Genomic DNA, 43,676 nt, shown 5'->3' on the forward strand with positions numbered 1-43,676 from the left:
ACCTGGCACAGTTGATGAAAGAATGCTTGATTGCCGCTCGGGATAAAGCTGTTACCTTGCAGGAGGAGCAAATTGATGTTTTACTTCACGCTAGCGATTTGCTCTTGAGTATAAGCCAAGTTGCTAATGGAGAGTTTGAACGTTGGATGAGCGAGCGTTCCTGGGATTTAGCGACGACTCAGAAAGCGATTTCGCTCGTCCTCAACTCGGGCTCGGCAGTTGCATCTGTTAGCCTTCAGGAGCAAGAAACTGGCGACAGAGTAACGCTTGTGGAGGAGCAAGCCATCCCAGAAACGCACCAGCCCTTAAGCGAAGAAACTCTGGCACAGCAACAGGAGAGTGCAGAACTCAGCGAAGAGTTGCCTCGCGTCATCTCTGCATCCTCTCATGCTGCGATCGCTCCCAGCACGGACACCGCCAATCGAGCCATCACCCCAACTCCCCCAGCTACCCTCAGTATTGATGATGCCTCGATGATGGATCTGTTTCGCTTGGAAGCTGAGGCGCAAGTTACCCTCCTCAACGACGGACTCCTAGACTTAGAGAACAATCCTCAATCGGCCCAGGCCTTAGAAACCTTAATGCGAGCCGCTCACTCGATTAAGGGGGCTGCCCGGATTGTAGGACTCGATGCGATCGTCAATTTAGCTCACGGAATGGAAGACTGTTTTGTTGCCGCTCAAAATCAAACGATCGCGCTCGATCCCGACAACGTAGATGTACTATTGCAGGGGGTGGATTTGCTACAAGCGATCGGTCAAACGAGCGACGCTAAACTCCCCGGTTGGCTTGCCCAACAGAGTGCCAATTTTGAAGCGCTACGAGTGGCGATCGCTGCTATTCTCAACCCGGGCGCGAAACCCGTACTCGATCGCGAAACAGAGAAACCAGCCCCTCCATCTTCCCTATCTGTTGTTCCTGTTCCCTCCCGATCGCAGCCAACAGAAATCCCAAGCGAAGCCAATATCGAGCCAATTCCAACTGTCACCGTTGCCATCAAGCCTCAATCGGCTCCATCGATCGCAAGCGTAGCAATTCAGGAACGTCCAAAAGAGGCGGCATCCTCCAGTGCTTTATCCGAACAAACCGCTACCCAAAATCGAGTCGTGCGAATCAGTGCGGAAAATTTGAACCGGATTATGGGTTTAGCCGGAGAGTCCTTAATTGAAGCGAACTGGTTGCAACCCCACGCAGATTCAATGATGTCATTGAAATGGCGTTTGGCTGAGCTTGCCAGAACGCTCGAACAGTTGGAAGATAGTCTCGAGCGCGGAACCTATCGGCAAGAAGGCAAAGAATACCTCGCCCAAGCCCGCAACCAGGAACAGGAGTGTCTCGATCTGTTGAGCGATCGCTTGGGTGAATTAGAATTGTATGCTCAACGCACGGCCAACTTATCCGATCGCCTCTATCGGGAAGTGATTACCTCCCATATGCGTCCCTTTGCCGATGGCGTGCAAGGCTTTCCGCGCATGATTCGGGATTTAGCACGCCAATTGAACAAGCAAGTCAAGTTAGATATTGTGGGGAAGGCAACGCCTGTCGATCGCGACATTCTCAAGAAGTTAGAAGCCCCACTCACTCACATTTTACGCAATGCCACCGACCACGGCATTGAATTACCCGAAGAACGGATGGCAGTAGGAAAACCCGCTGAAGGCACAATTCGTTTAGAAGCCTTTCACCGGGGGGCGATGCTAGCGATTACCGTTACTGACGATGGGAAAGGCATCTCTCCAGAACAGTTGCGCTCCAAAGCGATCGACAAAAACCTGGTAACGTCAGAAATGGCTGCTCGAATGAGCGATACCGAACTGCTAGAGTTTCTGTTTTTACCCGGATTTTCCACCGCCCAACAAATCACAGAAATCTCGGGCCGAGGGGTGGGACTCGACATTGCTAAAAGTATGGCGCAGGAAGTTGGGGGGACAGTGCGCGCTACGTCCCAACCGGGTAAGGGGACGAGTTTCCACTTTCAACTGCCTCTAACGCTGTCGGTGGTTCGCACGCTTCTGGTGGAAATTTCTGGGAAACCCTATGCCGTTCCTCTAGCCCGAATCGACCAAATTGTCACGGTGGAGCGATCGGAGATTTCTGAGGTGGAGAATCGCCAATATTTTACGATGAATCAGCAAAATATCGGTCTGATTGCTGCTCGCCAAGTTTTAGAATTACCGGAACCGCCTCCTCATTCGGGTGCGCTGTCGGTGGCGATCATCAGTGATGGAAGCAATCCTTATGGTTTAGTCGTCGATCGGTTTCTGGGCGAGCGCGATTTGGTGGTTAGACCGCTCGATCCTCGCTTGGGCAAAGTACCGGATATTAGCGCTACATCCTTGATGGGAGACGGTTCGCCCATTCTAATTATTGATGTATCGGACATCGTGCGCTCAATGGATGCCCTCCTCCATGCTGGAGGACTCACAAAAGTTGAGGTTGAAGCCCAGGAAGTCATCCGAGACAAGCGTAAGAGAGTTTTAGTGGTGGATGATTCCATCACCGTGCGGGAAATGGAACGCAAACTTCTAGAAAATCGAGGTTACAAGGTGGATATTGCCGTTAATGGAATGGAGGGGTGGAATGCGGTTCGGACGAACGCCTATGATTTGGTAATCAGTGATATTGATATGCCGCGTATGAATGGAATTGAATTCGTCAAGCAAATGAGGAGTCATCCTCGTTTGCATTCGATGCCAGTAATTATTGTCTCCTATCGCGATCGCGAGGAAGATCGGATTGCGGGGCTGGAGGCGGGTGCTGATTACTACTTAACCAAGAGTAGTTTTCATGATGAAACGTTGATTAATGCTGTTATGGACTTGGTTGGGCGTTAACGATGAGAATTGCAATTGTTAACGATCTGGCGATCGCTGTCGGGGCAATCCAACGGGTGCTACAAACCGTTCCCGACTATCAGGTGATTTGGACGGCCAGAGATGGGGCCCAAGCGGTTGCTAAATGCGCTCGAGACACGCCAGACCTCATCTTAATGGATTTGCAGATGCCCGTGATGGATGGGGTAGAAGCCACTCGTCGCATCATGAAAGCTTCTCCCTGTGCGATTTTAATCGTCACCGCCAATGCTAAGCAAAGTGTCGCTAAAGTCTATGAAGCGATGGAACATGGCGCGCGAGATGTCGTGGATACGCCCGTCCTGAGTCAAACTGACAGTGGCAAAATGGCAGACGAACTACTTGCCAAAATAGCCCGAATTGGCAAGTTGCTGAAACACTCCCCATCAAACTTGAAGGAAAAAACCCTCGCCCCATTCTCTCAATCGGAGCGATATCGGGGTTCATCTTACACCGTACCCTTAGTTGCGATCGGGTCATCCACCGGGGGGCCGAAAGCCTTAGCCGCGATTTTGTCCCAATTACCGCCGAATTTCGGCGCTGCGATCGCGATTGTCCAGCACGTCGATGTCCAATTCTCGGCTGGATTCGTGGATTGGTTGAACCAGCAAACCCGATTACCCGTCCGAATTGCGGTGGCGGGCGATCGTTTAGAGAAAGGAACGGTTGTGGTTGCTGGTACTAACGATCACCTGTACTTGAAACCTGACTTAACCCTCGACTACACCGCAGATCCGATTGATTATTGCTACCGTCCTTCTGTCGATGTATTTTTCAAAAGTCTGGCCCAGCACTGGACTCGTCGGGGAACGGCTGTTTTGCTAACAGGAATGGGGCGAGATGGGGCAGAGGGATTAGGTGCATTGCGACATCGAGGCTGGCACACGATCGCTCAAAATAAGGAGAGTTGCGTCGTGTATGGGATGCCTAGAGCGGCGGTTGAATTGAATGCTGCTGTCGAGATCTTATCGCTCGACGCGATCGCGACAACCCTCCTCCAAAAAAATCATTCATTCTGATTTAGACAACTCCGATGGACGAGCAAATAACCGTTTTACTAATAGACGATCAATCCATCATCGCTGAAACCATCCGTCGAATGCTCGCGCCCGAACCCGACATCGAATTTCACTATTGCAGCGATCCGACTCAAGCCTTGGATATTGCGGAGGAATGTCAGCCAACGGTCATTTTACAAGACTTAGTAATGCCCCAAATGGAAGGGTTATTATTAGTCCGGTTTCTGCGCTCCAAAGACGCTTGCACCTGCAATACACCGCTAATCGTACTCTCGAGTAAAGAGGAACCCACAATCAAAGTTAAAGCATTTGAGTTGGGTGCTAATGATTACTTAGTCAAACTCCCCGATCGCCTAGAGTTGATTGCTCGTATTCGCTACCATTCCAAAGCTTACCTAAACTTTTTAAAGCGTCAGGAAGCCGAGGCTTTGTTTAAAGCCGAAATTATGCGCCAAGCGGCTTACATCGAGCAAGTCGGTAAAGTAACAACCGCCGCCTCCGATGTGGAACGCGATGCCTTTCAAGCCGACGCTTTGGCAGAAGTTGCTAAACGAAGTGACGAACTGGGGCAACTGGCACGGGTGTTTACCAATATGGTTAAAACCGTCAAAACGCGGGAAAAAGAATTAACCGATGCCAACCTTCAGTTAGAGTCCTTATTGAAAGCTTACGGGCGATTTGTCCCTCACGAATACCTACGCTTCCTTCGCAAAGAAAGCATTACGGATGTTCAGCTTGGCGATCATGTCAGCAAAATTATGGCAGTCATGTTCAGCGATATTCGCTCGTTTACCACGCTTGCTGAAGGCATGACACCGCAAGAAAACTTTAACTTTGTTAATGCTTATCTCAAGCGAGTCAGTCCAGAAATTCGCAATCATTACGGCCTCATCGTCAAATTTTTAGGGGATGGGATGATGGCCGTTTTTCCTGACGGTGCAGATGATGCGGTAGCGGCTGGAGTTGCTAAACTTAAGCGGGTTCAGGACTACAACGAACAACGTATCGCCAGAGGCTACTCTCCCCTCAATATTGGGATTGGTATCCATGTAGGACACATGATGTTAGGCATGATTGGTGAAGAAAGCCGGATGGAAGGAGATGCTTTATCAGATACTGTCAATTTAACGGCTCGTTTGGAAGGGCTGACCAAGTTTTATGGCGTATCTCTACTAATTTCCGAGCAAGCGCTGCAACATCTTAGCCATCCCGAAAAATATCAAATCCGGTTTTTGGATCGGGCAACTGTTAAGGGGCGAAATGAACCCATTGGAGTTTATGAAGTGCTGAATGCAGAAATTGAAGCCAAGCGGCTATTAAAATTACAAACCCAGCCAGATTTTGAGCAGGGATTGGAGTTTTATCGGAGTTGCGATCTAACGGCGGCGAAAAGGTGTTTTGAAAAAGTGCTTGCTGTGAATTCTTCGGATAAAACGGTTCAACTTTATCTGGAGCGAGTGGAAACACTGATGAACAAGGGAGTTCCTGAAAACTGGAATGGGGTCTGGGCTTTTAGTGAAAAGTAGTTCTAGCGAGCCTGCCGGTGTAAAATCATTCTCATCGGTCAAACAGGCTATATCGTAGGGTGAGCATTGCCGTTTCTGGGATTGAACCTAAAAAAAGCATCAAGTCGGCCATGCCCACCCGCGTGATTTTGTCAAGCCTGAGTAGATAAGATCCGCAAAATCGCCCATTATAGCACTACGCAGATCGGTTAGGACATTAAGTAGGGTGGGCAGCGCCCACCAGCCAATGCTTTAAGCTTTAGAGAGCGTTCATTCTTTGGTGAGTAGCGCTATATTAAGAACATCACCCCGTCAGCCTTAACTTAGCTGGAGTTTAGACTAAGCAGACAGCTTGATTGACTTTACGATTTGGAGCGAGAGACTTCTTTGCGCAATCCCTGGGCTGCATCATAGAGTCGATCTAAAGCGCTATTGGTTTCCCGTAGAGCGTCAACGGTTTGATGAGAGGCTTGAGCGAGTTGCTCCATTGCTTCGCTAATTTGCTGCGCTCCCTCTGATTGTTCTTCCACACTTCGACTAACCTGCTCGAATCGCGGGGGTAAACCTTGGACTTGATTGATGACTTTCGCAATCTGGCTGCCGATCTTGCTGACTCGATCGACACTAACACTTACAGAATGATTGAACTTATCCATTTCCATGACCCCAACCGTAACCGCCGATTGCATATCTTTCACGATTTGCTCGATTTCTAAGGTGGCAACCGCCGTCTGATTGGCAAGCCGTCGAATTTCTCGCGCAACCACTGCAAAGCCCGCACCATACTCTCCCGCTTTTTCAGCTTCAATCGCCGCGTTCAGTGACAAAAGACTCGTCCGATCTGCCACTTTAGTAATGGTGGTAACAACGTTGTTGATGTTTCCAGCTTTGGTATTCATTACTCCCAATTTTGAGGAGATAGAGGTGGTAGCTTCGCTCAGTTGGCGCATCGCGTTTTCCATCTGAGCGAGTTCGTCCCGGCTGTCGTTTGCTGAGTGGGCAGTCGATTGAGCCATTCCACCAACCTGCTCCATTGTTTTGACCAGTTGCCTAGACGTTGCGGCAATTTCTTGAGCCGTAGCTGTGACTTCATTGGTGGAGGCCAGTTGTTCGGCAACTGTTGCCTCTAATTGCTTACCGGATGCTGCAATTTGTGTTGCAGAGGTAGTGATTTGCACGACAGATTGTTGCAAGCTTCGGATCAAGGCATTACCGAGATACCGCCCAAAGAAAATTGCGATCGCCGGTCCAAGCAGTATCGCAAGAAGCGACAAGAATTGTGCCTGTCTAATGCTTTGTTGTGCGTTTTTATCGGCGTTGGTAGCGGTGCTTTCGTTGATTTTTAAGCCCTCTAAAAGTGACTGAGTTGCTGCTTCAAACGAAGTTCGATTATTTTTAGCGCGATCGCGGAGCTTGACGAAAAGCTCTACTGCTTTTCCCGTTGCGTCTAGCTCGGATGCGTTACCTTGAGGCTGGCGCAAAAGTTCCACCTCTCTAGCATAGGGATTTAAAATTCCTAAATTCTCAAATTGCTGATTGAGTTGCAGAAACTCTTCATGATCGCTTTTCCATTTACTCCAGTTATCCAAAAGTTTTTTGTAATTTCTTGACTCTTCCTCAGTTTGCGGTGTTTTTTCGTATTGCTTAAATCCTTCGTTAATCTGCTCCCAAGCTTTTTTGATTCGAGCCAATTCAGTTTGTCGTTCCTCTCTAGTCAATCCCCCAATTAATAAAGCCCGTTCGGATGATTCAACTTGAGTTTGCCCTTCATTAATTTTCCATAATCCAACTAGACTCGGCAAACTATTACTGCTTAATGTTTTAATATTGCCACTGAGGCGGAGTGTTGTAGTCAAGCCAGCCAATGCCACGAATAGAACGAGGAGTCCCATCAAAATAAAGGCGCTCATAATGCGACCTTTTAATGATTTATCTTGAAATACATTCAGCATAGTTAAGTCGGTGAAAGTAAAAAAACTGAAGTATGTAACGCTAGATTAAGGAGCCGCTTTGGAAGGAAATTTGAATCGAGCAAGACGATATCCATTTTGCCGACCTCGCGCTGCAATCCCATTTATACACTGGATAAGCTAAGTCTAATTCATCCTCAAACATATGTCCGCTTACTTCATGGGTTTTGAGTTGATGCCATTCCCCTTCGATGGGATTCAGCGGCGAACAGTAGCTCGGCAATAAAACACAGAGACAATCTTCGAGCTTGTTGGTTAGCTGCTAGCTATTATACGTTCTTTAGCTCGCCTACTGACAATGACCTGTTTACCTTGTATTTAAGATGATTTAGAGGCTAGCTGTAGCTTTTGAATTCGTTGCTGAAGAATTTTCGCCCCAGCAATATCTCCACGATGTTCTTTGAGAAGAGCGAGATACATTAAGGCTTCATAATGATTGGGATTCAGGTAAAGCGCTTTTCGGAAATACTGTTCGGCTTGGGTATATTCAGCTTTCGTTTGGTATAATGTACCGAGTAAAGTATGAGCTTCGACATTAGTAAAATCACTCTTTAGATACTCTTGGCAATGCTCGATAGCTGCTTCTATCTGTCCTGTATCAGCTAGTTGTATCGCTAAACTCAGGCTTGATTTAGGCGATTCACTAACGGGTTCTGATATCATCGATCGCTTTGGCTGAAGGCGCTGTTCAAAAACAGAAGAGGGAAAGGCGATCGCAGGCGTTTCGGGAGGCTTATCTGAGGGCAGATCGGTTAATATTTTAGCAGAGGAGTTATCGGCTAGGTGCGAGCTTTTTTCTAATTCATCGATGCTTGTTTTATCGATCTGTGGCGATCGCTCTTGAGTCCGCTCAACTTTTTGATAGGCAAAGGTGAAGGATTGCCGAATCGATGTAAAGCAATCGCTAGGAATTTTAGCGGTTTCAGAAGCTCCCACGAAGAGCAATCCTTTAGTAACCAAAAGACGCTCCAGAATCGTAAGGACTTGCTGACAGGCGGCGGGTTCTAAATAAATCAGGAGATTGCGGCAGAAAATAATATCATACTTCGTTGGTGTATTTGAAAATGCGTTGAGAAGATTCCCTTGTCGGAAGTTTACAGTCCTGCGAACGGATAAAATAACTTCATAGCCTTTTTCAGTTTGTTGAAAATAGCGATTTTGGTTAACCCAGCTTTCTCCCCGAAATGAATTGTTACTATAAACTGCTCGTTTGGCTTTAGCGATCGCGTGTTTGCTAATATCGATCGCGTCAATGCTAAACCGATGTTCAGGCACACCTGCTTCTAACAGTGCAATTGCCATTGAGTAAGGTTCTTCGCCACTGGAACAAGGCACACTTAATAGACGCAGTTTTGTCGGATGAGAGGAAGAAATCCCGCTTGTACGGACATAGTTAATCAAAAAATCAAATGGTTTTCTATCTCTAAAAAAATAGGTTTCTGGAACAATAAGCTGTTCGACTAATTCTTGCAATTCTATTGAAGAGGTTTGTAAGACTTTAAAATAACTATCTAAATCGGCTAAGCGACATATAGAGCGGCGATTTTCTGCTGCCCTATAAATCTTTTTAGAGCCAATAATGCGAGAATCAATCCCAATTTTTTGGCTCAATAAACGTTCAATAGCTTCTAAAATCATCTGGGTTGTGTTCTCCTACTGCTGATAGGTAAAAACGCTGTGCGTCAGTAAATAACCGCTCTAAATGAATTTGCTGAATCATCCCTTGTTTATCTAAAATCATTCCCCCTAAGTAAGGTGCTTCGTTCATCTGAGCATTGGAATGCACAAAATCCGTTTCTGGTTTATTCAAGGTCTGAGTAATTCGTTCAGCGATTAACCCAAGATATTGCACTGTAGTATTTTCTTGAAAAGACTTAACCATGATAATTCGCGTGCTAAGATGGAAGCGGCTGGGTGTCCCTTGAATTAGATGGCAAAGATCGATTACAGGCGCAATTGTTCCGCGATAATTAAACAAACCTGGAACATAATTGGGTACATGATAAATTTTTCTCAGAGGCACTCTAGGAATAACTTCTACCACACAAGAACTCTCGATCCCATAGGAATCTTCCCCAACATAGAAGAGCAACATTAACATAGCAGTCCTCCTTTGATTAGAATAGTAGATAGCTCGAGGGGAGTAGCCTCAAAGTCCCTCTCCCAAAGTTGGGAGAGGGATTTAGGGAGAGGGCGACAAAAGTGACTTTCTCCCGTCAATAATTCTCATGATTAACGGATTCACCCCATTGTAGCCTCTATTTTTCAGATAGGAGATAGAACTCGATAAAAAAAGTAGAGCAAAGAATTCTCTGCTCTACCTGATTAATTGATTTTAACCGCTTCAAATTACCATTTGAGCAGGTTAAATTGCTCCATATCGATGGTATCTCGGTTGCGATAAATCGCGAGGATAATCGCCAAACCGACAGCGGCTTCTGCGGCGGCAACGGTAATCACAAAAATGGTAAAAATTTGACCTTTGATGCCAACGGGATCTAAAAAGTTGGAGAATCCCATTAAGTTTAAATTCACGGCATTTAAAAGCAGTTCGACGGACATCAGCACGCGCACGGCATTACGACTGGTAACTAAACCGTAAATGCCGATGCAAAATAGTGCCGCGCCCAACAGGAGGAAATATTGAAGTTGAAGTTGCATGAATCTTTAAGGCCAGGTTTAATGGTTAAATTCCGCACGCATTAGCGTTCGACGGGATTGTTGCCGGGAACTAAATCGCGAGAACGTTCGGGCAGCGTCCACACGGTTTGGGGCGGTTCCATGACTTGGGGAATGCGATCGGGAATGAGATCGCGACGCGCTAAGATAATTGCACCGACCATTGCCATTAAGAGCAATACGGAAGCTAATTCAAAGGGCAGCAAAAAGTCACTGAAGAAATGTTTTCCAATGGCGACGGTGGTTCCGGTAGCGGCAATCGTCGGTTCGGTCGAAATCGCCCAGGGCGTTGCCAGAATCATGGTTCCCAGGAGGGCGAATAAACCCGCACAAACGAGGGCGGTAGCGCCGCGACGAATCCAAAGTTTCGACATCGGTGCAAAGTCTTCGCGTTTGTTCACCAGCATGATGGCGAACAAAATGAGGACGTTAACCGCACCGACATAAATTAAGATTTGAGCGGCGGCGACGAAATCGGCATTGAGTAGGATATATAAACCCGAAATGCTGATAAACACGCCACCGAGTAGAAAGGCGGAGTAAACGATGTTGTCGAATAGGACTACGCCTAACGCCGCGCCAATCGTCATGGCGGCGAGAATTCCAAATGATACGATTTGGATGCCTTGAGCTAAGTTCACGCTGTCTGTGTCTCCTTGATGCGATGGGGTTGGCGCTTATTCTTCAGAAGCCGGTTTGAGTTGCGCGGCAATGTCTTCGGGGCGCTTGCCGGGGCGTTGGCTGCCGGGGGGTAAATCGTGGGGGTCGATGACTCCTTGGGGCAGGTAAGCGAATTCGCGCAGGGGCGTTACCATCGGGTCTTGAGTCACTTTATACGGTAAGCGTCCGAGGGCGACGTTATCGTAGTTGAGTTCGTGACGGTCGTAGGCGGCGAGTTCGTATTCTTCTGTCATCGACAGGCAGTTGGTGGGGCAATATTCGACGCAGTTGCCGCAGAAGATGCAAACGCCGAAGTCGATGCTATAGTGCTTTAAGGTTTTCTTTTTAGTGGCGCGATCGTATTGCCAATCGACGACGGGCAGGTTAATCGGACAGACGCGCACGCAAACTTCGCAGGAAATGCACTTATCGAATTCAAAGTGGATTCTGCCCCGGTAGCGTTCTGAGGGGATCAGTTTTTCGTAAGGATATTGAACGGTGACGGGGCGGCGCTGCATATGGTCGAAGGTTACGGCAAATCCTTGACCGATGTATTTTGCCGCTTGGGTGGCTTCTTTGGCGTAATCGCCGACTTGTTTGAGAAATTTAAACATGGTTTGTCGATTTTGGAGTTGACTGCCTGAGAGGTCTTGATAGACTTTTGAGGTCGGAATTTGGGTCAGAAGGCTCCGTTTAACCGCCAAAAGCAAAGGGTAAGGTTAACTTCAGGGCTGCGGTGAGTAGCAAGTTGACTAAAGAAACCGGCAGTAAGAACTTCCAGCCTAAATTTAAGAGTTGGTCGATGCGAACGCGAGGCACTGTCCAGCGCAGGAGAATAGCGATGAAGATGAGGAAGTAGGCCTTCAGAAGCGTCATGCTAATTCCCAAGGTCGCCGTGGCAATTTGCAGGAAGGGATTGGTTTCGCTGATGCCGACCCAACCGGCTATTTTGTCGAGGGGAACGATGAATTCCCAGCCCCCCAGGTACAAGACGGCAAAAATCAGGGCAGAAAGGGTGAGGTTGACGTAAGAACCGACGTAGAAGAGGCCGAATTTCATGCCTGCATATTCGGTTTGGTAGCCAGCGACGAGTTCTTCTTCGGCTTCGGGGAGGTCGAAGGGCAAGCGTTCGCATTCGGCGAGGGCAGCAATCCAGAAAATCAGGAAGCCGATGGGTTGCCGCCAGATGTTCCAACCGAGGATGCCGTAACCGGATTGTTGTTGGACGATATCGATGGTGCTGAGACTATTAGACATCATCGCGATCGCGAGTACCGAAAGCGCCAGGGGAATTTCGTAGCTAATTGATTGCGCCGCCGCCCGCAAACCGCCCAGTAGCGAGTATTTATTGTTAGAAGCGTAGCCGGACATCAGCAAGCCAATCGGGACGACGCTCGAGAGGGCAATCCACAGGAAAATCCCCGTATTCAGGTCGGTAATCGCGAGATTTTGACCGAAGGGAACGACAATGTAGGATAAAAATACAGGAATGACGACGATCGCGGGGCCAAGGGTGAACAGGAGCGCGTCGGATTTAGCGGGAATGATATCTTCTTTAAAAACCAGTTTTAAGCCATCGGCGAGGGGTTGCAACACGCCCAAAGGCCCCGCATATTCCGGCCCGATGCGCTGTTGGGCCGCAGCAGAAATTTTACGCTCCAACCAAACGGCAACTAATACCCCGACAGTTGCGCCCAGAATAAAAATCAGCATGGGTAGGGGAACCCAAATGGCTTTGGCAACTCCGGGGGGGAGTCCAAAATCCATCAGTGCTTTAATAAAACTTCCTTGTAAGTCAATTCCTGGAGTCATGGATTCGATCGCGGTTTTAAGGAATTCGGGTTTGCGGTGGGGGAGCGCGCGTTGCACTCGAACCCTACCCGGTCTATCTAAGATTGCTAGCGGTATCGCCTTTGATAGTATATCTCTCTGCGTTGCCTTGCTCGACCCAAAGCCGCAGAAATATTCCTTATCGCAGCGATTGGGAAGCTTTACTGCGATTGACTATTGACAATTAACGAATCGACTATTCACTATTCACTATTCCTCAAAAATGTCCGAGCTATTCTTCGGTTTTCTCAATTTAAATAAACCCGCCGGTTTAACTTCTCACGATTGCGTGGCGCGGGTACGGCGCATTCTCAAGATGAAAAAGGTGGGACACGGCGGCACGCTAGATCCGGCGGCGACGGGAGTTTTACCGATCGCGCTGGGAAAGGCCACCCGCTTGTTACAATTTTTACCCGAGCCAAAGGCTTATCGCGCTCGGATTCGCTTTGGGATTTGCACGGCGACGGATGATTTGGAGGGGGAAGTTCTCGAAGCGCGTCCGGTTCCCGATTTGACGCTGGCGCAAGTTGAAGCGGTTATCCCGCAATTTATCGGGCGTATCGTCCAAATTCCACCCGCTTACAGCGCGATTCAGCGCGATGGCAAGCGCTTGTATGAGTTGGCGCGCGCGGGGGAAGTGGTGGAGGTTCCTTCTCGCGAGGTGGAGGTAAGCGGGATTGAGGTGCTGGATTGGGTTCCGGGGGAGTTTCCGGAGTTGGAGATGGCGATTTCCTGCGGCGGTGGAACGTATATTCGCGCTATTGCACGGGATTTAGGTACGGTTTTGGGAACGGGCGCGACGCTGGCGGTTTTAGTGCGTACCCTCAGTTGTGGGTTAAGGTTAGAGGATAGTATGAGCTTGGAAATGTTGGAAGCGCAACAGCAACAACAAGCGTTTCGCGCGATCGCGCCCGGATCGATACTCGAACATTTGACCGAAATTACGTTATCAGAAGAAGAAATTTTTTGTTGGCAGCGAGGACAGCGAATTTCCTGTCAGCAAATGCTCGATTCGGATGAAACTTTATTTAGAGTGCGTGCAGAAGAAGGTGGATTTCTCGGCATTGGCGAGCGCGAGATAAGCGACGGAGTTCCCGTTCTTCATCCTAAAATTGTCCTACTTTAAGCAAGTTTTTTAGGAAGTCGATTGCGTTGACAAGGCGAACAAATATCGCTTTTTCCCCTCAAATCAAACTCATTAACTGCCAATCAAGGTTGAGAATATAATCCTTGCCATGATGACCATTTTCTAAGGTATCGATTAAAGTTGAAGGTAAATCAGTCGTAATTTCTTCGCTACAAGCGGCTGTTCCCAGCGCGATCGCGGCAACCGTATCGACATCGCCGGTAAACGCAATACTATCGCGCAAAACTTTGCTCAGACTATCATTTTGCATTACTGCTGTAATTGCTGCTTTTACGCAATGCCAGCCTAATGTTGTCACCTTTCCTTCCCATTTTTCTCCCCAGTTATATCCCGGAACCCATTGTTCGATAAAATCTCCGAGTTGGGCTTTTGCGCCTAAACGATAGATAAAATAATGAACCATTAACGCAGCAGCCACCGCAGCATTAATTCCATCGTTGCTATTGTGAGTAATAGCCGCTTGTATAGTCGCTGCTTCGATAACTTTTTCGATGCTGGGAAGAATACCGATGGGAGTTGCTCGCATTGCCGCGCCGCTGCGATCGCTATTTCCTTGAATATTGGCTAAAAATTCAGTCCCATCTCGCACTTCGAGCAAGAATTGGTAGAATTTACCGGCATATCCCTCGCGAGGATCGCGACGGAACACTTCAACAAATTTATCGGCGAGGTTCTCGCGCGTCCAAAGTTGATGGGAGATTAAAAGTTCCGCGATCGCCAAACTCATTTGTGTATCGTCGGTATAAGATCCGGGTTTAAGCTTATGGCAAGGATGCTGGCGGTATCGTTGTAGGTCGTTTTCAACGCTAACAAAATCGGGTTCTGCAAATTCAAAACCCGCCCCATAAGCATCGCCAATTGCCACTTCAAGTAACACAATTTTGTCTCCTTAGTGCTGATATTTGCAACAAATTATTTTACAACCGCTTTTGTCGAAATCGGGAAAGAGTTCATAACTCTGCAAACAAAATTTTTGTCTGCATTTTAATCTTGATTTACATTAAGCTTAAAAACGAAAGTTGACCTTAAAAAAATTAACTATAGAATCAAATGATAGCGATTAAAGTTGACTTTTCAAGGCGTTTCGTGTATTGTAAAATAACCTCATCTTATCATATAAGGGTTTCTTTTCTTAACAAAAAGAAACTTTTCCATTGTAAAAATAATAACAAAACAATCGCTATAAATAAATCCCAAAAATTGCTGAATTTTGCCCTCTCTCGCTTCCGAACAAAAGAGCGATCGCGCCTTCCCCATCGCCGACTGCAATGGCTGAATTGGGGAATATTCATGCTATTCGCGATCGGTTGTAGCAGTTGCGGGGGATTATTTATCGTTCCGCAAATTCCCGCAGGCGGACTCAATAGTAACGCGCCCGAAGAATCGCCCGCTTACAGCAGCGACGGGCGTTACCTCGCCTTTGCTTCCGATCGCAGCGGACAGCGAGATATCTACCTATTCGACCTGCAACAACGCACCCTCGTTCCGCTTCCTAACCTGAATCGGCGCGACTCCTGGCAAGACCAACCGTCGCTGAGTGCAGACGGGCGTTATATTGCTTACGTTTCCAACGAACGGGGGAAAACGGATATTTTCGTTTACGACCGAGAAAGCGCGCGATCGCAACTTCTAACAGCTAACGTGCGCGGTACGGTAGCGAATCCAACCATTTCTGGGGACGGGCGCAACGTCGCCTTTCAAACGACGCAGATGGGGCAATGGAATATTGCGATCGTAGCTCGTAATTCGTAATTCGTAATTCGTAATTCGTAATTCATAATTCAGCACTCATAATTCATAATTCCTCCCCTGTCCGGACACAAGATAAATTTTTGAGGATATGCTAGAACAATTGGAGAAAATTGAGTTCAGAAGGCTGTTATGGGTTGGAAACGTTCGCCTCGAGTCATGAGGAGCGCAATTGCCGTATTCGCTGCTTTAAGCGCCAATAGTCTTAGTTTTGTTAGCTTTACTCATCCCTTTCAACTTCAACCCGCCTTTGCCCAAGACACCGACGAAAAAACCAATATCCGCGTTTACGAAATCGCCAGCCCCGCCGTCGTTTCCATCGAAACCGACGACGCTACGGGCAGCGGCAGTATTATCAGTCCCGACGGCTTAGTTTTAACCAATGCCCACGTCGTTGAAGGTGCGTCCGTCGTCACCGTCATTCTCGCCGATAGTCGCCGCTTTCAAGGCGATGTTATCGGTTACGGCGATCGCGGTGCAGACTTAGCAATGGTCAAACTGCGCGCTGCGTCAAACTTACCGACGATTCGCTTCGCCCCGCCCAGTTCGGTAAAAGTCGGACAGCGTACTTTTGCGATCGGCAATCCCTTCGGGCGCTTCCAAGGCACTTTTACCACCGGAATTGTCAGCCGCATCGATCGCGAAAAAGGCTTAATCCAAACCGACGCAGCGATTAACCCCGGAAACTCCGGCGGGCCGCTGTTAAACTCCCAAGGCGAGTTAATCGGCGTAAATACAGCCATTTATACCCGCAACGATGGCGGTAATATTGGGATTGGGTTCGCGATCGCCACCGAACAAGTCCAACCCTTCATCGTCGCCGTTCGGGAAGGACGCGCCTCTACCAACAGCCAGCGGCGACAGTCCCCCGTCAACGCCAACGGCGCTTCCCAAACGATTACCCTGAACGGCACTCCAATTCAAGGCAGCCTGACTCAAGGTGATAATGTCTTAAGCAGCGACGATACTTTCTTTGATATTTACTCCTTCGCCGGTAAAGCCGGACAAAGCGTTGATATCGCCATGACGAGTACCCAAGTCGATGCTTACTTACTCCTAGTTGGGCCCGATGGCGAAGAAATCGCGCAGGATGACGATAGCGGTGGCGGGAGTAATGCACGTATTGTTGCCACGCTGCCCGAGGATGGGATGTATGCGATCGTTGCGAATACTTACGAAAGTCAGGAAACGGGAAGTTACCAACTGCAAGCGCGTGCAGTCGGCAATGGGGGGAATGCCAGCGCCGGTGGTGCGACGTTGCTGCGGGAAGAAGGAATTTTAGGGCCGGGTGCGTCGGTTTTGCCCGCCGATGGTAGCTTGTACCAAGAATATCCCTTTTCCGGTCGCGCCGGACAATCCATAACGCTTGCCCTAGAAAGTCCGGATTTCGATACCTATCTTCTCCTCCTAGCGCCGGACGGTCGCAAAATTGCCGAAAACGATGATATTAGCGACAACGATAGCAACTCCTTACTCAATGTGACGCTACCCGCAACGGGACAATATCGCGTTATTGTTAATTCCTACGATAGTTCGGGACGGGGGCGCTATTTATTAACGGTGCGATAAAGCGTTTCCAAAAACCTAGTTTCTTGATTGAGAAACCGGGATGCAGTAGGGGCGAATGGCCATTCGCCCCCACATCAATTAATCCCTGACCTTTGACTTGCGGCGCGTTCCGTAGCCCGCCCCCAAAGCACCCAACGCCAACAAACTCATAACAGAAGCCGGTTCGGGAACGTCTTTAGGAGGAACAACTTTCGTCATGCGAGCGAACAGCGAAGTTGAGTTCGTGCCGCCTTCTTGGGAAATAAATTCATTCGTTCCCGCTGCGTCGATCGCGTCTGCAAACTTAACCAACTCTAACGTATATTGATTCCCTAAATATTCAAACGCTTCTGAAGGCAGAACGTTCGGGAAGCTAATAATATCGTCACAAGGAACCGCATCCCCAGGACATTGAGAGGCACTATTAGGCGTTTCGTTAACCCCAAAGGTGAAGTTAAAGATTTTACTCAATCCGCCGGGATTTGTGAAATTTAAAGTAACACCGAGATCGACACCAGTGACTGCCGTACCCGTGGTTGGATTGTTGAAATGACGCAAATCTCCAACTTTAAAAAGTTGACCGATATTAAAACTGCTCGCTCCTACTCCAGTAAATCCCAGTCCGCTGTTTTCATTATTGACGGGCGTTCCCCAGCGAACTTGGTTTTCACTGCCGACTAATTGGTTGAGCGTAATATTCGAGCCACCAATAACATTGCTCCAAATTCCCGAAGAACCGCTAATACTGAAATCCGCACTTAAAGCTGGTGTTGCAGAGATACCGACAACGGTACTAACTGCGACGACTGATAAAGTGTTTGTAATTGCAGAGTTGAGTTTCATGACTAGACCTACTTACGACTTGTAAGGACTGTGTTCGATAAATTGGCTTGGAGTCGCTGAAACGGTTGTAAATGCAATTGATGTAATTGCAAGCATCAAGGTTGATGCGCGTAGAAACTAAACACGATATTAAGATCGTTAAATAAACTGTCTTCGTTTCAGGACTCGAATCGTTAAGAATTCCTGACTTAATACTCTCAGTAAAGCAAATGCTTTGAAGAATCGGTAGACTCTCGGATAGTCTTCATGGAATCTTCACATAATCTTTACAGATGCTTCATTTCAATCCGGGTTTTGTGAAGAAGCGGTAAAGAACGGAGACGGTTTTGCTGGGGGGACGCGCCCTTAACCTTGGATGATTGCAGCAAAATCCGGCGGTGCGATCGGAAAATGGGAAGTCTGTTGCTTAAGATATGTAATGAGGTATCCGTCCGCGCGATCGCAACCCATGAGCAACAAACCGCCTAAAACCCAAGTCAGTCAAGTTTTCACCCAAGCCGTCCAAACCATTCAGGCAAAACTGAACTCGGCTTTAGCCCTCAAACCCGGGGCTAGGGTTCCCGAACTCTGGGTGCAACAAGCGGACGCTTCCAAAGCCGAAATTTTTCCCCTCGTCGGCGACTACTATAAATTGGGTCGCAGTTCCAAAAATAACGACATTGTGGTTCGCAACCCCGTCGTCAGTCAAACCCATCTCGCCCTCAAGCGCGACTTAAAAAATCAAAAGCACTTCATCCTCTACGATGAAAACTCCACCAACGGCGTATATATCGGGCGACGCAAGATTCAAACCCTAGAACTACGCCACGGCGATATCTTAACCCTCGGCCCGCCGGAACTCGCGGCAGGAGTGCGCCTCCAGTTCCACAACCCACCGCCGGTACTGGTTCAAGGGTTGCGCTACGGACTGTACGGCATTGGCGGACTGACGGGACTGGTGCTAGTGGCGATTGGCTTGGAATGGACGAAATTTTCAGTCAATCCCCTCCCCATTGGCGTACAGGGGCCCGTCGCCGTTTACGCGCGCGACGGAGAAACACCCTTGCGCGCCCTTCGCAACGAATCGCACCGGGAACTGAAAACGCTGAGGAATTTTTCGCCTTTTCTACCCAAGGCGGTGATGGCTTCGGAAGATAGTCGTTTTTACTGGCATTTTGGAGTCGATCCTTGGGGGACATTGCGGGCAATTGTCACCAACGTGCGCGCCGGGGGAATTCGTCAGGGGGGCAGTACGATTACGCAGCAGTTGGCGCGCAGTTTGTATCCAGATTTTGTCGGGCGCTCGAATACTGGCAGTCGAAAGCTTCGCGAGGCGGTGGTTTCGCTGAAGTTGGAAGCGTTTTATAGTAAAGACGAACTGCTGAAAAATTATTTAAACCGCGTTTATTTGGGCGTGGGTAGTTATGGGTTTGAGGATGCGGCGCGCTTCTATTTCGATAAGTCGGCGGCGGATTTGACGCTTTCGGAGGCGGCGACGTTAGTGGCAATTTTACCGGCTCCCAATACTTATAACCCCGTGCAGAATTATAAGACGGCGGTGCAGTTGCGCGATCGCGTTATTTCTCGCATGGTACAACTGGGCTATGTTAGCACGGACGAAGGGAACCGGGCGCGGCGATCGCGCATCGAAGTCAGTCCCAAAGCCCGGGAAGCCCTCTCTAATACCATCGCCCCCTACTACTACAGCCACGTTTTCACCGAACTCGAGCGCCTCTTGGGGGAGAGTTTAGCCCGGGAAGGCAATTTCATTGTTGAAACCGGGCTGGATATCGCCAAGCAAAAACAAGCTGAAACCGCCCTGCGTAATGGCATTAACCGAGATGGTGGCGGCGCAAACTTCAGTCAAGGCGCGATTGTCACCCTCGATGGCAGCACGGGGGAAGTTTTAGCAATGGTGGGGGGAAAAAGCTACGCAGAAAGCCAGTTCAACCGCGCCGTACAAGCCCAACGGCAGCCCGGATCGACGTTTAAGGCTTTCGACTACGCCGCCGCCCTCGAGCAGGGGATTTCGCCGGGAAAGACCTATTCCTGCGCCCCTTTGCGTCCGTATCGGGGGTGCGAGCGTAGCAGCGGTAGTATCGATATGTATCGCGGTTTTGCCCAATCGGAAAACGTGGTAGCGATTCGCGTCGCCCAGGATGCGGGGTTGGAGAATGTGATTCAAGTGGCGCAGAAGTTGGGCATTCGTTCTAAGTTGCGCAATACTTTAGGACTGGCGATTGGCGAGAGTGAAGTCAACCCCCTGGAAATTACGGGGTCGTATGCCGCGATCGCAAACAATGGTGTATGGAATCGCCCCCACACAATTAAACGCATTCTCGACAGTGGCGACTGTTCCGATCCGAAAAATCCGCAGTCCTGCCGTGCAATTTATACTTTCGAGCAAGATGCGGAGTCCAATCGTCAAGCCATCTCCCCGGGGACGGCGAATACGATGACGACGTTGATGCGAGGCGTGGTACAGGGGGGAACGGGAAGTCGCGCGGCGATCGGAGTCGATGCGGTGGGGAAGACGGGAACGACGGATAAAGGGGTGGATCTTTGGTTTATCGGTTTCGTTCCGTCTCAGGATCTTGTAACCGGCGTATGGTTGGGTAATGACGATAATACGGCCACTAATGGCAGCAGCGGCAACGCGGCTACCATTTGGGCCGATTATATGCGCAAGATTACGCAGTAGGGGTTTATATTCCCGAGCGGGATTAGGGTGAGTTGCAACTTTGAGAATTCCTGGGAGTTGGCGAAGCTTTGTTGCTTCAATCTCCTATTTGGATTCAGATTAGTTGCAACCGAAGTTTTTGTTTAATTAGGTTTCTCCAGCGAGTGGAGAACCCTGCTAAGGCTGACCCCATCGATGATGCGGTCACGTTTCCATTCAATAGGTTTCTCCAACGAGTGGAGAACATGGCACGGTTCCGCCCGATGTCCAGCAAGGTGTCGACGAGTTTCCATTCAATTGGTTTCTCCAGCGAGTGGAGAACTTTCAATCTGCTTTAAAGTCTCTAAAATACAAAGAGTTTCCATTCAATAGGTTTCTCCAGCGAGTGGAGAACGGGGAAAACTTATTATTTAATACCCAAGCTACTCGTTTCCATTCAATAGGTTTCTCCAGCGAGTGGAGAACACATAATATCTCATTAATTCATAGATTTTATCTACAGTTTCCATTCAATAGGTTTCTCCAGCGAGTGGAGAACTCGAACATCTCGAATGCGGCGATTATTGGGATTGGGTTTCCATTCAATAGGTTTCTCCAGCGAGTGGAGAACTGCCGGCTCCAGAACCCTTGCTGCGTTTGCTTTTCAAGGGTCGATTTCGCCGATCGCCTCAAAAATATCATTTCAGCCTCTGGCTTGTCAATAATTCACCCCCCAAAATCGCCTCAAACCCTTACCCAGAGCCACGGTGCGGATCGGCATCAACGATAAAACGCTTGAAACACAGACTAGGACTCGCATACAGCCTCAATTTTCCCACTTCCCGTTTCTACACCACCCGATCCGCACCCCAGTTGGGTGACGAGGTGACGGGGTGACGGGGTGACGAGGGGACACCGGATAAAAATCTTACCCCCAGTTTTAACCTTGTCAAAGTCGTGCTAATTGGTGTCAACTTAAGCTTAATCCCCCTCTCACCTAGCCGCCTTGGGTTCAAACCCAAGGCTAATAACTTAAGTCATCTAAAGATGACTCGGAAATTCAGATGTCTCCAACCCGTTTCAACGGGTTTCAGCTATTAGCCAGGAACTTAAGTTCCTGGCGGGCTAAGTCTTTCACTACCATTTTCTAACCCAATTAGGCTACCCCTTAACGCACACGACTTGCTTCAAAGTTGCCACAACTTCGACTAAATCCGATTGCTGCTGCATTACTTCATCAATTGACTTATAAGCGCCGGGAATTTCATCGATAATGCCGTAATCTTTACGACATTCTACGCCGTTGGTTTGTTCGAGCAAATCGTCTAAAGTAAACTCTCGTTTCGCTTTAGCGCGAGACATTTTTCGTCCCGCTCCGTGGCTGCACGAACAGTAACTTTCTAAGTTACCTTTCCCTTTAACGATGTAAGATTTCGTTCCCATCGAGCCGGGAATAATGCCGTAATCATTTTCCTGCGCTCGCACTGCGCCTTTGCGCGTCACGTAGACATCTTCGCCGAAATGCACTTCTTTTTCGGCGTAGTTGTGGTGGCAGTTCACCTCCAGTAAGGGTTTCATTGGTTTGCCGCCCGCCAGGTGTTTTTCAACCACTTTCTGGAAGCGCGCCATCATCACGTTGCGATTGAAGCGGGCGTAGTCTTGCGCCCATTGCAAATCGTGCCAATAAGCGTGGAAATTGGGCGAAGCGGCGACAAAGTAGGCTAAATCGGGGTCGGGAAGATAAGTTTGCATCATTTTCGCGAGTTCTTTAGCGGTGCTGATGTGGCACTGGGCGAGGACGTTGCCGATATTGCGCGAACCGGAGTGCAGCATTAACCAAACGTTCTCTTCGGTATCGAGGCAAACTTCGATGAAATGGTTTCCGCCGCCGAGGGAACCCATTTGTTTCATGGCTTTGCCTTTTAAGTCTTGTACGCCGCGATGCAGTTCTTTGAAGTCCGCCCACCCTTGCCAGTTACCGGCTTTTTTTTCAACTTCTTTGTTTTCGTTGAAACCGACGGGAATAACTGCCTCGAGATCGAGACGAATTTTTTTCAGTTTGTCGTCGAGTTTTTGGGCGTTATAAGGCGTTTTTACTGCCATCATGCCGCAACCGATATCGACTCCAACCGCAGCCGGAATTAAGGCATCTTTCGTGGCAACGACGGAACCGACAAGCGCCCCTTTACCGAGGTGTACGTCGGGCATGAGGGCGACGTGCTTGAAGACGAAGGGCAGAGAGGCGACGTTTTTCGCCATCTGAATTTCTTCGGAACCGAGGGGATGTCCCGCCCAAGAAAGAACGGGTTTGGCAGTAGAAACGGGGAGTTTTTCGTAAGCCATGATTTTAGCGGAGGGTTTATGGGCAGGATGCGAAGAATTTGTTTTAGTGTAGCATGACTGAATTATAATTGTAAACTCAAAACTCGGTTTCTTCAATAAACTGGGTTTTGAGGGTTTAAGCGTTGAAAGCTAAAATTAGGTCTCAAACGGGCAATAATTTTGGAGATGAGGGTAGAGACGTTAAATTTAACGCCTCTACGTTGATGTTTGTTGTGGCTTATAATAAAGATGTCGCTTTTTAAGCACCTAAGCAAATTTATTTACACATCACTCTACGCCAGAACCTTTGTAAATCAAGAGTTTCAGCGATCTAGAACAGGTAATTTATTTTGCATAAGTGCTTAAGTTCGTCCTCTTCACTCCCTCGACTTCTCGATTTTTTTGATGGCGCGATCGATTTCTGGCAGGCGCAATTGTAGTACAGAAATTTTACTCCAGAGCCGATGCGCGATCGCGGGGAAGCCGGAAACGGTTTGTCCGGGGGGAACATCGCGCATCACCCCAGATTTTGCCGACGCGATCGCGCCGTCGCCAATGCTAATATCGTTACCAACCCCGGCTTGTCCGGCAAGAATGACGCGATCGCCAATTTTCGCACGTCCTGCCAATCCAACCTGCGCCGACATCATACACCCCGCTCCGACGCGGCAGCCATGCCCGATTTGCACGAGGTTATCGATTTTGGTATTGCGTCCGATGCGCGTTTCTCCTACCGGCGGGCGATCGACAGCGCTACCGCAGCCCACTTCTACCCCATCTTCTAATACGGTAATCCCCGACTGCTCCATTTTGATCCAACCTTTAGAAGTGGGAACGAACCCGAATCCTTCCGCCCCAATCACGGCGCTGCTTTGAATGATGCAATCGGCTCCGATGCGGGTGCGTTCGTGGATGGTGCAGTTAGCATGAAGGAGGGTGCGATCGCCGATTTCCACATCGGGATATATCACAACGTTGGCTAAAATACAAACATCGTTGCCAATCTTAACATTCGCATCGATAAAAACGCGCGCCCCGATCGCGCAATTCTCGCCAATCATCGCCGTCGGATCGATAATCGCGGTAGGATGAATCCCTGGTTGTGGGCGGTAGGGCTGATAAAAGAGCTTGACAGCGCTCGCAAAGAGGTATTTAGGATCTGAAGCAGCAATCCAGGGAATTCCGCGCGCGATCGCTGCCTGCTGCAAACGCTCATCGCAAGGTAGAATTAACGCACTCGCTCCCGTCGTCTCCAGCATCGCCGCATACTTTCCCCCCTCAATATACGCGATCGTTCCCAAAGTTGCCTCCTCCACCGATGCAACCCCCGTAACTTTAGGGTTAAGATCGGGATAAGCAGTGAGGCTAGAGCCTTTCACTGTTGAATCAGACAAATTTTTGACAAGTTCGCTAAATTGCATTGTCGATATCGATCGCATTAGGTTTGCAACAATGGGTATTTCATTACAAAAAGGACAACGAGTTTCACTAGAAAAAGTTGCCCCCGGATTAAAAGCAGCCTTCGTCGGGTTGGGATGGGACGTAAAAGCAACAGATACGGGACACGATTTCGATCTCGATAGTTCCGTTTTCCTGCTCGGAGCCAATGAAAAGATTTTATCCGACCAACACTTCATTTTTTACAATAACCTAACCAGTCCCGATCCCGACCAATCTGTCAGACATATGGGAGACAATCTCACCGGAGCGGGCGAAGGCGACGACGAAGCGGTTATTGTCGATTTGCGAAAAGTTCCCGCAGACGTTGAAAAAATCGTTTTTGTCGTCACCATTCACGAAGCAGAAAGGCGCGGGCAAAACTTCGGACAAGTTCACAACGCCTTCGTGCGCTTAGTCGATGTGGAAAGCAAGAAAGAAGTGTTGCGTTACGATTTAGTTGAAGATTATTCAATTGAAACCGCCTTAATTATGGCAGAACTTTACCGTAAAGATGGCGAATGGCGAATGAATGCTGTTGGTGCGGGATATCAAGGCGGATTGCAAGCACTCCTAGACCGATATAATTAATTCGTAATTCGTAATTCGTAATTCGTAATTCAGCGCCTTATCCCTCGATTGAATTCTTACGAATTACGAAAAACCTCTGGAAACTGCTATTGTGTTATAACGGAGAGAGGGCGTAGCACTGCTATGCCCCTACTTTTTCCTAGTCTGTGAGGGCAAGATGGTACAAGCACCCGTCAAACTCGAAACCCTTCCCTTAATCGTTTCAACCGGAATAAACTTTTATGTTACCGAGAAGCAATTTGAGGAATTAACCGTATTAAATCGCGATTTAAGATTGGAAAGAACGGCAGAAGGAGAATTAATTGTGAGTCCTCCAACAGGATGGGAAACAGGGGAAAGTAATGTCAGACTTTCGACTCGATTATGTGTTTGGTGGGAAGAAAGTGGCGAACCAGGGAAAGTTTTCGATTCCTCCACTGGATTTCGCCTTCCTAATGGTGCAATTCGTTCGCCCGATGCTTCTTGGGTGAGTGCCGAACGTTGGCAGGCTTTAACAACCGAACAAAAAGGAACATTTGCCGAAACTTGTCCCGATTTTGTGGTTGAATTGCGCTCTCGTTCCGACTCGCGATCGACACTGCAAGCGAAAATGCAAGAATATCTTGAAAATGGGGCAAGATTGGGTTGGTTAATCGACCCCTTTTCCCGACAAGTAGAAATTTATTCCCCAAATCGAGAGGTCGAAATCCTCGAAAATCCAACTGAAGTATCAGCAGAAGCGATTTTACCGGGATTTATTTTAAACTTAACGCGGATTTGGGGAGAATTATAGGGGGCGCGCTCCCGCAAAAATCACCCGGACGGCGTGCAAAAATTTCCAATCATTCTCGATTGAGGGCGTGTTATCGAGCTTAATTTTAAATTTAAATGAAGTTTGAGGGGACTATTCCCGAAATTATGGTTCTCTAGCTTGAAGCTCGATCATAGAGCGGCTTGCGTAACTTTTACAGCAGAGCGCAGGTTTAAAAGAAAATAAGCACAAAGCTTGGAGGAAGAAAAATGGCAATTAATCTACAAAAAGGACAGCGAATTTCTTTAGCAAAAGAAGCACCGGGTTTGACGCGATTAATGTGCGGTTTAGGATGGGATGTTGCCAAGCAAGGTGGCTTTTTGGGGATATTTGGCGGCGGCGGCAGTAACTTCGATCTCGACTCCTCGGTGATTTGTTTGAATGCTAATGAAAAACTTTCCAATAACAAAGATGTTATCTATTTTGGAAATTTACGTCATAGTTCCGGCGCAATTACTCATTTGGGCGATAACTTAACGGGAGCAGGTGAAGGAGATGATGAAGAGATTCTGATCGATCTGCCCGCCGTTCCCGGAACCATTAACAAATTAGTAATTGTGGTCAATATTTATCAGTGCGTGTCGCGGGGTCAAGATTTCGGGCAGGTGAATAATGCCTTTGTTCGTTTGGTCGATCTTGCGAATAATAAAGAAATTGCTCGCTATAATTTATCGGGGCGCGAGTATGAGGGAAGAACGGGAATGATTATGGCAGAGATCTATCGCCAAAATGGGGATTGGAAAATGGCAGCAATTGGTGAGGGCATTCGGGCGAATGGATTAGAAGAAATTGTCAGACCTTATAGCTGAGATCGGCTCGGTTTGAGTAAATGATGAGTCCTTCCGGGTAAAAAGTAGAAGGCTTTTTGCCCGGAAGGATTGACGTTAAAGCTAGAAATTCTCCGTTCCTTTGGCGGGTTCTACTGCACCGGGTTTATTCACGAACAAATTACCCGCTTCGTCGTTCGGATAAATACAAGAAATATCCGGCGATTGGCTGTCGAGGGAACCCGTAAAGCCAAAGGTATTCATCCGGTTTTTACAATCGGCAACCTGCTCGTGACTGACGAGTTTTTGATTTTCGAGGAGACCCCAGTTATTGGTGCGCAAAACGCATCCCGGCTTCATTTTCGGTTGCGTAACGAAGACTTTAAAAGGATTAAGCGTGACAAAAACGCGCATATCGGTCACGATCGCGCTAGCACCGTATTGTTGACAAAACTCTGGATTGGGCGCGCTGCGATCGATAACAATACTGGAGGTAACGTTTTTGGGATCGTTGTTGTTATTGAGGCTTAAAATAATTCCGAGCGCGATCCCCAAGATCAAGACTCCCCCCAACAAAGCCAGCGTTCCGTAGTTCATATTGAAAAACGAACCTTTGGAGGCGGGAGTAGAACGCGACGAGGGACGCTCGTAAGCGCGATCGCGATCGTAATCGGTATCGTAAGAACGGTCGTAGGATGCGGGAGGTCTTCGTTTCATCGGGTCTAGTAACGATCTCTTTCTTTTAGTATGCCTTCAGATTGCAAAATCGGTAGCAACTTCCGCCGCGATCGCGCTACTCTAATTTCGAGGGAGCCAGCCAAACGCCCAAAAAAATCTCTCTCCCGACGGCGTAAATTAACGTTCGACCCTATCTAAAATTAAAGAATCTGGGAGATTTCCCCTCCAAGTCCCCCAACGCTGTCTATCGTATTTCTTGTATAGCTTTTTAAAGATCGTTGCCCGCCATGCCTGTTCTCCCTACGTTTTCTCCCGACTCCACCCACCTTGCAACCGCCGATAAACCCCTCATTATTGCCGGACGTACTTTTCGCTCGCGCCTGATGACAGGAACGGGCAAATATGCCAATATCGACCTGATGCAGCAAAGTATAGCGGCGAGCGGCTGCGAAATCGTTACCGTCGCCGTGCGTCGCGTCCAAACCAAAGCACCAGGACACGAAGGGCTTGCCGAAGCCTTAGATTGGACAAAGATTTGGATGCTTCCCAATACCGCCGGTTGCCAAACCGCAGAAGAAGCGGTTCGCGTCGCCCGTTTGGGGAGAGAAATGGCAAAACTCCTCGGCCAGGAAGAGAACAATTTTGTCAAATTAGAAGTTATTCCCGATCCTAAATATTTACTCCCCGATCCCATCGGCACTTTGGAAGCCGCAGAACAGTTAGTTAAAGAAGGATTTGCCGTTCTGCCCTATATCAATGCCGATCCGCTGCTTGCCAAGCGATTGGAGGAAGCGGGCTGCGTAACGGTAATGCCTCTTGGTTCTCCGATTGGTTCGGGACAGGGCATCAAAAACGCCGCCAACATCCAGATTATCGTCGAAGAAGCTCGGGTTCCGGTAGTCGTCGATGCGGGGATCGGTACGCCGAGCGAAGCCGCAGAAGCGATGGAAATGGGCGCAGACGCGCTACTGATTAATAGCGCGATCGCGCTCGCCCACAACCCGATCGCAATGGCAAAAGCAATGGGCTTAGCCGCAGAAGCAGGGCGCTTAGCCTACCTCTCCGGACGCATCCCCGTTAAGACTTACGCCAGTGCAAGTTCTCCTTTGACCGGAAGGGTGAGTAAGGAATTATGAGTTATGAGTTATGAATGATGAAGGGTGAATAATGAATGATGAGTGGGGGAATTACGAATTACGAATTACGAATTACGAACTACGAACTACGAAAGTAAAGCCGGGATTTCTGGGTAATTTGTATCGGGTAGGAGTTAAGAGTCGGAAGCAGCGGGCAGTTCTAGCAACGGATCGCTGACAATCGCGTCCTTCATCTCGGTCTCACTCAAATAAGCATCCATTAACACCGCACCCTTCAATTCAGCACCTCGCAAATCCGCACCCTTTAAGTTCGCCCCTCGTAAATTAACCCGAAATAAAATAGACTCGCTTAAGTCAGCGTCCGTAAGGTTTGCCGCCTCCAAATTCACATGAACCAATTCTGACTTTCTCAAATTTGCCCCATCGAGATTCGCACCCTGCAAATTCGCCTTAGTTAAATCCGCATCGCGCAAATCCGCGAAGCTCAAATCCGCTTGTAAAAGATTAGCCCCCGTCAGGTCTGCCCCTCGCAAATCCACCCCTTTCAACACCGCCCCCGTCAGGTCGGCGCGGCTGAGATCCGCATTGCGCAAGTCTGCCGCACTTAAATTGCAATCCTGCAACTTCGCTTCAGTAAAGTCGGTATTCCTCAAATCACTCTGCTCGCAATTCGCTTCGTTCAGTAGCGCGCGCCGTAAATTTGCCGCACTCAAATCGCCGCCGCTAAAATCCACCTCACTTAAATTAGCGCGACTGAGGTTCGCACCGTGGAGATCCACCCCAGCTAAATCGCAACTGCTCAAATTCACTCCCGCAAGGCTTGCTTCCGCAGCAATCAAGTAGGCTCCGGCTAACTGAGGATTGAAGTTTTCAGGGAAGCGCGTTTTACGGCTATAAGTTGCGGTTTCAAAAATCGCATCGGCGATATTAGCGTCGGCGAGGTTAGCATCGGTGAGGTTGGTTCGGGTGAGGTTGGCTCGTTCTAAGTTCGTCCCGCTTAAGAGCGTGCGGCTGAGATTGGCTTCCCGCAAATCGGCATTTCTTAAATCGGCGTTGCTGAGGTTCGCCCCCTTGAGATTGAAACCGCGCAATGAAGCACGCGGCGCGAGCAGGCAGGCTCCCCATTTCGTCAAATCCAGCCCTTCGTCAAACAGAGTCCGATGGCTGTAGAGCATTTTGACTAAGGTTGCCCCTTCGAGGAGCGCGCCCCGGAGGTCTGCCCCGCTGAGATTCGCGCGCGACAAATTCGCTCGCGACAGGTTCGCCCCAACGAGATTGGTTTCAATGAGTGTGGCTTCTTGGAGGTCGGCTTCGGTGAGTTCTGCACCTACCAGTCGGCTCGCACTCAGATCGCTGCCTCGCAAGTTCGTCTTGCTTAGATTTGCGAGGTTGAGAAAAGCTTTGGCTATCAGCGCCGCTTGTAAGTTCGCCGAACTAAAGTCAGCCTCGATCGCTTCGGCGTATAAGAGAACGGCATTCTGAAGATTTGCGCCTTGAAGATCGACGTTTCGGAGATTGGCCCCTTTTAGCTCGGCTCCGGCTAAGTTCGCGCCTCGGAGACTTTGATTGCTGAAGTCTAAACGGTTGAATAAGTCGCCAGCGTTCATTCGGATTCGAGGATTACTTGTGCGAGGACTGCGGAACTTCAAAGCATTATGGCATCCAATGCCGAGTGCGTCAAAAGGTGACGGGGAGACGGGGTGAATAATTGACAATAGATAATTAATAATGGACAACGTTCGTACAAATTAATTGCTCCCTTGAGGCGAAGCCTCTTTTTCTGCACATCCACCTCTTCAATTTTGACAGGTTTAAGCCCCGTATGTTCTCAGTAGAGTTGCTCGTGCAATCTCTAATTTTAATTGAACAAAAGAATAACGGCTTGCACAATACCGACGATAAACCCTAAAATTCCGCCTAAATTAACAATGGCTTGGAGTTCGCTCTTAACAATGCCTTGAATAGCGTTCTCTAGGTCTTCGGGAGAAGTTGCTATAACTCTTTCGGTAATGACGGTATCGAGGGACAGGATGGGAATGACTCGAGCGACGAGATTTTCAAGTTCTTGTTCGAGGTAGCGCTCGAGGACGAGGGAAAGTTCTTCGCTGGCAATTTCTAGGGAATTTGAGAGGGCGGCGGAGTTACGCAGGCGACCGACTAAAATGGCAGCGATTTTATCCCAATCGACGGATTGACCGACTTCTTGCAAGACGCGAGCGCCGCTTTCTTTGAGGTAGTTGCGCGCGGTGTCGCGAATGGTTTGGCGAAGTTGGCGAACGGTAGAAACGGGGAGGTTTTGCAAGGAGAGGCTTTGCAACCAAAGTCGCAAGCGATCGCGGATTTCTAATAATAAAATTAGCTCTTGCAGGCGAGCATTGCTCACTTCTTTTTCGTCTAAACAAAAGCTACGCAAGCGGGTTAAGGTGTTGCGCAAGCCAAAGAGATTGGCGACAACCCAGTAAGTACCGCTGCTTTTTTCGCGAAACCCTTCGTCGATAATTTGAATATTGCGATCGGTGAGAAAATCGATGATGGCTTGGCGCAGTTTGTCCGGCGGCAGGACGACTTCGAGCAGCCAATCGGAGAGTTTGCGGGCTTGCAAGTCGGTGAGTTGAAAATCGAGCAAGACGCGATCGAAAACTTGGTCGATTTGCGCTTCGAGAAAGTTTTCTTGCCGCGCCCAAACTTTGAGGAGGCGCGGCAAAGATTCTGCAAAAAGGTCTCGTAAAATTTCGGCGAGGATTTTTGCAGTTCGCTGCTGCTTCTCGCCTTCCAACTGAGCGATCGCGAGTTGCAGGAGCCACAAAAGCGCGCCCCGTACTCGTTCCGGCTGCAACAACCGTCGCGTCAATTTTTGCAGTTCTCCCGGCGTAAGCAGGGAACCCATAATCGTATCGGAAATACGTTTGGCAAGGCGGTTTTGATTGCGGGGAATCAATCCCGGCGTGAAGGGAAGCTGGCGTTTGCCAAAATAAACCGCTTTGTACGGTCGAAAAAGCATTTTAATGGCGATATCGTTGGTGAAATAACCAATGATTGCGCCAGCGAGGGGAGGAACGGCAATGAGCCAGAGGGTAGACCAGTCCAAGGTTTTCAGTTGACAGGGGGCGAGGGCGACAGGGCTAAAGGGGTTACTGCCCCTTATCAAAAAGTTAGCACTTGAGAAGGTCTTGCTGCTACAAGGAAACTTTGAGTTCTATCGTCAATGGGAAGGGGAGGGAGCCTGAAAGGCTTATTCTTTCGTGGCAAGGCTCAAAATTTAGCTTTTTAATTTGCGGTCAATTTTCACTTTTTTCCAACACTAAAACCCCCATCATCCCACCGGCAATCGGGTAGTGTGTAGCGCGGGCGAATCCGACCGTCCGGGCGAGCTTTTCTTGCTCGCTGCCTTTAACAAAACGGTCTAAACTCGGAGCGATATAAGCGTATTCTTCCCGGAGTTGGTAGCGTTGGGCGGTAGGAACGACGACGCTATCGAGATACCACTGTTGGAAGGTTTGCAGGACGGGATTTTCGGGGTGGTGAAAGTCGAGAATGGCAGCGCGCGCGCCGGGATTGAGGACGCGGTGCAGTTCGCTCAGACAGCGAGGAATATCGACAACGTTGCGCAGCCCGTAGCCCATCGTCGCGCAGTCGAAGCTGTTGCTGTCAAAGGGAAGGCTCAAGACATCGCTTTCTACCCATTCGACGGGAGGGGTGGGGAAGCATCGGGCGGCGTTTTGGCGCGCGATCGCGAGTTGTTGGGCGGAAAAGTCTACACCGATGACTTTCCCGGTTTTACCGACTCGTCGCGCTAGGAGGAGGGCAAGATCGCCGCTACCGCAGCATAAATCTAGCCCGCGATCTCCCGGTTGCGGTTCCGCCCAGTTCGCAGCCATCTGCTTCCAAATGCGGTGCAATCCCCAACTTAATTCCTGATTGAGGCGATCGTAAACGGGCGCGATGCGGTTAAAGAGTGCTTGAATGTCTTCGGATTGAGGAGAAACGTTAGCCGTCAAGAGTTGTTAAAGTTTTGAATGGATAATTTATATCGAGGTATCAGCGCGAGCGGGCTAAGGCAAGCGTTAAGCCGAGTTGCCGCGCACACAGACCCATTAATTTTAAATCGTTTTGTTCGATTTCCGTCGGCTGCTGCCATTGCAGGGACAGCAAGGCTAACAGTTGATTTTGGAAGCAGATGGGAAAGAGGAGATGGGCGTGTAAATTTGCCGCTTGGTACGCCTCTGCTGCACCCTCGGGTATGGGAGTCGCACTGGAGTTCATCCACATTTGGGCTTCGGAGGTGGCGATCGCGATTTTGGCCAGAGGATCGCTCTCGAGCGCCACAGGCGGCGTTTCTGCCACCGCGTAAATCCCTTTCGCTCCCGTTGGCGCTTCTTCTTCGAGAAGTTGCAGGACGCAACCATCCGCCCCAAATCGCTTACCCGCAGCTACGGCTAGCGGTTCTAAACAAGCTTCAAGGGTATCGTAGGTTTGGGCGATCTCTAAGATGGCGGTGGTTAAATCTGTCTGTTGGTTTGCCCGTTCTAAGTCTTCACTGCGCTGTTTGAGGAGATCGTAGGTTTCGGCGGCGCGATCGACCACAGTCTTGAGTTCGCTCGGATCCCAAGGTTTCGTTATATATTTATAAACTTGGCCGGAGTTAATCGCATCGACGAGATCCTCAACATCCGTGAACCCCGTCAGAATAATCCGAACGGTATCGGGAAACTGAGGAACGGTTTGACTGAGAAATTCGGTTCCCTTCATCTCGGGCATCCGCTGATCGGAGATGATTACGGCGACTTCGCCTTCTTGAGCGAGAACTTCTAAGGCTTCAACCCCACTATCGGCTTTCAAAACACGGAAGTCTCGTCTAAAAGTCCGATACAGTAAATCGAGATTATCCGGTTCGTCATCCACAACCAGCATTTTGGGTTTTTTCCGTCGTTCTATCATCTTCAACTGCCGTATCGCGTTCTTGAGGGTATCATTCATAATCACTCACAATCATCACTTGGGGCAACATCAATCGTCTAAGTTTGATTGAATACAAACACCGAAACCGCCGCCTACCCTTTTTGCTACCTCAGTCTAATTTCTGTCATTTCAAGGATTCTCGATCGTATCCATGTTTAGAGGTCTGCACTCGAGGCGCTTCATGACTTTAGGTGGTTCACTATCCTAATTATTAAGGTTGCCATTTTCGTATTTCCTAACTTTAGCTTAAGCTTGCTCGCCTGCACTCCTCGTGCCTCATTGGGCTGAAGGACAGCGGTAAAGTTGATAAGGAATTCCGACTCGATAAGATTCACCCGATTGCTGAGTACACCGTATTTTTTCCCCCACTTCGAGGGATGGGGGATATTGAGCTTCTATCAGTCCGGGAGCAAAAACCCAGAGAAAGTCCGGTGCAACTGACTGTTCTGATAATAACGCCCAAACGCGCTCGTATCCCTGACTGGAATCGAGAAACAGCCAGTTCGCGGGTGGAGATTTTTGGCCAATCTCCTTTAACGCTAAAGCATAGCTCAATCCGATTGCTATTTCTTGATTATCGCTATATCCCATTGCGATCGCGACTGAGCCGGAAGGTTTATCGAGCGTTTTTGCTACGGGAAGAGGATGATACGGTTTTTGGAAGGCGAGGTTGAAGATAACGAAGAGCGAACTGAGAAAGCTGACGGTGAGGAGGATAATTGACAATCGATTGTGGACAATGGAAAACTTCAAGCGCTCTGGACTGCGAGGAGATTTCTCCGCCTCTGGTGCTGTTGAATTTTGGATTGCTGTGACGCTGGCGGCGAGAAGGGCGCAGAAGGCGGGATAGTAAATGAAGTGATAGCGGGGGGCAATGGTGATATCTTTGCCCAATAGGTAGACGATCGCGAGCAGTTGGAGCAGTACGAGGGCAATGAAGCAGGCGAGGGTGAAGGCATTGTCGCGGGTATCGGGGGCGGCGAGTAGGAGTTTGAAGCCTCGATAGGCTCGAGGCAGAAACCAGCCGAGAAACAGCAGCGTGAAGGCGATCGCGGGAATAACAATGGCAAGGGGCTGGCTTTCTACAGGTGGGGCAACAATCGTTAAGAGCATTGCCATGACCGTTTGCAGCAGCGGAACGATGTGTTGCGGTTTCGGCAACCAGTCGGATTTGGGGCTGCTGAAGTGCGCGATCGCGACGGGCAGCCAGGGAAGGTACAATAGCGGCGGCAGCAGGCTGAAAGGAAGAAGTTGCCAGATTTTGTAATTCGTAGTTCGTAATTCGTAATTCGTAATTGGTAGTCTGTCTTCCCCGTTCTCCTGCTTCTTGCTAATGCGCAACCCGCAGATAACCAGAGTCAGAATTTGAGCGATAAACGCGATCGCGCAAAAGTAGTGAACGTACAGGCTAAGGGTGTGGGTTGCTGCCCATCCTAAAGCCATCCCATACCGCCTCAGCGCCGACTGATGGCTTTTTTGCATTTCCAGCAGGAAAATTAAAGATAGAGCGATGAGGAGAATGGGTAGGGTGTAGTGACGCGCTTCTTGGGATTGGTAGATGCCAAAGGGAGAGACGGCGGCAAAGGCAGCCCCGAACAATCCGGCGCGCGGGGAGAAGGCTTGACGGTTGAGGAGGTAAATGGCTGCGATCGCAGCAGTTCCCCAGATGGCGGGTAGGGCGCGCAATTTCCAGGCTAGCGGCAGATTGAAGGGTTCTAGCCACGTCAGCCACTGGTGCATGGCGCAAAAAAATAGGGGCGGATGCGTCGATTGCGTCGCTAAGTGATGGGCGATTTCGGCGCAGTTTGTTTCGGGCTTTAGCTGGAAAATTGCCGTTAGGCGATCGAGGGGAATAAACTGCCCGGTGGGAATTTCTTCCATGCTTTGCCCCAAGCTGAAAATTGCGGTAAAAATTTCATCCGCCCATAGGGGTTTCGTTGCCAATCGCGCCCACCGCAGCGCTAAACCCATTGCTAAAATTCCAATTACAACGAGCCAGCGGTTATTTTTAGGAGCGCTGCTTCGACTGATAAGTTTGTTGAGAGAGTAGCGAACGCTCATAAGGCGGTTGGGCTTTAAGGTTGCAAAAATTATTGAGATTTTAACACCATTTCGCCTTGATTTTTGCTATTATATTCTTATAATGGGAATATTGACGTTTTCAAAATTATTGCGCAGATTTCCATTATAAAAACATCATATCCTAACCTCCGAAAAAAGTCTAGCCCTTTCTCAAAAACACCCGTAATTCACTCATTCAAAATCGTTCGTTGTTCGTTATCAATTACTAATATTATTCGTTATCAATTGTCAATTGTCCATTATCAATTATCAATTAGATTATGTCTTTAGAGACAGCTAGCAGCACAAATACCAGTTCCCAGCGGGATCGCGAACCCGAATTGCAAAAGATGCGCGAAGAATTGCGCCCCGGACAACAAAGTTTAGCCGATTGGCAGGGTGGGGAACTCGCCGTCTCCGCCGTTCCCGGTTCCGGTAAATCTCACGGTATGGCGATCGCAGCAGCAATCGCGATCGCGCGCAACCGACTGCATCCCAAACGGCAACTCATTGTCGTCACCTTCACCCGTTCGGCAGCCGCCAGCATCAAAAGCAAAATCCGCGATCGCCTGCGCCAACTGCAACTGCCCGCTGGTGGCTTCGTCGTTCATACCCTGCACGGCTTAGCCCTGAACATTGCCTCCCGCCATCCCGACTTATCCCGCCTCAACCTCGAGAGTAGCACCCTAATCGCACCCAACCAAGGCCATCGACTGCTAAAAACCGCCGTAGATCGATGGATTGCGACTTATCCCTCGCGCTACAAAATCTTACTCGAAGGCAGCAATTTTGACGGAGAAGAAACGGAACGACTGCGGCGACAATCTGCCCTGCGAACCGAAATTTTACCCGGACTCGCCAACGCCGTCATACGCGAAGCCAAAAGTTCCGGGATTTTGCCCGAAGACTTATGGCGCATCAGCGAGAATGCGCGCGACGAATACAATATTCTCGCGATCGCAGCCGGATTGTACGAAGAATCCGAACGCCTGATGAAAGCGCGCAACTTCATCGACTACGACGACATGATTCTGGCAGCCTTGCGCGTCCTCGATAACCCCCATATTCGCCGACTGTGGCAGAACCAAATCTTCGCAGTATTTGAAGACGAAGCCCAAGACTCAACGCCCCTGCAAAGTCGGTTATTAGAAATTTTGGCAGCAGATGGAGAGGGGGAGAGGGGGAGAGGGGGAGAGGGGGAGAAGATTAATTTAGTGCGAGTGGGAGATCCCAATCAAGCGATTAACTCAACATTTACGCCCGCCGATCCGATTTACTTCAATCAATTTTGCGATCGCACCCAAGCAGAAAATGCCCTCGCCACCATGAATCAAGCCGGACGCAGCGCCCAAATTATCATCGATGCGGCGAACTTCATGCTGCGCTGGACGAACGAAAAATGGCAGGAAGAATTCAAAGTTCAAAATGTTAATTTTAAGGTGGATGCAACTCCAGCAACGCCCTTTCGGTTGCAAGATATTGCCCCCGTAGCCCCCGGAGACGCACAAGGCAACCCCGATCGCATCGGTAATGGCTTAGAAATCCGCATTCCCAACGACATTTACCACACCGTCGAACTGATGCGCGATCGCATCCTGCAACTCTATCAAGATAACAAAGACTACAGCAGCGCCATCCTCGTGCGCGAAAACCGCCAAGGACGCTTCCTCGCCGAACAACTCGCCCCCCTGCAACGCGAACATAAAATCCGCCTCTACGAAGTCGGCGAACTCGAACGCCACTCGCAAATTCCCGAAGAAATCCTCAAACTGCTACACTTCCTCGATCGCCCCCACTCCCCCGACGCGCTCAAAAGCGCCCTCGAAGTCCTCGAAGCACGCCAACGCATCCCCGCCCAAGATCTCAACCTCCTCGCCACCCAACCCGAACAATTCCTCTATCCCGGAATCCTCGATTCCCCCCAAAAACCCGCCGCCGCCCGCGCCAGTCGCTACTGTCGCAACCTCCTGCGCGCGCGCCTAGAACTGCCGCCTTACCACTTAATTTCCTTCCTGGGCATGACCTTACAATACCAGGGTTCCGAACTCGCCACCGTCCAAAAACTCGGCGATCGCATCGCGCACCAACTCAACCGCCAACACTCCCTCAAAGCCATCCTGGAAGCACTCGAAGAAATCGTCACCTCAGAACGTTTTGAAGGCGTAGAAGAAGACAGCGACGATCGCTATTCGCGCCCCGGGCAACTCACCATCATCACCATGCACAAAGCCAAAGGACTCGATTGGGATTGCGTCTTCCTGCCCTTCCTCCACGAAGATCTAATTCCCGGCAAACCCTGGATTCCCAACGCCGCCAAATTCCTCGGCGACTTCACCCTCGCCGAAGTCGCCCGTGCCCAAATTCGTACTGCCCTGCACCAACAATACCTCGAAGGCTACAGCGATGCCGCCCAATTGCCGCAACCCCTCGAAGCTTGGGAACAAGCCTGCAAGCTCAAAAAAGCCGAAGAATACCGCCTGCTGTACGTCGCCATGACGCGCGCTAAACGCTTGCTGTGGATGTCTGCCGCTCGCCAAGCACCCTTTAGTTGGGGCGGGTGGCAACCGGGCGGAAACTTGCAGGGAAAAATCCCCTGTCCGGTTATTCCTGCGTTGCTCCAGAAGTTTCCCGCCGCGAATTAGTCGGGACGTTGTATGCCGAAATCTCTGTCGGGACGTTGTATACAACGTCCCTACTTAAGGTTTTAAAAGATCCGCAGCACCCGGTTGAGGCAGAGTGGGGGGCTTATAGTTGCTCGGGTTGGGTTGGATGGGCGCAGAAGGCGTTGCAGCCGGTTGAGGAGTTGAGTTGGGCTGGGGAGTGGGTTTAAAAATTGCCACCAGTGCGTCGATTAATTGTTCGCGTTGCTTGCGGTTGAAACTGCGAACGACGGCAATATCTTTATCCATCGGATTTTGTTGCAGGGTAGTCGAACCCGGATAGAGATCGGCGCGCATCGGATCGTTAATCCCTAAATAGTCAGCTAGCGTAATTTTCCAATCGAAGCGGTATTGGGGAGAGCGAGTTTTGATGTAGAGGTGATAGCGAATCAAACGAGTTGCGAGCGAGTTGTTCGGGTCGATTTCTCCAGTTTCGCGACTGATATACTGATTTTCTCGGGGCAATTCGGGCAAGCGTTGATAGAGGGACGGCGCGAATTGTTCGGGTTGGATAAACTGCGCGATCGCGGGTTCAGTTAATGGGAGGCGATGGAGTAGCCCACCTCCCAATGCTAAGAGCAGTCCGAGTACCAATGCTGCCCCCATCCGGAGAAAGGACGAGTCAGGGGTGAAATTGCGATCGATAGGAGGGTGGCTGGGGGGCGTGCGGCGGGAATTAGCACTCATAAGGACTTCGTTTCGGGTGACGTTGCGATCGCAAGTTAATCGCCAATGATTTCGGGTTGCGTAATTTCGTCTGACATTTCAATCACCGCGCGAATGACGGGTTTCATCATTGGATCGTCGTTGATCTCAAAATCTTCGTAGCGGCGGCGCTTGGCTCGATTGGCAACTTGGACGGTGATGCGGTAGCGATTGGATGCTGCACCAATCAAGCGATCGGCGTGAGCCATAATTTGAGAGGAGTCAAAAGCAGGACGTTTGCTCGCCATGAATTTAATATTCTTTAAAGATTAGAGACTCGTTTTTTTAGGGATTTGTAGCCCTTGGTATGAAAATTAAGTGTAGCATTAATCCATACAAACGTTGTCCTGCGGGACAGTGCTGGAGTGCAGATCTCGGCAGCACATTGAGTTGATTTTCATGACTATCTCTCCCTCTCTAAGTTCGATCGCCCAACGTCTGGTTCGAGTCCGCGCGCAATTGCCCGCCAACGTTCGTTTAATTGCCGTCACCAAGCAGGTTTCGGTTGAAGCGATACGCGCTGCTTATGCTGCCGGACAGCGGGATTTTGCTGAAAGTCGCTTGCAAGAAGCCCTCCCCAAGCAAGAACAACTCCAAGACTGCCCCGACATTTGCTGGCATTTTATCGGCCACTTACAAAGCAATAAAGCCCAAAAAGTTTTAGAACATTTCCCGTGGATTCACACTTGCGATAGCTTGAAGCTGGCTCAACGCTTGGATCGCCTTGCTGAGGGTCTTGACAAAATCCCTCAGATATGCGTGCAAGTGAAAGTCTTGCCCGACCCTCAGAAATACGGCTGGAGCGTTCCGGAATTATTCGCCGATTTACCCGATTTAAACAACTGTCGCAATCTCGACCTTTGCGGATTGATGGCGATTTTACCCTTAGAACTTTCCCCCTCGGAAATGCTGTCGGCGTTTCAATCCGTCCGTACCCTCGGCGATCGCATCAATGACGAAAATTATCCCAATTTAAACATCCAAGAGTATTCAATGGGAATGTCCGACGATTACCCCCTCGCCGTGCAAGCGGGGGCAACAATGGTTCGTTTGGGGCGCATTTTGTTCGGCGACAGAGAGAATTAAAACTCAAGAATTACGCTCGATTGCCGACTCCCTAACCGTCGACCTTCCCCGATCGCACCCTCTTTTCATCCTAATTTACTGCCAACAGAGAAAAAATTAGCGCGGCTATAGCGGATCGAAAAATTTGGCAGTAATATAGCAATTAAATAAATCTAACTGCCTTGGGAAGCAGGGCGGCTGCGCGGGTTCTCCACCATGATGGAGATAAACGGTGCAAACCGAGAGACGCTGTGTAAGACCGAATTGTCCTCGTACAAAGAGGGAACGGCGAGTGAGACGCGAAGCCCTAATCGGTTGCGAAGCGGATTGGGGTACTTCACAATATGGTAAACTTCTACATCAATTCAGTTTCGATTGGGGTAGAAGCGAGGTAAAGTAAACACTGTTGCACCAGAGTGATGCGATTCGTCGAATTCCCCACTCCGGCAGCATCGAGTTTAAACCCAACTCGAAGCCCAACTGAGTTAATTCTTGGGTCAAGCTAGTTGCCTATGTCCAACACCATGTTGAGGAAGGGTGAATTGTGAACATTTTTACAAAGTTGAGAGATTTCGTCAGTCTGAATGAGACTGAGGATTACGAGTATTACGAAGATGAGGCGGAGGTCAACGAATATCCGAACAATTTGCAGGAAATTCCAACCGCCCCTCCCGAAGAGGATCGCAATCCTCGTCGTAGAAATCGCGATCGCACAATGGTAAATCCAGCAACAGATATGACAGCAGCAGCCCCTCGAAATAATGTTATCGGAATGCCGGGAGCGGCAGCCGGTTTGTCGGAAGTCGTGGTTTTTGAACCTCGCTCTTTTGAAGAAATGCCGCAAGTGATTCAAGCCCTGCGGGAACGCAAATCGGTCGTACTCAACCTAACGATTATCGATCCCGACGAAGCTCAGCGCGCTGTAGACTTCGTAGCTGGGGGAACTTACGCCATCGACGGCCATCAAGAGCGAATCGGGGAAAGCATCTTCCTATTCACGCCGAGTTGCGTTCAAGTCACGACGCAAGCTGGCACAATTCACGAAGTCCCTCAAGTTCCAGTTGCGCCCCGTCCCACAGTCGGACAAGCGCAAGTTTGGACTCGCGAAGACGCTCGTTTAGCGCAGTAGAGGAAAACGTGAGCGTTCGGTTCGGCTCGATCGGCGGCGGGGTAATGGGGGAAGCCCTTTTATCTCGCTTGATTGCTGCCAATTTCTGCGCGCCCGAATCGGTTCTCGTGAGCGAACCGTCGGCAGAGCGGCGCGAATTTTTGCAGCAGCGGTATGGGGTGGGGGTGACGGCAGATAACAGCGAGGCAGCCGCTTCGGATATCGTGCTGCTTGCCGTTAAACCCCAAGTCTTAGAACTCGTAGCCGTCGATCTTGCCGCAAAAGGAGGATTGAAACCAGGGGCGCTACTGCTCTCGATTTTAGCGGGAGTCTCGCTGGGTCGTTTGCGGGAAGCATTGGGCAAGGCGGCGATGGTTCGAGCGATGCCAAATCTTCCTTTAACGGTAGGGGAAGGAATGACCGCGATCGCGTCTAGCGCCGAAACAACCCCCGCTCAAATCCAGCAAGCGAAAGAAATTTTTAGCGCCGTCGGTCAAGTCGTGGAAGTGCCGGAATCGTTAATGGATGCGGTAACGGGACTATCGGGATCGGGGCCGGCGTTTGTGGCGATCGCGATCGAAGCCCTCGCCGATGGTGGCGTAAAAGCGGGCTTGCCTCGAGGGATTGCGTCCCAACTCGCCCTGCAAACCGTTCTGGGAACGGCGAAACTGCTGCAAGAAAGCGGCTGGCATCCGGCAGAACTGAAAGATCGCGTTACCAGTCCCGGCGGAACCACGATCGCGGGCGTAGCGGAACTCGAAAAAGGTGGATTGCGCTCGGCGCTCATTTCTGCCGTTGATAAAGCTTACGAGCGATCGCGAGAACTCGGACGCAGTTGAGGCTTGAGGCTTCATTTTTCGGTAAAGTTGGAATGCTATCACTGAATTGCTGTTTGCTGAGGACGAATGACTGACCCTCAACTCCCTCCTACAACTGCTCTAGCCCATCAACCCACTCGTCGGGCAGAAAGCGAAAACTGGTTTGAATATCCCATCCGCGTTCAGCCCCATCATACCGATTACGCCGGTCTCGTCTGGCACGGTTCTTATATTGCTTGGATGGAAGAAGCGCGCGTCGAATGTTTGCGTTCGATCGGCATTAATTTTGCCGACTTGGTGGAACTCGGTTGCGATCTTCCCGTTGTCGAACTTTCCGTTCGCTACCATCAACCGCTGCGCTTAGGAATGCAGGCGATTGTTAAAGCGCGCACGAACGGGATGGATGGCGTGCGGATTTTTTGGGACTATCGAATTGAATGTCCGGAACATCGCCAACTGTATGTAACGGCTAGAGTGACCTTAGTAACGGTCGATCGCGAGAAAGGTAAGATTTTGCGCAAGTTGCCGCCTGTAATGCAGGAGGTTCTGGTCAAATTAGGACGAACCCCAACTTAATCCCAATCCGATTCATATGTTATATTAAGTGTCTTAACCTTCTCGAATCGGAGTGTCGATAAGAATGAAACAAATGGGAACCCATCTGGTCGTCGATGCGTGGCAAGCTCCGGGAGAGTTGCTCAATGACCCCGAACGCATCCGCCGCGCGATTCTTGATGCCATTGATGCCGGAGAGGCTACCCTGATTGACTTGTGCGTTCACCAGTTCAGTCCCCACGGCGTTACGGCAACCGCTACCCTGGCTGAGTCTCACATTGCCATTCATACCTGGCCCGAGTACGGTTACTTTGCTGCCGATTTGTTTTTCTGCGGTCGCGGGAAACCAAAAGAAGCGATGAAACTGCTTCAAACTGCGCTGCAAGCGAAGCAGATGACGATGCGAGAGACCGAGCGAGGTTTTCCTGCCCCGACTCCCGAACTCGAAGGCGACTTGGAGGAATTCAACGGGATCGCAAAACAAGTTGCGATTCGTTAACTCAAATTTCGCAAGCCTAACTCCTTCAATCGCTTTCTTTGAAGTAGGGCGGTTTCAGAAGCTCCGATCTTGAAGGTTGTTTCTGCTTCTGAAGTTAAATCCGCCCTTCCTCTGTCGAGCCTTCTGCACGGAATTAAGAGCTTTCCCGAGCAGAATATTTCCGTCGGTAAAATTGTCTGCCGACCGACACTCCGAAACCGCGATGCTTAAGTTAGCTCGCTTAAAGTTAGCAGTTTGACAGAGGAGAACGGTGTTGTCTTTGGTTTTAATCTTTGCATTAGCGCTGATGCCCCTGCTGATTTCTCTGGTTGTTTTACGCCGAATCAAGCGGAGGTGGCAAGCGCGACTGAGGCGAATCGATACGATGAGTTCCTATCGTTCGCAATTGCACAGCCTGCCGAGTTTAAGCGAGGAAATCTCCGAGCTTCACGACTATTTTATTGGAGATTTGAGTTGTCGCTACAATGCTCGTTCTCCTTACGTTCGCTGTGCGGTTAATCCGGACGGACCTTGCGAGGGCTGCATCCACTACCAACAGAAATATCGCACGGCGGGCGATCGCAACCCCAAAAGGCGATCGTAATTTATTTTATCCTTTGGGTTGCAAGCGCTTGCTAACCCAGGAAATAATACCGCTTAGAATTGCACCGCCCATCAAAAGACCGATAGCAGGCGTAAAAACGGGTTCCCAAAGTCTGTACCACAAATCGAAACCCAAGTTAACATGGGCAGCTTGACCGAGTAGCGCGATCGCAAACCAAGCAAAGGCAAATAAAACAAAAAAAACATTAAAAACCAACAACTTATTTAAGCCGTTCAAAAATTTCTCTTTCATCGCGCTCTACGCTCTCAACAATCGTTTTTGAAGATTACAGCCAATCAACAGTAGCAAATTCATCGAAAAATTGGGTAGAAACCCTGTCCTTACTTCGACAAGCGTTCGACTGAGCGCTCACGCCGAAGTCTCAGCAACCATCTAGGACGGCTTTATCTTAAAAGTTTAACGCCATCACAGAACTGACGCTATAATGTGAGGATGGATAAAGCCTATCGCTACCGTTTCTATCCTACCACCGAGCAAGAATCACTCTTGCGACGGACAATGGGCTGTGTACGGCTCGTCT

General features: G+C 49.5%; 39 protein-coding genes and 1 CRISPR repeat array (1 of these 40 only partly in view). Of the genes, 19 read left to right on the top strand and 20 right to left on the bottom strand.

The features are described 5' to 3' along the window. The 3 genes in view from H6G50_RS17855 to H6G50_RS17865 are tightly spaced (at most 14 nt apart) and all read left to right on the top strand, a layout consistent with a single transcriptional unit that may run on beyond the window. On the top strand, positions 1 to 2,834 hold the 3' portion of the coding sequence (locus H6G50_RS17855) for a hybrid sensor histidine kinase/response regulator (RefSeq protein ID WP_190719209.1). 184 nt of this gene lie to the left of the window's left edge; the window shows 2,834 of its 3,018 coding nt (coding positions 185–3,018); the start codon falls outside the window, past its left edge; it ends in the stop codon at positions 2,832 to 2,834. A 2-nt stretch (positions 2,835 to 2,836) separates the two neighbouring features. Further along, positions 2,837 to 3,871 carry a chemotaxis response regulator protein-glutamate methylesterase gene (locus H6G50_RS17860; RefSeq protein ID WP_190719211.1) on the top strand — a complete coding sequence of 345 codons (1,035 nt, stop codon included), beginning with the start codon at positions 2,837 to 2,839 and terminating at the stop codon, positions 3,869 to 3,871. A 14-nt stretch (positions 3,872 to 3,885) separates the two neighbouring features. Next, entirely contained in the window at positions 3,886 to 5,397 is a 1,512-nt protein-coding gene (locus H6G50_RS17865; protein ID WP_190719214.1) for an adenylate/guanylate cyclase domain-containing protein, read from the top strand. 341 nt (positions 5,398 to 5,738) lie between these two features. Here the strand turns inward: H6G50_RS17865 and H6G50_RS17870 are convergent, their stop codons facing one another. The 7 genes from H6G50_RS17870 to nuoH form a co-directional block, all read right to left on the bottom strand. Beyond that, positions 5,739 to 7,328: a methyl-accepting chemotaxis protein gene (locus tag H6G50_RS17870; RefSeq protein ID WP_190719217.1), complete on the bottom strand. Its 1,590-nt coding sequence runs from the start codon at positions 7,326 to 7,328 to the stop codon at positions 5,739 to 5,741. A gap of 336 nt (positions 7,329 to 7,664) precedes the next feature. Then, positions 7,665 to 8,984: a protein-glutamate O-methyltransferase CheR gene (locus H6G50_RS17875; protein ID WP_190719219.1), complete on the bottom strand. Its 1,320-nt coding sequence runs from the start codon at positions 8,982 to 8,984 to the stop codon at positions 7,665 to 7,667. After that, positions 8,965 to 9,447, bottom strand: coding sequence for a chemotaxis protein CheW (locus H6G50_RS17880; protein WP_190719222.1), 483 nt, complete (start codon positions 9,445 to 9,447; stop codon positions 8,965 to 8,967). The genes H6G50_RS17875 and H6G50_RS17880 overlap by 20 nt, the downstream gene beginning before the upstream one ends. A gap of 248 nt (positions 9,448 to 9,695) precedes the next feature. Then, positions 9,696 to 10,007: an NADH-quinone oxidoreductase subunit NuoK gene (gene nuoK, locus H6G50_RS17885; RefSeq protein ID WP_190719225.1), complete on the bottom strand. Its 312-nt coding sequence runs from the start codon at positions 10,005 to 10,007 to the stop codon at positions 9,696 to 9,698. Between the two features lie 41 nt (positions 10,008 to 10,048). Further along, complete coding sequence (locus tag H6G50_RS17890; RefSeq protein ID WP_190719228.1) at positions 10,049 to 10,666, bottom strand: NADH-quinone oxidoreductase subunit J; 618 nt, start codon at positions 10,664 to 10,666, stop codon at positions 10,049 to 10,051. A 36-nt stretch (positions 10,667 to 10,702) separates the two neighbouring features. Continuing rightward, positions 10,703 to 11,299 (bottom strand): NAD(P)H-quinone oxidoreductase subunit I, encoded by a 597-nt coding sequence (gene ndhI / locus H6G50_RS17895; protein WP_190719231.1) that lies wholly within the window; start codon positions 11,297 to 11,299, stop codon positions 10,703 to 10,705. A 79-nt stretch (positions 11,300 to 11,378) separates the two neighbouring features. Beyond that, complete coding sequence (gene nuoH / locus H6G50_RS17900; protein WP_190719281.1) at positions 11,379 to 12,497, bottom strand: NADH-quinone oxidoreductase subunit NuoH; 1,119 nt, start codon at positions 12,495 to 12,497, stop codon at positions 11,379 to 11,381. A gap of 241 nt (positions 12,498 to 12,738) precedes the next feature. Between nuoH and truB the strand changes: the two genes are divergently transcribed. Next, positions 12,739 to 13,641 carry a tRNA pseudouridine(55) synthase TruB gene (gene truB, locus H6G50_RS17905; RefSeq protein WP_190719233.1) on the top strand — a complete coding sequence of 301 codons (903 nt, stop codon included), beginning with the start codon at positions 12,739 to 12,741 and terminating at the stop codon, positions 13,639 to 13,641. A gap of 58 nt (positions 13,642 to 13,699) precedes the next feature. Here the strand turns inward: truB and H6G50_RS17910 are convergent, their stop codons facing one another. Beyond that, the gene (locus H6G50_RS17910) at positions 13,700 to 14,539 is read right to left on the bottom strand and encodes an ADP-ribosylglycohydrolase family protein (protein WP_190719236.1); all 840 of its coding nucleotides are present in this window, start codon (positions 14,537 to 14,539) and stop codon (positions 13,700 to 13,702) included. 323 nt (positions 14,540 to 14,862) lie between these two features. Here H6G50_RS17910 and H6G50_RS17915 point away from each other — a divergent pair, with 323 nt between their 5' ends. Then, positions 14,863 to 15,414 (top strand): biopolymer transporter, encoded by a 552-nt coding sequence (locus H6G50_RS17915; RefSeq protein ID WP_242032881.1) that lies wholly within the window; start codon positions 14,863 to 14,865, stop codon positions 15,412 to 15,414. Positions 15,415 to 15,570: 156 nt separating this feature from the next. Continuing rightward, on the top strand, positions 15,571 to 16,980 hold the full coding sequence (locus H6G50_RS17920; protein WP_190719239.1) for a trypsin-like peptidase domain-containing protein: 1,410 nt from the start codon (positions 15,571 to 15,573) through the stop codon (positions 16,978 to 16,980). 78 nt (positions 16,981 to 17,058) lie between these two features. On the opposite strand, the gene H6G50_RS17925 is transcribed toward H6G50_RS17920, so the two are convergent. Then, entirely contained in the window at positions 17,059 to 17,802 is a 744-nt protein-coding gene (locus H6G50_RS17925; RefSeq protein WP_190719242.1) for a THxN family PEP-CTERM protein, read from the bottom strand. A gap of 448 nt (positions 17,803 to 18,250) precedes the next feature. On the opposite strand from H6G50_RS17925, the gene H6G50_RS17930 reads away from it, so the two are divergent. Further along, complete coding sequence (locus H6G50_RS17930; protein WP_190719283.1) at positions 18,251 to 20,482, top strand: PBP1A family penicillin-binding protein; 2,232 nt, start codon at positions 18,251 to 18,253, stop codon at positions 20,480 to 20,482. Between the two features lie 115 nt (positions 20,483 to 20,597). Next, positions 20,598 to 21,071: direct repeats of the CRISPR family, unit length 37 nt; unit sequence GTTTCCATTCAATAGGTTTCTCCAGCGAGTGGAGAAC. Positions 21,072 to 21,601: 530 nt separating this feature from the next. Here the strand turns inward: H6G50_RS17930 and H6G50_RS17935 are convergent. Next, the gene (locus H6G50_RS17935; RefSeq protein ID WP_190719244.1) at positions 21,602 to 22,783 is read right to left on the bottom strand and encodes an RtcB family protein; all 1,182 of its coding nucleotides are present in this window, start codon (positions 22,781 to 22,783) and stop codon (positions 21,602 to 21,604) included. A 356-nt stretch (positions 22,784 to 23,139) separates the two neighbouring features. Beyond that, entirely contained in the window at positions 23,140 to 24,183 is a 1,044-nt protein-coding gene (gene lpxD, locus H6G50_RS17940; RefSeq protein ID WP_190719247.1) for a UDP-3-O-(3-hydroxymyristoyl)glucosamine N-acyltransferase, read from the bottom strand. Between the two features lie 31 nt (positions 24,184 to 24,214). Between lpxD and H6G50_RS17945 the strand changes: the two genes are divergently transcribed. The 3 genes from H6G50_RS17945 to H6G50_RS17955 all read left to right on the top strand — a co-directional run bounded on the left by H6G50_RS17945 (position 24,215) and on the right by H6G50_RS17955 (position 26,389). Next, the gene (locus H6G50_RS17945; RefSeq protein WP_190719250.1) at positions 24,215 to 24,790 is read left to right on the top strand and encodes a TerD family protein; all 576 of its coding nucleotides are present in this window, start codon (positions 24,215 to 24,217) and stop codon (positions 24,788 to 24,790) included. Between the two features lie 157 nt (positions 24,791 to 24,947). Further along, complete coding sequence (locus H6G50_RS17950; RefSeq protein ID WP_190719253.1) at positions 24,948 to 25,562, top strand: Uma2 family endonuclease; 615 nt, start codon at positions 24,948 to 24,950, stop codon at positions 25,560 to 25,562. Between the two features lie 227 nt (positions 25,563 to 25,789). After that, a complete protein-coding gene (locus tag H6G50_RS17955; RefSeq protein ID WP_190719256.1) occupies positions 25,790 to 26,389 on the top strand; it encodes a TerD family protein in 600 nt (199 codons plus the stop codon). Between the two features lie 81 nt (positions 26,390 to 26,470). Here H6G50_RS17955 and H6G50_RS17960 read toward each other — a convergent pair whose 3' ends face one another. Next, positions 26,471 to 27,064 carry a DUF3172 domain-containing protein gene (locus H6G50_RS17960; protein ID WP_190719259.1) on the bottom strand — a complete coding sequence of 198 codons (594 nt, stop codon included), beginning with the start codon at positions 27,062 to 27,064 and terminating at the stop codon, positions 26,471 to 26,473. Between the two features lie 248 nt (positions 27,065 to 27,312). Between H6G50_RS17960 and H6G50_RS17965 the strand changes: the two genes are divergently transcribed. Beyond that, positions 27,313 to 28,161: a thiazole synthase gene (locus H6G50_RS17965; RefSeq protein ID WP_190719262.1), complete on the top strand. Its 849-nt coding sequence runs from the start codon at positions 27,313 to 27,315 to the stop codon at positions 28,159 to 28,161. Between the two features lie 134 nt (positions 28,162 to 28,295). On the opposite strand, the gene H6G50_RS17970 is transcribed toward H6G50_RS17965, so the two are convergent. The 5 genes from H6G50_RS17970 to H6G50_RS17990 all read right to left on the bottom strand — a co-directional run bounded on the left by H6G50_RS17970 (position 28,296) and on the right by H6G50_RS17990 (position 35,142). Then, complete coding sequence (locus H6G50_RS17970; protein ID WP_199303186.1) at positions 28,296 to 29,729, bottom strand: pentapeptide repeat-containing protein; 1,434 nt, start codon at positions 29,727 to 29,729, stop codon at positions 28,296 to 28,298. 251 nt (positions 29,730 to 29,980) lie between these two features. Then, positions 29,981 to 31,210, bottom strand: a complete 1,230-nt coding sequence (locus tag H6G50_RS17975; protein ID WP_190719265.1) for a DUF445 family protein — start codon at positions 31,208 to 31,210, stop codon at positions 29,981 to 29,983. A 190-nt stretch (positions 31,211 to 31,400) separates the two neighbouring features. Further along, positions 31,401 to 32,120 carry a bifunctional demethylmenaquinone methyltransferase/2-methoxy-6-polyprenyl-1,4-benzoquinol methylase UbiE gene (gene ubiE / locus H6G50_RS17980; protein WP_190719266.1) on the bottom strand — a complete coding sequence of 240 codons (720 nt, stop codon included), beginning with the start codon at positions 32,118 to 32,120 and terminating at the stop codon, positions 31,401 to 31,403. 40 nt (positions 32,121 to 32,160) lie between these two features. Beyond that, positions 32,161 to 33,099 (bottom strand): response regulator, encoded by a 939-nt coding sequence (locus H6G50_RS17985; protein WP_190719267.1) that lies wholly within the window; start codon positions 33,097 to 33,099, stop codon positions 32,161 to 32,163. Positions 33,100 to 33,357: 258 nt separating this feature from the next. Beyond that, positions 33,358 to 35,142 carry a glycosyltransferase family 39 protein gene (locus H6G50_RS17990; RefSeq protein ID WP_190719268.1) on the bottom strand — a complete coding sequence of 595 codons (1,785 nt, stop codon included), beginning with the start codon at positions 35,140 to 35,142 and terminating at the stop codon, positions 33,358 to 33,360. 281 nt (positions 35,143 to 35,423) lie between these two features. Between H6G50_RS17990 and H6G50_RS17995 the strand changes: the two genes are divergently transcribed. After that, entirely contained in the window at positions 35,424 to 37,784 is a 2,361-nt protein-coding gene (locus tag H6G50_RS17995; protein WP_190719269.1) for an ATP-dependent helicase, read from the top strand. 54 nt (positions 37,785 to 37,838) lie between these two features. Here H6G50_RS17995 and H6G50_RS18000 read toward each other — a convergent pair whose 3' ends face one another. Next, positions 37,839 to 38,489, bottom strand: coding sequence for a hypothetical protein (locus H6G50_RS18000; protein WP_190719270.1), 651 nt, complete (start codon positions 38,487 to 38,489; stop codon positions 37,839 to 37,841). Between the two features lie 35 nt (positions 38,490 to 38,524). Beyond that, positions 38,525 to 38,755 (bottom strand): DNA-directed RNA polymerase subunit omega, encoded by a 231-nt coding sequence (locus tag H6G50_RS18005; RefSeq protein WP_190719271.1) that lies wholly within the window; start codon positions 38,753 to 38,755, stop codon positions 38,525 to 38,527. A 151-nt stretch (positions 38,756 to 38,906) separates the two neighbouring features. On the opposite strand from H6G50_RS18005, the gene H6G50_RS18010 reads away from it, so the two are divergent. The 6 genes from H6G50_RS18010 to H6G50_RS18035 all read left to right on the top strand — a co-directional run bounded on the left by H6G50_RS18010 (position 38,907) and on the right by H6G50_RS18035 (position 43,135). Next, positions 38,907 to 39,593 carry a YggS family pyridoxal phosphate-dependent enzyme gene (locus tag H6G50_RS18010; RefSeq protein WP_190719272.1) on the top strand — a complete coding sequence of 229 codons (687 nt, stop codon included), beginning with the start codon at positions 38,907 to 38,909 and terminating at the stop codon, positions 39,591 to 39,593. A gap of 520 nt (positions 39,594 to 40,113) precedes the next feature. Next, positions 40,114 to 40,701: a cell division protein SepF gene (locus H6G50_RS18015; protein ID WP_190719286.1), complete on the top strand. Its 588-nt coding sequence runs from the start codon at positions 40,114 to 40,116 to the stop codon at positions 40,699 to 40,701. 8 nt (positions 40,702 to 40,709) lie between these two features. Beyond that, positions 40,710 to 41,519: a pyrroline-5-carboxylate reductase gene (gene proC, locus H6G50_RS18020; protein WP_190719273.1), complete on the top strand. Its 810-nt coding sequence runs from the start codon at positions 40,710 to 40,712 to the stop codon at positions 41,517 to 41,519. Between the two features lie 66 nt (positions 41,520 to 41,585). Further along, positions 41,586 to 42,074: a thioesterase family protein gene (locus H6G50_RS18025; RefSeq protein WP_190719274.1), complete on the top strand. Its 489-nt coding sequence runs from the start codon at positions 41,586 to 41,588 to the stop codon at positions 42,072 to 42,074. A gap of 64 nt (positions 42,075 to 42,138) precedes the next feature. Next, the gene (gene speD / locus H6G50_RS18030; RefSeq protein ID WP_190719275.1) at positions 42,139 to 42,552 is read left to right on the top strand and encodes an adenosylmethionine decarboxylase; all 414 of its coding nucleotides are present in this window, start codon (positions 42,139 to 42,141) and stop codon (positions 42,550 to 42,552) included. A 250-nt stretch (positions 42,553 to 42,802) separates the two neighbouring features. Beyond that, the gene (locus tag H6G50_RS18035) at positions 42,803 to 43,135 is read left to right on the top strand and encodes a DUF6464 family protein (RefSeq protein WP_190719276.1); all 333 of its coding nucleotides are present in this window, start codon (positions 42,803 to 42,805) and stop codon (positions 43,133 to 43,135) included. Positions 43,136 to 43,141: 6 nt separating this feature from the next. Here the strand turns inward: H6G50_RS18035 and H6G50_RS18040 are convergent, their stop codons facing one another. After that, entirely contained in the window at positions 43,142 to 43,387 is a 246-nt protein-coding gene (locus H6G50_RS18040) for a hypothetical protein (protein ID WP_190719277.1), read from the bottom strand. A gap of 201 nt (positions 43,388 to 43,588) precedes the next feature. On the opposite strand from H6G50_RS18040, the gene H6G50_RS18045 reads away from it, so the two are divergent. Then, positions 43,589 to 43,676 (top strand): helix-turn-helix domain-containing protein (locus tag H6G50_RS18045; protein WP_190719289.1); only part of this gene is annotated, 88 nt, incomplete at its 3' end.

Source organism: Oscillatoria sp. FACHB-1406 (assembly GCF_014698145.1).
GTDB lineage: Bacteria > Cyanobacteriota > Cyanobacteriia > Cyanobacteriales > Spirulinaceae > FACHB-1406.

Coding starts and splice junctions, on each gene's coding strand:
- H6G50_RS17930 (WP_190719283.1), top strand. CDS start 18,251: ATGAGCAACAAACCGCCTAAAACCCAAGTCAGTCAAGTTTTCACCCAA.
- H6G50_RS17860 (WP_190719211.1), top strand. CDS start 2,837: ATGAGAATTGCAATTGTTAACGATCTGGCGATCGCTGTCGGGGCAATC.
- H6G50_RS17925 (WP_190719242.1), bottom strand. CDS start 17,802: ATGAAACTCAACTCTGCAATTACAAACACTTTATCAGTCGTCGCAGTT.
- H6G50_RS17950 (WP_190719253.1), top strand. CDS start 24,948: ATGGTACAAGCACCCGTCAAACTCGAAACCCTTCCCTTAATCGTTTCA.
- truB (WP_190719233.1), top strand. CDS start 12,739: ATGTCCGAGCTATTCTTCGGTTTTCTCAATTTAAATAAACCCGCCGGT.
- H6G50_RS17945 (WP_190719250.1), top strand. CDS start 24,215: ATGGGTATTTCATTACAAAAAGGACAACGAGTTTCACTAGAAAAAGTT.
- H6G50_RS18010 (WP_190719272.1), top strand. CDS start 38,907: ATGACTATCTCTCCCTCTCTAAGTTCGATCGCCCAACGTCTGGTTCGA.
- H6G50_RS17935 (WP_190719244.1), bottom strand. CDS start 22,783: ATGGCTTACGAAAAACTCCCCGTTTCTACTGCCAAACCCGTTCTTTCT.
- H6G50_RS17920 (WP_190719239.1), top strand. CDS start 15,571: ATGAGGAGCGCAATTGCCGTATTCGCTGCTTTAAGCGCCAATAGTCTT.
- H6G50_RS18005 (WP_190719271.1), bottom strand. CDS start 38,755: ATGGCGAGCAAACGTCCTGCTTTTGACTCCTCTCAAATTATGGCTCAC.
- H6G50_RS17955 (WP_190719256.1), top strand. CDS start 25,790: ATGGCAATTAATCTACAAAAAGGACAGCGAATTTCTTTAGCAAAAGAA.
- H6G50_RS18040 (WP_190719277.1), bottom strand. CDS start 43,387: ATGAAAGAGAAATTTTTGAACGGCTTAAATAAGTTGTTGGTTTTTAAT.
- H6G50_RS17875 (WP_190719219.1), bottom strand. CDS start 8,984: ATGATTTTAGAAGCTATTGAACGTTTATTGAGCCAAAAAATTGGGATT.
- H6G50_RS18000 (WP_190719270.1), bottom strand. CDS start 38,489: ATGAGTGCTAATTCCCGCCGCACGCCCCCCAGCCACCCTCCTATCGAT.
- ndhI (WP_190719231.1), bottom strand. CDS start 11,299: ATGTTTAAATTTCTCAAACAAGTCGGCGATTACGCCAAAGAAGCCACC.
- H6G50_RS17970 (WP_199303186.1), bottom strand. CDS start 29,729: ATGAACGCTGGCGACTTATTCAACCGTTTAGACTTCAGCAATCAAAGT.
- H6G50_RS17995 (WP_190719269.1), top strand. CDS start 35,424: ATGTCTTTAGAGACAGCTAGCAGCACAAATACCAGTTCCCAGCGGGAT.
- H6G50_RS18025 (WP_190719274.1), top strand. CDS start 41,586: ATGACTGACCCTCAACTCCCTCCTACAACTGCTCTAGCCCATCAACCC.
- H6G50_RS17965 (WP_190719262.1), top strand. CDS start 27,313: ATGCCTGTTCTCCCTACGTTTTCTCCCGACTCCACCCACCTTGCAACC.
- lpxD (WP_190719247.1), bottom strand. CDS start 24,183: ATGCAATTTAGCGAACTTGTCAAAAATTTGTCTGATTCAACAGTGAAA.
- H6G50_RS17880 (WP_190719222.1), bottom strand. CDS start 9,447: ATGTTAATGTTGCTCTTCTATGTTGGGGAAGATTCCTATGGGATCGAG.
- nuoK (WP_190719225.1), bottom strand. CDS start 10,007: ATGCAACTTCAACTTCAATATTTCCTCCTGTTGGGCGCGGCACTATTT.
- H6G50_RS17870 (WP_190719217.1), bottom strand. CDS start 7,328: ATGCTGAATGTATTTCAAGATAAATCATTAAAAGGTCGCATTATGAGC.
- H6G50_RS17990 (WP_190719268.1), bottom strand. CDS start 35,142: ATGAGCGTTCGCTACTCTCTCAACAAACTTATCAGTCGAAGCAGCGCT.
- H6G50_RS17985 (WP_190719267.1), bottom strand. CDS start 33,099: ATGAATGATACCCTCAAGAACGCGATACGGCAGTTGAAGATGATAGAA.
- H6G50_RS17960 (WP_190719259.1), bottom strand. CDS start 27,064: ATGAAACGAAGACCTCCCGCATCCTACGACCGTTCTTACGATACCGAT.
- H6G50_RS17865 (WP_190719214.1), top strand. CDS start 3,886: ATGGACGAGCAAATAACCGTTTTACTAATAGACGATCAATCCATCATC.
- nuoH (WP_190719281.1), bottom strand. CDS start 12,497: ATGACTCCAGGAATTGACTTACAAGGAAGTTTTATTAAAGCACTGATG.
- speD (WP_190719275.1), top strand. CDS start 42,139: ATGAAACAAATGGGAACCCATCTGGTCGTCGATGCGTGGCAAGCTCCG.